Here is a 57,671-nt window from a genome sequence, read left to right on the forward strand (position 1 = left end):
AGTATATATTATAAAGGCTGAAAATTCTGGAAATATCAGAACGAAAAAAATAATTAAGTAAATATTTCTTAAAAGTATTGTTAATATTATTTAATGTTAATAATTTTAAGGATTTTGTTAAATTTTTATATCTTTACAACCTGAAAAATATGTTTAGTTTTAAACCATCGATGAGAAAATATTTAATCTTAATATACCTGAGTTTAAGTGTAATGTCTTTTGCTCAATTTAAGGAGAATGCTTTTGATAATGAGCAATCCAAAGTTAGTCAGGAAAATGCTGTTAATCAAACTTCAGCATTTGAAGAAGAACCAACAACAGCATCAGCATTACCTCCAGGTGGTGAACAGCCGGAAGGTCCAGGTAACCCTGGTGAACCAGTTCCTATTAATGGATTTGTTCCGGTGTTGTTATTAACTGGTATTATGTTAGCAATATATTATCAAAGAAAAAAGAATAAAATTAATATTTAAATTTTTAAATCCGAAATTTCAATAATTTCGGATTTGTTTTACCTGATGTATAAAATTTTCATAAAACCTTTGTTTGACTTTGTTTTTGCGTTTTTACTTGTTCTGATACTATCTCCTGTATTTGTAATAATAATTATCCTATTATATTTTTTCAATCAGAAGAATGTATTTTTTTTACAAGATCGGCCGGGTAAAAATGAAAAGGTTTTTAAAATTATAAAATTCAAGACCATGACGGATCAAAGAGATGAGTTTGGAAATCTTTTATCCGATGAATTGAGACTTACAAAGTTAGGTAAGTTTGTCAGAAAAACTTCTTTGGATGAGTTACCACAATTAATCAATGTTGTAAAAGGCGATATGAGTTTTATTGGTCCAAGACCTCTCTTAGTTCATTATCTTCCATTATATAATGAAGAGCAGAAAAAAAGGCACAATATAAAACCAGGTATTACCGGCTGGGCTCAAGTCAATGGGCGTAATGCAATTACCTGGCAACAGAAATTTATATTTGATGTTTATTATGTAAACAATTTAAGCTTACTTTTAGACTTAAAAATATTTTTATTGACCATAAAAAAAGTAATCAAAAGCGAAGGGATCAACACAGCTGGTGTAGCAACTACAGAAAATTTCAAAGGGAATGAATAAAGAAGTTTGTATTTTGGGCGCGGGAGGACACGCAAAAGTAGTAATTGAAGTAGCTGAGGATTTAGGTTATAAAATTACTGGTATTTATGATCAGAATATAAATGTTACAACTATATTAGATTATAATGTCTCCAATGACATTGATTCTTTATTACTAAAAGAGAATATATTTTACGCATTTGGAAGTAATTATAATAGAAAAAGTAATTCTCTAAAATATAAATCTGCTGATTTTAATTTAATACATCCTCATTCTATAATATCCAGAACTGCTGTTTTTGGTTACGGTAATGTAGTAATGGCTGGAACGGTGATTAATTCTTCTGTTCAAGTAGGAAATCATTGTGTTATCAATACTTCTGCCTGTATAGACCACGACTGTGAAATTGAAGATTTTGTACATATTTCGCCCAACGCTGCTCTTGCGGGTAATGTAAAAGTCAAAGAAGGTGCTCAGGTCGGTATTGGTGCCTCTATTAAACAAAATGTAACAATTGGGAAATGGTCTGTAGTGGGAGCCGGTGCTGTTGTTATCAATGATGTGCCTGATAATGTGATAGTAGTAGGAAATCCTGCGAAAATAATAAATAACATTCCAAAATAGTATAAATATTATTTTCTATCAGGTTAAATAATTTTCCGTAATAAAGTTAAATAATATTAACTTTGTTAATAATAAAATAAATTTGGGCGATTCTAAATTAGTCACTATTAATGAAATCTAAAATCTGGTTATCATCTCCGCATATGGGTGGTGGAGAAATGAAATATGTTCAAGAAGCATTCGATCAAAATTGGGTTGCTCCGTTAGGAAAAAATGTAGATGAGTTTGAAACTGCAATAGAAAATTTTCTTAATGAAAATAAGTTTGTTTCTGCACTTAGTTCAGGAACTGCAGCTTTACATTTAGCATTGGTTCAATTAGGTGTCGGATATGGAGATGAGGTAATTTGCCAATCGTTTACTTTTTCGGCTTCTGCTAATCCAATTAAATATTTGGGAGCCAATCCTGTCTTTGTCGATTCTGATGAATCTAATTGGAATATGTCACCGGTTTACTTAGAACAAGCTATCCAGGATAGAATCAAAAAAAATAAAAAACCAAAAGCCGTTATTGTTGTTCATCTTTATGGTATGCCAGCAATGATGGATGAGCTTTTGGAAGTATGTAATAAATATGATATTCCATTAGTAGAAGATAGTGCTGAAGCCTTGGGTTCTACTTACAAAGGCAGACAGTGCGGAACTTTTGGAGAATTTGCTTTACTTTCTTTTAATGGCAATAAAATTATTACAACGTCTGGAGGAGGTGCCTTAGTAACTAATACCAAGGAACAAAAAGATAAAACAATTTTCTTGTCAACTCAAGCAAGAGACAATGCACCCCATTATCAGCACTCGGAGATTGGATATAATTATAGATTGAGTAACATTTGCGCCGGAATTGGTAGAGGACAAATGGAAGTTTTAGAACAAAGAGTGCAAAAGAGAAGACAGAATCATGATTTCTATAAAGAATTATTTTCAAATATAGAAGCGGCTAATGTTTTTTCAGAAATAAGTTCAGATTTCTATTCCAATCATTGGTTAACAAGTATTACAATTAATCCAACCCTTACAGAAAAAACCAATCTGGAATTAATGACTGCATTTGCAGAAGAAAATATAGAAACGCGTCCATTGTGGAAACCGATGCACCTTCAGCCAGTTTTTAATGATTGTCCATATTATGGAGAAACTGTTGCAGAAGATTTATTTAAAAGAGGCCTATGTCTTCCTTCAGGATCTAATTTAACAAATGATGATAAAAAAAGAATTAATGAAGTAATAAGTAAATACCAATTTTAAAAAAATAACTAACCAAATAAAATGGATAAGGTTAAAAATCCTAAAAGATTTTCACTGAATGATAACGTACTGGATCTTGCTGACTTAAAATTTTTGCCAAGATGGGTCATCTTAGTTATTGATATATTAATATTGATTCTTTCTCTTACTGTGTCTCATTTACTTATAATGGGGTTAGAGGTAAAACATTATAATGTTTTTCCTTTACTCTATGTCTTTATGTTTCTTATTTCAGTTAATGTTTTTTATATGTATATATTTAAAACTTATCTTGGAGTCATAAGACATTCTACTTTTGTTGATTTATTTAAAATATTTCTGGCAAATCTTTGTAGTAATTTAACCATCATTATAATCAACTATACTTATTATTTTGGGTCACAGCAAAAAGTGGTATTAATACCTTTTTTGGGGTTATATTTTGCAATCTCATGTCTTTGTTTATTTGTTTTCAGACTTTGTGTGAAAGGTGGATTTAATCTCATTAAAGAAAATAAGAGAAGCCTTAGCAGAAAGAAAATTTATATACTAGGCGATGATGACTTGTCCGTTGCTATTGCTCAGGTTATTCTTTCCAGTCCCAATTTACCTTTTGATATTCAAGGTTTTATATCTTACAGTAATAAAAAAGTAAATATAAAACTATTAGATAAAAAAATTATTACCAAACAGAATTTCATTAATAATTTAAGAAATGGGATTAGTGATATTAATGGAGTTTTGGTTATAAAAGAAGCACTTCAGAAAGATGAATTAGAGTTTTGGGTTAATTTATTTTTAGAATATAATCTTAAGATTTACAAAGCACCGGCAATGCAGAAGCTTAGGACAAACGACATTATTAATAATATCAAGACTATTCAAATTGAAGATTTGCTTAACAGAAAACAAATTAAGTTAGATAATCTTGAAGTTAAAAAAAGACACTTCCAAAAAACAATTTTAGTTACAGGCGGAGCGGGCTCAATAGGTGGTGAAATTGTAAGGCAAGTGGCACTTTTAGAGCCTTTGCAAATCATTATTTTAGATCAGTCAGAAACGCCGCTTTATGATACTGAATTGGAGATGAGAGAGTTATATCCTCATATTAATTTTAAATTTATTTTGGCAGATATCTCTAATCTTAGTCGATTGGAACCCTTGTTTGCTAAATATAATTTTTCGATGGTTTATCATGCTGCTGCTTATAAGCATGTTCCATTGGTTGAAGATAATCCCCATGAGGCAGTTTTAGTTAATGTTTTAGGAACTAAAAACTTGGCTTTGCTTTCAAACAAATATAATGTTAACCGTTTTGTAATGGTTTCAACGGATAAGGCTGTTAATCCAACTAATGTAATGGGAGCCTCCAAGAGAGTGGCAGAATTATTTGTTCAATCTCTTCAGAATTTAGAAGGAAATACTACAAAATTCATCACAACACGTTTTGGAAATGTTTTGGGATCAAATGGATCTGTCATCCCCCATTTTAGAAAGCAAATAGAAAAAGGAGGTCCTGTTACAATTACTCATCCTGAAATTGTGAGGTATTTTATGACCATCGCAGAAGCTTGTGAATTAGTATTGCATGCCGGAACAATGGGAGCGGGAGGTGAGATATATGTTTTTGATATGGGAGATCCTGTCAAAATATTAGAACTAGCAAAAAGAATGATTAAACTTTCAGGCTTCGAGCCGGATATTGATATTAAAATTATTTATACTGGATTGAGACCAGGCGAAAAATTATACGAAGAGCTTCTAAGTGATAATGCAAGAACTTTACCTACTTCTCATGATAAAATTATGATTTCTAAGGATCCGTCTATGCAATTCGCAGAAATAGATGAATTAACAGATCTTGTGATAGAGTTTTCTAAAAAAGAAGAAAAGCAGGAAATAGTAAGAATACTAAAATCTATAGTTAAAGAATTTAAAAGCAATAATTCTATATATGAATCGTTAGATAAATAAGTAATCCCTATATTTGCAAACCTTCAGTTAAGAATTATATATATGAGAAGAGCTTTATCCATAATTTTTATGGCGTCGTTGTTTTGTATGATATTTTCGTGTAAAGTAAAAGAAGATATCGATTACATGAAGAACATAGAACAGACGGCAATTCAAACCTCAATCCAAACTTCTACTTTCACTATTCAACCAGGCGATCAATTGGTAATAAGCGTGTCTGCAAAAGATAATGATGTAGTAAGACCTTTTAATCAAAATTATTCCGCAAGCGAGATTTCACAGTACTCTCTTCCAAGTACCAATCTTCCTATGCAGTCTCAATCTTCTTTTACAGGGCCTACTTATCTGGTAGATTCTAAAGGTGATATCTTATTCCCTATCATAGGAAAAATGAATACAACGAATAAAAGAATCGAAGAATTTCGCGATGAATTACAAGATAGACTTAAACAATATGTGAAAGATCCTGGCGTAATAGTGAGAAATACAAATTTTAAAGTGACAGTTTTGGGAGAAGTTAATAAAGCTGGTACTTATGTCATTCCAGATGGACAACCTACTACAATTTTAAGCGTACTTGGGATGGCAGGAGATTTAACAATATACGGTTTAAGAAAAAATATTCTGATTGTCCGAAATGTTGATAGTAAAACAACCAGCCAGTATATTGACATAACCAGCGCAGAATTTATAAATTCTCCATTCTATTATGTGAAACAAAATGATGTAATATATGTTTCTCCTAACAATACAAAGAAAAACTCATCATCTTTTGGACCTCAAGCCGGAATATTCATTTCGATAGCTTCAGTAGTAGTTGGTTTGCTAGCATTGCTTTTTAGATAATATTTATTATTTCTATTTTCAAATGGAAAAAACAGGTAATCAGCAAATGATTGGTATTGAATACTTCATCGGGTGGGATTGGTCGAAAAGTTATTTATTTCTAACAAAACTAGTACGTTGCTTGGTAATTATATATGTTTTTACAAAAACTTCTAATGCTGGATATATTAAAAAATCTGTTATAGCAAAAGATATTCAAAAATATTTTTGGAATACAATTATGAACGGTATACTAAGAAAGTCATTTCTTCTTGTTACTATTATGAGATACAAAACTTTTTTATACAAAGTACAGAGTGAAAGATTACATTTCAAAATACCCATACAATAATCTATAGCATTCAATGAAACTACTTAAGAAAGCAATACTAAATATTTTGCCTGATTTTCTTAAAACTAAATATGAATATATAATTCTAGATACAGTTCTATTATTATCTGAGAAAAATATTTTTAAAATATCAGATTATGGTAATAAGTATGTCTGTGGCTATAATAATAAATAAGCTTTTTAAATGGATAACGTAAAGAAAAAAGAAGAAGAATTTAATTTAAGAGAACTTATAAAACCCTACCTTAAAAAATGGTATTGGTTTGTTATCAGTATTTTTATAACACTTGTTTTAGCAGTTGTTTATGTGAAGTTTACGACTCCGTTGTACAGTATAAAATCATCAGTACTTATAAAAGATGCAAAAAAAATGTCTTCTGCATCTGGGGATTTTGGAGTATTGTCTGGGCTGGGTGGGTTCGCAGGAATGGGAACCAACAGTATAGAAAATGAGTTAGAAATTTTCAAATCTAAAAAGCTAGTACAAGACGTTGTACAGAATCTTAAGCTACAAATCAGTATTTTTTCAAAAGAAAAATATCACGATGTTGAAATTTATAAAGATACTAATCCATTTAATATTTATTTGGTAAGTGAAAAAAAATATGAGGAACTTCCGAAAAAACCTGTTAACATTAAGATAGAAAATAATGGGAAAATCACATTGTCGTCTGATGAATGGGAAAAAGATATTATAACAACTTATAATAAAACAGTTAGTCTTCCTTATGCAAATATTATAGTTGCCAAGAATCCAAAATTTAATTCTAAAAAAGTAAAGAAGATGAATTTAAATGAATTCTACTTTACTTTTTCTACATTGGATGATATTGTAGAAAGTTATCAAAAGGCATTAGATGTTGATCTAGTAGATAAGGATGCTACGATCATTGGTCTGTCAATGATTTATCCGAACAAGGAAAAAGCAATGGACATATTAAATGATATTGTCAGAATTTATAATGATTATGCGATAGTTGATAAGAATACAGAATCTAAGAAAACAAAAGATTTTATTGACGATAGAATTTCCCTTATTTCAAAAGAATTAGGAAATGTTGAAAATCAAAAAGAAAGCTTTAAAATCAATAATGATATTGTAGATATTCAGTCAGAAGCTAGGCTTAATTTGCAGATTAGTACTGATGCTGAAAGACAGATGTTACAGCTGAGTACTCAAATTGAGTTGGCGAATATGCTTTTAAATTTTCTCAATGATCCGAAAAATAGGTATTCTGTATTGCCAACAAATATCGGATTTGAGCCCACTGCAGCTTCTGCAGCTACTTCTGCAATCAATTTGTATAATGGAGCAGTTATAGAGAGAAACCGTTTGTTAGAAAACGCAACTCCAGAAAACCCATTGGTTATAGAAAATGCTAAAAAATTAGAAGCTTTGAGAGGATCACTTAAAGAGAGTTTGTTAAGAAGTAGAAATGCTTTTGAAGTTACAAGAGCCAGTGTTTCAAGTGAAAAAAGTAGTAGAGATATTAAAATCAATAAAGTTCCTACGCAGGAAAAATTATTTAGAAATATAGAAAGACAACAGCAAATTAAAGAAAGTCTTTACCTTCTTTTATTGCAAAAAAGAGAAGAAGCGGCTATCTCAATGGCAATTACAGGCAACAAAGCTAGGGTTGTAGATCATGCCTATGCTCTGAAAAAACCAGTGGCACCAAAAAAGATGATTTCTGTTTTAGGGGCGTTAATTTTGGGAGCTATTATACCATTCGCATTTATTTATATCAAAGAATTGTTGAATAATAAAGTTGTCACCAAACATGATTTGGATAAACTGATGGATAATTCTGTTCTTGCCGAAATACCTAGAATGGCTAAAAATGAAGGACATCTAATAATGCAGAATGATGTTTCTCCTTTAGCAGAAGCATTTAGAATACTGGTAACAAATATCAAGTTTATGTTACCTAAAAAAGACTCTGCGAAAGTCATTTTTATTACTTCAACAATAAAAGGCGAGGGGAAAACTTTTGTCTCGGTTAATCTTTCCTTAGCGATAGCAAACTCTCAAAATAAAGTTTTAGTAATTGGGTCCGATATTAGAAATCCTCAACTTCAGAGATATAACCCGGCGATGAAAAATGCGAAAGGTTTGACAGAGTTTCTTTATGGAGAAATAGATGATGCACATTCTATTATTTATCCTAGTGAAATAAATCCTAATTGTGATTTTATATATTCTGGAAGCATTCCTCCCAATCCAGCTGATCTTTTGCAAAATGGTAGATATCAAATACTTCTGGATAAAGTTAAGCATGATTATAACTACATTATTTTGGACACAGCTCCACTGATGTTGGTTACTGACTCTTTCCTTATTTCTAGTGTTGCAGATGCTACTATATATGTAACTAGATCTGAAGTTACGGAAAAAACATTCATCGATTTTGCTAATAAAAATGTAGAATCTGAGAAGATCAAAAATGTTGGTTTTGTTTTGAATGACATTCATAAAACTAATTTTGGCTATGGTAACAAATATGGTTATGGTTATCAAGCAGAAGAAAAAAAATGGTGGCAATTTTTTAGTTAAATTAATCATTGATTAAATTAATAATGGTTGGTTCTTCAAGTAAACTCACAATTAATGCTTTATCTGCAGTAGTACAAGTTGTTTTTACAGCATTGTTGTACTTCTTTTTGTATAGATATTTGTTAGCTAGTATTGGAGTTAAACAATTAGGGGTATGGTCTCTCATATTATCTTTCTCCTCCATTGCTAACTTAGCAAATATGGGACTGACTTCTGGATTAGTTAAGTTTGTAGCTGAATATATTTTAGAAGATGACAAAACTAAACTTGGGAAACTTATTTTTACTTCTATTGTATCAATGTCTGTTTTATTTGTTACTTTAAGTTTAATTATACTTTTTAGTGCGCAGTTTTTTTTAGGGTATGTAATTGATGAAAATTTTCTTGATATTGCTTTAGAAATCCTTCCTTATTCGTTAGCATCTCTATCTATCAATGCTATTGGAGGAGTTTTTACATCTATTTTGGAAGGATATCAAAAAAATTATATCAGAAATTTTATTTATATCATTTCTGGCATAATAATGTATGTTGGGGTTATTATTCTAACTCCTTTATTCGAACTTAAAGGGGTAGCAATAGCACAATTATTACAATCAGTGTTTATTCTTGTAGTTGCACTTGTATTTACTATAATTATAAATCCGAATAATAAAATAAGATATTGGAGATGGAGCTCAGCATCATTCAAAGAATTGTTTGATTATGGATATAAATTTCAAGTAGTTTCAATATGTCAAATGTTGTATGAACCTGCTACAAAATTACTTTTAAGTAAATATGGAGGGTTAGCATTTCTAGGGCATTATGAGATGGCAACAAAAGTAGTAAGCCAGTTTAGAGCTTTGTTAACCAATGCGAATCAAGTTGTTGTACCTGTTGTCGCAGAAAAGGCAAAATCACAGGAATCTTCTTTCTTACAAGTTTTTTATATTAAAATGAATCGTATTTTATTACTTTTCAATTTACCATTATCCACTACATTAATTTTAGCGGCTCCATTCATTTCTTTGATTTGGTTGGACGATTTTAATTTTGATTTCATTTTTTCTCTTTTAGTTCTAGCTGTAGCAACTTTTATTAATATTATGTGTGGTCCAGCTTACTTCAGTTCAATGGGACAAGGAAGATTGAATATTTTAATATTAGTTCATGTAGGAATGGCTATTGTAAATATTGCTTTAGGGATTTTATTGGGTTTCTACACTGGAGGATATGGAATTATAATAGCTTGGGCAATAGCTCTTTCAGGAGGGTCTTTAGTTTTGATTTTGAATTATAATAAAACATTGAAAGTCAGATTTTTTGATGTTTTTCAAAAAGAAGAATATAAATTATTAATAATAGGTGTTGTAATTTTTATAATTAATTTTTTACTATATCATTTCATACCTATTGAAAATAAAATTATTAAGATAATTATCAGCTTATCTACACTTTTTCTATATTTACCTTTGATTTTAAAGAATGAAAATGTTAAACAGACAATTTCATCAGTAAAAAGTAAAAAGCATGTTTGATAGATCATATTTACAAAATCCATTTCAAGAATACATTAGATGGATAATAACAAAAATAAAATATCAGTCTAAGTATGAGTTTCTTAGGATTGGATATATGTCCAAATTATATAATATTACTTTTGGTAAATATAATTGGGTTGGTAATAATGTTATTATGATTAATTCTTCTATTGGAGACTTTACATATATTTCGGATAGTTCTGTAATTAGTGAAACTGTTATGGGCAAATTTTGTTCAGTTGGTCCTAATGTTAGAACAGCGCCTGGAAAACACCCAACACATACTTTTGTAAGTACTCACCCTGCCATCTACTCTAATCCACAATATTGCCTAAAAAACTTTCAAACCAAAGATCATCATAATCCTAAAAGAAATGTTTATATTGGTAATGATGTTTGGATTTGTGCAAATGCTATTATTGCAGACGGCGTTACAATTGGAGACGGGGCTATCATTGCTTCTAATTCTGTTGTGACTGCAGATGTTGAGCCTTATGTGATTGTTGGTGGTGTTCCCGCAAAATTTATAAGGAAAAGATTCAAAGATGAACAAATAGATGTTTTGAATGAATCCAAATGGTGGGATCAAAGTATTGATTGGATTGATAATAATTCAGATATATTTTTGAATATCGAAGATTATTATAACTTTCACAAAAAAACTAATCAATGTCGGTAATATATAATTTTTATAAAGTAATTATTTTTAAATGGCATAGACTAAAAACAATTGTTTGGTATGGACTATTTTTCCAGAGGATAGGAAAGCATTGTGTCATTTTTAATCCGACATTAATCACACCAGACTCAATAGTTATAGGAAATAAAGTTTTTATTGGCTGGCGTGCTAGAATAGAAGGCGTGCAGCAATATCAAGCAAAGAAATTTAATCCAAGAATTGTTATTAATGATGGTGTTTCTATTCAACAAAATGTGCATCTTACTTGTGCAGATTCTGTTGAAATAGGTAAAAATACAGCAATTGCTGCAAATGTTACAATTACAGATATACATCATCCATATGATGATATAAATATGCCGATAGAACACCAGGAGATAAAAACTAAACCTGTTATTATAGGTGAAAATTGTAAAATTTATAATAACTCGGTTATTACGCAAGGAACTACAATTGGTAAAAATTGTACAGTAGGAGCTAATAGTATTGTTTCTGGTTCTTTTGATGATTACTGTGTAATAGCTGGTGCGCCGGCAAAAATTATAAAACGTTATTCTTTTGAAAAACAAGCTTGGTTAAAGACAGATGCCAAAGGAGAATTCATATAACCATGTTAAATTATAAAATGATGAAAAATATATTAATTACAGGCGGAGCCGGCTTTATAGGTTCAAATATTGCCCTTAAACTTATTGAAAAAGGATTGAAAGTAACTATCTTAGACAATCTTTCGCCCCAAATACACGGAGATAATCCTGATGTTACTTCACCCCTTTACCGAAATATAGTTAACAAAGTAAACTTTATAAATGGATCTGTAACGTCAAGAGAAGATTGGCTAAAAGCTATTGCTGGACAAGATGCTATAATCCATTTAGCTGCTGAAACGGGGACTGGTCAATCCATGTATGAGATCCAAAAATATATTGATGTCAATATTGGAGGCACAGCCACAATGCTCGATATTCTTGCTAATAAACCTCACCAAATCAAAAAGGTTGTAGTAGCAGCATCGAGAGCTATTTATGGAGAAGGTAAATATAAATGTAATGATCATGGAATTGTTTATCCAACAGACAGATTGGACGAAGATATGGCAAAAGGAGATTTCCAATGCAAATGTCCTATCTGTAATAAGGATGTAGAAATTCTCCCAACAACAGAGGATAGTAAAATCCACCCAACTTCAGTGTATGGTATAACAAAACAAAATCAAGAACAGCTTGTTTTAACTGTTTGTAAATCATTAGGCATTGCGGCAGTAGGGTATAGGTATCAGAATGTATATGGACCAGGACAATCATTGTCTAATCCTTATACAGGCATATTATCTATTTTCTCCACCAGAATCAAAAACGGAAATTCAATTAATATTTTTGAAGATGGAAAAGAAACCAGGGATTTTGTTTTTATAGATGATGTAGCAGATGCAACAATCTTAGGACTAGAAAAGAATGAAGCTAATAATCAGGTTTATAATGTTGGAACTGGAGTTGCAACTGATGTTATAACTGTAGCTAATACGTTATCAAAATTCTACGGACGAGAAACACCAATACAAATTTCAGGTAATTATAGATTAGGAGATATAAGGCATAACTTTGCTGATATTTCTAAAATAAAATCAGGATTGGGCTTTGAACCGCAATGGACATTTGATAAAGGTATTGAAGCATTTACGAATTGGGTAAATCAACAAGAAATTCCTGAAGATAAATATGAATCTTCTATCGCAGAAATGAAGAAGAAAGGCTTGTACAAATGAGTAGAAAAATTGGTATTGTAACAGTTCTATATAATAGTGAGCCTGTACTAGAAGAGTTTTTTCAGACATTGGATATACAATCTTATAAAAATTTTGTTTTATATGTTGTTGATAACAAATCCTCAGATAATTCTTTGAATTTTAGTAAAACTTTAGCAAACAAATATCAATTTGAGACGGCTATTATCGAAAATAATAAAAATTATGGTGTTGCAAAAGGAAATAATATTGGTATAAGAAGAGCTATTGAAGATAATTGTGATTTAATATTATTATCGAATAATGATATAGCTTTAGATAAAGATACAATTGATAAGCTTTTAACAGGATTAGATTTGCACAATGCTGATATGGTCGTTCCAAAAATCTATATATATGGAACCAATCAGCTTTGGGCAGCAGGTGGCGGTTTTATTAAAAGGAGTGGACTTACTGTACATTACGGACAAGGAGAAACAGACAATGGACAGTTAGATTCTGATAATAGGGTAGATTACGCACCAACTTGTTTTATGCTCATAAAAAAGGAAGTATTCGAGACTGTGGGTTTGATGGATGAAAATTATTTTGTTTATTACGATGATACAGATTTTGTGCATAGAGCATTGAAGAAGTATAACAAAAGTTTATGGTATGTACCAGATTCTAAAATTTCGCATAACGAATCTAGCTCTACAGGTAAGATGAGTGATTTTTCTGTTAAATTTTTATGGCGTAATTTGGTTTATTTTGCTTTGAAAAATTATAATCCTTTTTACGCAGCCTATGTTATTTTGTATAATTTTTTATATATTCTTATAGTTTTGTTTTTCAGGTATTCTTTTCATCAGTGGAATTTAGCATTAAAATCCTACAAAGAAGGTTTTAAATTGTACTTAAATCATAAACGTTCGCATTCATAATCGGTAAATAAAAATTAATGGATCCAACATTTAGTTATACTTATTCTATACATTACATTGCTCTTTTCGTTCTCCTTTTTCTTTTATTTTTATGGGAAAATAGGATTAGAAAAAGCGATGGTGATATCAAGGTAATCAGGTATATCTGTATGCTGATTTTTTTTGTGTTTTTTGGTTGTAGAGGTTTTTTGGATACAGATTTTGTATTATATTATTCTGGTTACGAATCAGCTCCAACGGTTTGGAATACAGAGGGTATAGCTAAGTTTTTTTCAGGTTTTAATGATCAGTATATATTAAAAATAGAACCAGGATTCAAAGTCTTTATGATTCTTGTAAAAAGTATCTCAGAAGAATATTATTTTCTACAGCTTGTTTCTGCTCTGATTGATATTTTATTTCTCAATTATTTTTTAAAAAAATATTCTCCGCAATATGTACTGGGCTATATTATGTTTCTTATATTCTCAGGTTTAATTATAGAATTTAATCTTTTAAGAAACTCTAAAGCGATATTTTTATTCATGTACTCGCTTCAATTTATAAAAGAACGTAATGCATTGAAATATTTTTTATGCAACGGACTTGGATTATTGATGCATACTTCTGCAATTTTTTATTTTCCTTTATACTTCTTTTTACATAAAAAAACACCAACCCCTATTGTTTGGGGATTGTTCGTTGTTGGGAATATAATATATTTGGGTCAAATAAAATATATCACACCAATGGTGACTGCAATTGGAAATCTCTTGGGAGGAGCATATTCTCTAATGGCAGAATTTTATTCAGAAGATAAACTTTATAGTAGTGGTTATGGTATTACTATGGGATATTTAGAAAAGGTGTTGACATTTCTTCTTTTTTATGCTTCTTTCAAAAAAATTGGTGAATTCATCAAAGATGAAAAAATGCACAATATATTTTTTAATTTGTTTTTAATCTTCACCACTACCTATTTATTTTTGTCAGAATATTCTGTTTTAATAGATCGGATGACTACATTGTTTGTGATGTCCTATTGGATTTTGTACCCTTATTTCTATGTTGTCCTTCGAAAAATATTCAAAACAGTTTTTTCTGTGATATTATTTTTATTTGGCATTTATAAAATGGTTAATTCCAACAATAATATTTTAAGAAAATATGAAAATATTTTATGGGATAATCCGTCTTCAACAAAAGCTTTTTATATTATAAATAAAAATATTGATAAAGTTCTTAATCCAAAGAAGAGATAAAAATCATAAAATACTCAAATGAAAATCGCATTCTTATCTGCATTTGCCCTGGATGCAAACGTTTCTCTTATACATGCTTTACAGAAAGAAAATGATGTTTATTTCTTTATAGAAGCATTGTATGAAATCAGTAATTTTTTAGATAAAGAAAAATTAAATCAAACTATTACTGTTGGAAGGGATGTAGAAGAGTTACAACGTTTCCAAGACTTCATATCATTGGATAAAACATTTGTTATCAAAGGAACAAGAAATATCAATGTTCTTAAAAAACTTTACATATCATATAATATCAATCAGCATATCAAACAAATTAATCCAGATGTAATTGTTCTCGATAATTATATGCTGACATATTTTGTCTCAACTTTATTTTATAGGAAAAAGATGTTGATGATTGTTCATGATCCTTTTTTGCATTCGGGCGAAAATCTTATGCTTGATAGATGTCTACGGAAATTTCATTTCTCCGCTATCAAACATAAAATTTTATTGAATGAAAATCAAAAAAAAGAATTTATAGAACATTACAATTTTAATCCCAATAATGTACACACTTCCTTTTTAGGAGTTTATGATTTTTTGAGATATCATCAGACTAATAGTATAAAGTCTTCTACAGAATTCAATATTTTATTTTTTGGAAGAATATCTCCTTATAAAGGGATAAAATATCTTTTGGATGCATTTGTCGAAATTTTAAAAAATCAAAACTTTACAGATATTACTCTTACAATTGCAGGGAGTGGCGATTTTGACTTTGACATAGAACAATATAAACAATATCCAGAAATTGTTATCATTAATAAATACCTATATCCTAAAAATTTGGCGAATCTTATCTCACAATCTGCTGTTATTGTTTGTCCTTATATTGATGCGACCCAAAGTGGTGTTGTTATGTCTGCTTTTGCATTTAAAAAACCCGTGATAGCAACAAATGTTGGAGGATTGCCAGAAATGGTTGAAAATAAGAAAACAGGAATAATCATTGAACCTAAAGATATTAATGAAATTATGAATGCGATATCTCTTCTTTATAATAATAGAAATTTATTAGAAAAAATGTCTGAAAATATAAATGATACATATTTTAAAGGAGAAAAGAATTGGGATAATTCCGCAAAACAATTTCTTGTAGCATGTGAAAAATTAATAAAAAATAAAAATTATTAGTTGACAATTTGTGTAGATAAATATCGATAGAGATTATCTGTTGTTTTTATCTATATTTGTTTTTTATATATTATTGATGCCGGAAGTAACTATCGCAATACCATTTTATAATGCTGAAGAGTATTTAGAAATGGCTATCCTATCAGTGTTATCTCAAACATTTGAAGATTTTACCCTACTATTAATAGATGATGGCTCTACAGATTCATCTTTAGAGATTGCAAAAAAGTATATTGCTGATAAAAGGGTAAAAGTAATTTCTGATGGTAAAAATATTAATTTGGGAAATCGTCTTAACGAAATTCCTAGCATGACGGAAACTAAATTTTTGGCAAGGATGGATGCCGATGATATCATGCATCCGCAGAGAATTGAAATACAAATGGATATACTAAAGAATAATCCTGAAATAGATGTTCTTGGCAGCAATGTATACTCAATTGATGAAAACAATGATGTCTTTGGTCAAAGAATGACAATTTCAAACGATTCTATTGTTACCGTAAAAACATTTGTTCATCCTACGATAATTGCAAAAACTGAGTGGTTTAAAAACAACCCATATGATGTGTCAGCGTTAAGGGTAGAGGATACGGAACTTTGGCTTAGAACATACCATCAATATACATTTAAAGCAACAACGAAACCGTTGTTGTTTTACAGGGAAATAGGTGATAAATATTATAAAAAATATTTTAAAGGCTTTCCTGGAATTTTTTATATACTCAAAAAGCATAAACTTTCTCTGAGTTATTTGATATTCTCTATAAAATATTTTATTTCCAGTTTTTTATATCTAATCTTTAATGCCATTGGGGTAGAGCATATTCTTGTAGAAAAAAGAAATGGGATTAAAATTAATAAGAAAAATTACAAATACTACATTTAAAATATTACTAAATGAAAATTTTGCACGTGATAACACGTTCCGATCTCGGCGGTGCACAATCAGTAGTAATCAGTCTTGCAAACTCTATGTGTAATGACCACGAGGTAATTGTTGTAGCTGGAGAGGATGGACCAATGTGGGATGCTTTTGATAAAAAAGTAAAAAAAGAAAAGATTTTAGAAATTGTAAGACCTATTTCCATTTTAAAAGACCTTAAAGCTATATTCAAACTTAGGAAACTATACAAGTTAATCAATCCAGATGTAATCCATCTCCATTCTTCTAAAATTGGCGTATTGGGTAGAATAGTATTTCCAAAACACAAAACTATTTATTCTGTACACGGTTTTGATTCTATTAGATTGTCTTATAGGAAATTTCTGCCATTGGAAAGGTTGTTGAAAAAAAGATGTAGAGCTATAGTTTTGGCAAGTAATTATGATAAACAAAATATGATTAAGGAAGGAATAAATTGTAATTTACACATAGTTCATAATGGTGTACATATTCCAGAAAAAAATACAGATTTACATATTAAAGAGCTAGAAAAGTTCGAAAAAAACGTAATGTGTATTGCTCGTATTTCGCCTCAAAAAAGATTTGAAAGTTTTATTGATATTGCTAAAATACTTCCACAATACGCATTTGTCTGGATTGGTGCGGAAAAAAAATATGTAGATCTTCCGGAAAATGTTTTTTGTTTAGAAAGTATTCCAAATGCTAAAAAATATATTCAGTTGGCCGATGTTTTTATCTTGCCAAGTAATTATGAGGGAATTCCAATTGTTATAATTGATGCTTTAAGCTATGGTAAACCTGTTGTTTCTTCTGATGTTGGGGGTATTTCTGAGATAGTGATAAATAATCAGAATGGATTTGTAATTAAAAATAATGATGATAATATTTTTGCTCAAAAAATTAAATATATTCTAGATAACGTTGAGGTGTATAATGACTTTTCAAAAAAATCTATGGAAATATTTCATAAAAGTCTCTCTATAGAAAAAATGGTTGAAGGATATATTAACATTTATGAAAATCATACTTTATAAAAATTAGATGATACGTTTCTCTTCCATTATTTTTAAAATCTAAATCTTAAATTTTTAGATATATTAACATTTTTAATATATTTGCAACAAACTAATATCTATTATTTAATCAAGAAATGAAAAAACACAAAAAATCTGATTTAGATATAATATAAATTTTTATGAAAATAAAAACTTATTTGAAAGTATCTAACCCAGTAGAAAGATGCCTCTTTATAAATGTTAGTGATATCTCTTTAAAATTATTTAGGGGTAATAAGCTAAGGCAATCATTTAAGGTAATTAGATATAATTCTGAAAGAAACAGTAAAAGTATTTTGGAATACGTATTCCGTTTGAATATAAAAACTATAGTAATTGAAACTTCAAATCTTAATCATTTGCCGGAAAATTTAACTAATGATATCATTGATGCTAGGCTCAGCGGTGTGAAAGTTTATGACGCTCATGAATTTTATGAGATTGTTAATAAAAGAATTCCGCTTGTTAAACTTAGTACAAACGAGTATTTGGCAGATGATATATTTTCCATTGGATTGAAGCATCAGTCAGGGCTTTCATCCAAAAGGATTGTAGATATCTTAGTTACATTACTATTATTACCACTTGCTATCCCATTGATATTTATTGGCTGTTTACTAACTTTGATTACGTCTCCAGGAAAATTATTTTTTGTTCAAGAAAGGATAGGGAGAAATTCTAAAATGTTCAAGATCTATAAACTCAGAACTATGAAATCTAAACATAGCGGAGGTTATACAATATCAAATGATGATAGAATTACATTTGCAGGCAAATTTCTTCGTATGACTAAAATAGACGAACTTCCTCAGATTTATAATATTTTAAGAGGGGACATGAGTTTGATTGGTCCTAGGCCAGAAAGACCGGAGTTCGTCAAAATTTATAACGAAGAGAATGCTTATTTTGACTTAAGGCATATCATAAAACCAGGTGTTACCGGTTGGGCACAGGTTCATTTACCAAAAGCTACCCCAGAAGATAATCTCAAAAAATTAGAGTATGATCTTTATTATATAAAAAATTATTCTTGGTTAATGGATATTGAGATTATTTTGAAGACTATCAAAGTGGTGGTTACAATGAATAGTAATTAATTAGATAATCTAAATTTTTACTACAATAATCATGAAAACCGAAAAAATAGGAATTACATTTTCAGCGTTTGACCTATTACACGCAGGTCATATAAAAATGCTTGAAGAAGCAAAAACGGTTTGTGATTATTTGATAGTTGGTCTTCAGATGGATCCTACAATTGATAGACCTAATAAGAATAAACCAACCCAATCTGTGGTTGAAAGATATATTCAATTAAAGGCTTGTAGATCTGTAGATGAAATAATACCGTATAATACAGAAGAAGATCTTATGGATATTTTAAAATCTTTTGTAATTGATGTAAGAATCATTGGTGATGATTACAAAGATGTTAATTTCACTGGAAAAGAATATTGTGAGAAAAAGGGAATTCAAATTTATTATAACAAAAGAGATCATAGATTTTCTAGTTCAGCATTAAAAAAAGCAATTTACGAACAAGAATTATCTAAAATCGAGTCAAAATAAAATATGAAAATAAAAGAAACCCCTCTTAAAGATTGCTATATAATAGAACCAACAATTTTTGAAGACGATAGAGGTTATTTTTTTGAGAAATATAACGAGAAAAAGTTTGAAGAAATTACTGGAATGAATGGGCATTTCGTTCAGGACAATATTTCAAAATCAAGCTATGGCGTTTTAAGAGGATTGCATTTACAGAAAGAAGAGCATGCTCAGGCCAAATTAGTTTCTTGCTTAGAAGGTAAAGTATTAGATGTTGCTGTTGATTTAAGGAATGATTCTCCAACATTTGGGAAATGGTTTTCTATAGAATTAACGGCAGAAAATAAACTACAGTTATATGTCCCAAGGGGTTTCGGACACGGATTTTCTGTTCTTAGCGAAACTGCTATATTCTCATATAAATGTGATAATTTCTATAACAAGGAGTCAGAAGGCTCCGTTTTGTGGAATGATGCAGATCTTAATATCGATTGGCAATTACCGCTGGAAGATATTATTTTATCCCAGAAAGATAAATTAGCGCCGACATTCAAAGAAGGCAATTTTTAATAAATACAAATAACAAGGAATCAAAAATTGATTCCTTTTTTTATTCCTAAATTTGCAAACTTAAAATTGTAGATAATGCGTACCAAATCTGTAGGTAAAAAGAAAATTAATATCGTGACGCTTGGATGTTCCAAAAATGTCTATGACTCAGAAGTTTTGATGGGTCAGCTGGAAGCGAATGGAAAAAAAGTAGTTCACGAGGAAAAAGGTGATGTCGTGGTAATCAACACCTGCGGATTTATTGACAATGCAAAAGAAGAAAGTATCAACACTATTTTAGAATATGTTGATTTGAAAAATCAAGGTGTTGTTGAGAAGGTTTTCGTGACAGGTTGCCTATCGGAGAGATATAAACCAGACTTGATTCGTGAGATTCCAGATGTTGACCAATATTTTGGAACGCGTGATTTACCGATTTTGTTAAAGCATCTTGGTGCCGATTACAAACATGAATTAGTAGGCGAGAGATTGACAACGACTCCCAAACATTATGCTTATCTAAAGATCTCTGAAGGTTGCGACAGACCTTGTTCTTTCTGCGCGATTCCTTTGATGAGAGGAAATCACATTTCAACTCCGATTGAAAAATTAATCATAGAAGCTCAAAAATTAGCAAAGAAAGGGGTTAAAGAGTTAATTCTTATTGCTCAGGATTTGACTTTTTATGGATTGGATATTTATAAGAAAAGAGCGCTTGGAGAACTTTTGCAAGAATTAATCAAAGTAGAAGGAATCGAATGGATTCGTCTTCATTATGCTTTCCCTACGGGTTTTCCGGAAGATGTTTTAGATATTATCAGAACAGAGCCTAAAATCTGTAATTATATCGATATTCCGCTTCAGCACATCAATACAGAATTGTTGAAAGCTATGAAACGAGGAACTACATTTGAAAAAACTAATGCACTTCTGGATAAATTCCGTGAGAAAGTTCCGGATGTGGCGATTAGAACAACTTTGATTGTTGGATTCCCTGGTGAGACGGAAGAAAAATTTGAAGAACTGAAACAATGGGTCAGAGACCAAAGATTTGACAGATTAGGGTGCTTCACTTATTCCCACGAAGAAAATACGACGGCTTATGTTTTGGAAGATGATATTCCGGATGAGGTGAAACAGAAAAGAGTAGAAGAGATTATGGAGATCCAACAACAAATTTCTTGGGAGAAAAACCAGGAGAAGATTGGAAAAACCTTCAAATGTATTTTTGACAGAAAAGAAGGTGATTATTTTGTTGGACGTACAGAATATGATTCACCCGATGTAGATAATACGGTTTTAGTTCCTGCAAAAGACGTCTATATCTCTATTGGAGAGTTTGCCAACGTAAAAATTACTTCAGCTGAAGATTACGATTTGATTGGAGAATTGGTCTAATTCATAAAACTATTAATTAAAACCATCTTAATATTAAGGTGGTTTTTTGTTTTATGTTAAAAAAATATCTGTTTTTAAATAAGTATTTGTAATTCAGTGTTTTACAATTTTATTCTATTCCATAAACAGCATAAATTTTAATATATTGAATTATTAATAAAATATAAGTTTGATTTTTATCAAATAGATAGGTTATTTAATCAGGATGAGTTTATATTTAGCTAACATTGGTTTAATATTGAATTTAATTAATTTAATTAAATTTTCGTTTAATATTTAACAGTTTGATTTTCAGTTGAATTAATGTTTTTATATATTCTTATTTAATTAATGTAATTAACAAAAATGAAAATAAATTAACATTCTTTAACAAATCTTCTAATCTGCTTACTATAGCTGTATTACAACTTTCAAAAATTACTTTTAACCCAGAATCTGCTGGTCAAACTTTAAAAGCGAGGTTTAAGTAATCATTCCGAATATCTTTGCAGAGTCAAAACCAATAAATATATTCAAAATGATGAAAAGAGTTATTCTCGTAATCATAATGATGATTTCAACACTTGGTATTTATTCTTTCAAGAGTGATGCCACAGATGCCAAAACAAGTTTTGCATCGTTCTACCACGATAAATTTAACGGTAGAAAAACAGCAAGCGGAGAAATTTTCAATAACAGTGAGTTAACCGCTGCTAACAGAACCCTTCCTTTTGGAACAGAAGTAAAAATTACTAACTTGATTTCAGGGAAAAGTGTTGTAGTGAAAGTAAACGATAGAGGCCCTTACCACTCGTCAAGAGCCTTTGATTTATCTAAAGCTGCATTTAGTTCAATCGCAGATACCAGAAAAGGTACTATCGCTATTGAATACGAAATTATCGACTAAGATTATCTTACATTAAAAAAAAAAACCATCTCAAAACGAGATGGTTTTTTGCTTTATAGGATTCTGGTTTAATTCCAGATTTCATTCATTTCTGTAAGGATAATTGGTTTTCCGTCTGTAATGACTATGGTGTGTTCGTGTTGCGCCATAAAACCGCCTTTGTTTCCAACCATTGTCCAGCCATCTTTTGTGGTATCAGCAATAGATGAAGAAGTCGAAATAAAAGTTTCTATTGCAACAACAGAGTTTTTCTTAAATCTTCTTTGGTCAAATCTATTTCTGTAATTCAGTAATTCATCTGGTTGCTCGTGCAAACTTCTTCCGATGCCGTGACCTCCCAGATTCTTGATAACCTTATAACCTCTCTTTTTGGCTTCGGTTTCCATCAGATGTCCAATGTCCGAAATTTTCACGCCACCTTTGATATTGTTGATGGCTTTTTTCAAAATCTCTTTTGAAGCATCCACTAATTTCTGATGTTGCTGAAAATCCTTTCCAATGACAAACGATGAACCATTATCAGCCCAAAAACCATTCAGTTCTGCAGAAACATCAATATTAATGAGATCACCTTCTTTCAATATCCTTTTTTCTGAAGGAATACCGTGGCAAAATTCGTTATCGACACTGATACAGGTCCAGCCGGGAAATCCGTAAGTTAAATAAGGTGCAGACTTGGCTCCAAAATCAGCTAAAATCTTCCCTCCGAAATCATCTAACTCTTTCGTGCTCATTCCGGGTTTTGCAAAATCTACCATTGCTTTCAAAGTGTATGCTACTGCTTTACTGGCTTCCTGCATTCCTTTCAATTCAGATTCGTTGTTGATTGACATTTGTTCTGGTTTTAAGTTTTAAAGTTACGAAAGAATTCTTTATTCTTAAGATTGCTTTAATGATGCCATTTTTTGTAACAAATCTTTTTTCAGCAAGAAAAATTTTCTTGCAATATAGAAATGATAACTATTAACGGCGAAAAATAAGTGCTGAAGATTTGTATTCAGATATTCATTTTGGTTGAAGTATATTAAATCGTTATTGATATAATATTCCAAATCTTTTCTGTTCTGCTCACTGATTTCTTCTTTAAGCAAAGGATTTTGGATGATTTCTTGTAACTCTTGTTTAAGTTTTGTTTCTAGAGGTTTTAACTTTAAGAAGTTTCTTGTAATGCGTTCAAAAGGTGTTGTAGTGCTTACAAAATCCAAAGCTTTGCTCAATTCCGCAAAAAAACTGAATTTGTCGCCATAATTTTTATTATAATCATAATACTCAGAAAATGATTGTATTAATTCAAACTCTTGATTTTTATCTTTTGCTAATTTTAGGAAGTAATTATAAATGTTAATATCATTTTGAGTAATTTCTTCCTGCAGATTTTTGATTTGCTCATCTAGTTTTGGAATCAGAATTTTAGCTTCTTTCGCTTTGTATTTTCTTCCGTCGTAATCAAAAGTTTTGATGTCAAAGCTTTTATCTGCAATAGAAGAAATCGTATTTTTATCATTTTCCAAAGCAATTAAAGTATAGACTAATTCTACTTTTTCTTTAGAAAACAAATCATCAAAATTGGAAACGTTCTCTGATGGGGTAGAGGAATTCAGGTCAAACTGATTCGGGTTTTTGTTATCATAATAATTATTGAAGATTTTATCAAAAGTATCTTTGTTATAACTTTTCTCAAATTCATTCTTAAAAGTATTGAGGTCTAATTTTGATTTAGGCTTTTCATATTGAACATTGGAGAAAATTTTCGAGGTCAGTTTTTCTTCCGTTAAATCTATATTTTTGAATAAAGTTCTTGCGGAGCTATTATCAGAATTTTTTATGATATTTAGCTGTTGCAGTTTAGCAACTCTATCTTCGGTAGAAGGGTGGGAAGCCCATTGATTTTCTATTACTAATTTGGATTTGTTAAACAGTCCGGCTTCAGAGATTTTTACAACAGGTAGATCATATTTCAGTTCCAGTTCACTTTCTTTTGCTAAAAAATTCATTACGAAATTTTGTTCTTTGTAAATATTTTTGCTGGTTTGGCTTTCTTCGATTTTGCTGTTATAAAAATCGATTACAGAACTGTAAGAATTGCCCGCTAAGTCTAGCCTAAGAAGTGATTCTTCCAAAGCAATCGAACCAGCAATGTTGGCAGCTACTTCATCTGCGTGAAACTCCATTTCTCTGGAAAGTGCCATATGACGGATGTTGACGAACGAGTACATCTTCCTGAGAATCCATTGGATGGCTTGCGTTATTTTTATTGCCAACTCAGCAAATAAGGCAAAATAGCCACTCGCATTCGCCCAACCTTGAACTGTGTTTCTGTAAGATTCATCTTCGTTCACTAAGTTGAAAATGATTTGATTTACATTATAGACATAACTTCCAACTTTCATAGAACGTTGAGAAAAATGTCCGAATTCGTGCGCCAAAATCGCTTTCAGTTCTTGTTTTGTACAAGCATTGACAAGTCCAATACCAATAATCAGATTTTTTTTGATGGGCAGAAACATACTCCAAAAACTGGAATCATAGAAAACGCTGGCGTTCACATCGTAAGCCAGATAAACTTTTTTTGGAAAATCTGTTCCAGCTTCTTTCACGATTTCGTCTATCATTTGAAAGAGTTGAGGTTCGTCATTTCTAGTGATTTCTGTAAGGTCACTTCTGTCTGTAATGTGTTTTTTGAAAAGAAATTTGATTAAGAAATAAGAAATCAAGATTCCTAAACTGGCGAGTCCAATTCCTATCATCACAGTAAAAAACATAGGTTTGATACTAATCAACCATAGTCCAGTTGCGATGCATCCAATTGTTAAAGTAATCGCAGAAAGAAATAATAAAATGTAAACAATGATGAATAAAATAATAGCAATAATTGCTGAAGTAGTTTTCCGCTTGAAATCTGAAGAAACTTGTACAAACATAATTGAATGGTAATTAATTTTCAATAAAAATAAGAATTGAACAGTAATTTTCAGAATATATCGAATTAATTATTTCAGAAATTCCAATAAAAAACCGCTCAGAAAAATCTGAACGGTTCATTTATTATTTGCCTCGGTCGCTGACCATTACATCATTCCTGGCATTCCGCCTCCCATTGGCATTGCAGGTTCGTCTTTCTTAACTTCTGTGATAACACATTCAGTTGTTAAAAGCATTCCTGAAACAGAAGCCGCATTTTCTAGAGCAACTCTTGTTACTTTAGTTGGGTCAATGATTCCAGCTTCTAGCATATTCACATATTCATCAGTTTTAGCATTGTAACCAAAGTCGGCAGTTCCTTCTGCAACTTTAGCAACGATTACAGAACCTTCACCTCCTGCGTTAGCAACGATTTGTCTCAATGGTTCTTCGATAGCTCTTTTTACGATTTTGATACCTGTCGTTTCGTCAGCATTGTCTCCTTGGAAGTTAAGCGCAGAAACAGCTCTTACCAAAGCAACACCACCACCAGCAACAATCCCTTCTTCAACCGCAGCTCTTGTTGCGTGAAGAGCATCATCAACTCTGTCTTTTTTCTCTTTCATTTCAACTTCAGAAGCAGCACCTACATAAAGTACAGCAACACCACCAGCTAATTTAGCTAATCTCTCCTGAAGTTTTTCTTTGTCATAGTCAGAAGTAGTTGTTTCCATCTGAGCTTTGATTTGAGAAACTCTACCTTTAATTTGAGCTTCGTCACCACCTCCATTCACGATAGTTGTATTGTCTTTGTCAATTACTACTTTCTCAGCAGTTCCTAACATTTCGATAGTTACGTTTTCCATTGTGAAACCTCTTTCTTCAGAGATTACAGTTCCACCAGTCAGGATTGCGATATCTTCCAACATTGCTTTTCTTCTGTCACCAAAACCTGGTGCTTTTACGGCAGCAATTTTAAGAGAACCTCTTAACTTGTTTACCACCAAAGTTGCCAAAGCTTCACCTTCAACTTCTTCAGAAATAATTAATAAAGATTTTCCGCCTTGTGCAACTGGCTCAAGAACTGGCAATAATTCTTTCATAGAAGAGATTTTTTTCTCAACCAAAAGAATATAAGGATTATCTAATTCTGCAACCATCTTCTCAGGATTAGTTACAAAATAAGGCGATTGGAAACCTCTGTCAAACTGCATACCTTCTACAACATCCACAGTTGTATCGATACCTTTTGCTTCCTCAACAGTTATTACACCTTCTTTCCCAACTTTTCCAAAAGCTTCCGCGATTAATGAACCAATAGTTTCGTCATTATTAGCAGAAACAGAAGCAACTTGTTTGATTTTATCTGTAGAATCTCCAACAGCTTGAGATTGAGATTTCAAGTTTTCAACCACTGCAGAAACTGCTTTGTCGATACCTCTCTTCAAATCCATTGGGTTGGCGCCAGCTGCTACGTTTTTAAGGCCTTCTCTTACGATTGCCTGTGCCAAAACAGTTGCGGTTGTAGTTCCGTCTCCTGCGATGTCATTGGTTTTAGAAGCCACTTCTTTCACCATTTGAGCACCCATATTTTCTACTCTGTCCTCTAGTTCGATTTCTTTTGCCACGGAAACTCCATCCTTAGTTACGTGTGGAGCACCGAAAGATTTTTCGATGACTACGTTTCTACCTTTTGGTCCCAAAGTTACTTTTACTGCATTAGCCAATGCGTCAACACCTCTTTTTAGGGCGTCTCTTGATTCTATATCGAATTTTATTTCTTTTGCCATTTTTTGTTGTATTAATGTACGTTGTACAATTTATTTTACGTTTTACAAATTTTTAACCAATGATTCCAAGTAAGTCACCTTCTTTTACAATCAAGTAATCTTTACCTTCAAATTTCAACTCGGTTCCAGAATATTTTCCATAAAGAACTTTGTCGCCTACTTTTACAGTTGTTGGCTCATCTTTTTTACCTAGGCCAACTGCAACTACAGTTCCTTCTTGTGGTTTTTCTTTCGCAGTGTCTGGGATAATCAATCCAGATGCAGTTTTCGTTTCAGCTGGAGTTGGTTCTACCAAAACTCTGTCTGCTAATGGTTTAAAATTTACTGACATAATAAGTATATAATTTTAATGTTATTCTGCTTCCTACATCTCCAACAATGTGCCAATGACTATACAAAGGGGAAGATGGATGGTGGAAGTTAAATTTTGGCAGTATTTATTTGGCGATGTGAAATTTTGGCAGAAAAAAAGTTTACCGATTGGGTAAATTTTATATGGTAAAATTTTATTATTCCATTATCATTTTCCTTCCACCAGCATTGATTTCTTGCTTAATCACTTTTCGTGTAATCATATCAATGTAGTAAGTGCTCTCAGCTTTTCTATCCTGGATATCATCAGTTGATTTCACAATCCAAACTTTTTTGCCATTATATTCAGATTTCTCAACTTTTTCTATGTAAGCTTTGATAATACCTTTTTTAGCTGTCGGATTATAATCGAAAATAGAAATTTCTGCCGTATAATTTTCTGCTAAAGGTAAAAACCGAATCATGGCGGGATAACTATTACTATCAAAATAAGGCAAAGTCGTCGCCTCATCAATTATATCTTTTTTCTGAGTTTTCTTATCAAGATAATACCCAGTCGCTTTGTTTTTATTAAATGTAATCGACATATCTCTCATCGAATTAAATGACGAATGATAAACCGGCTGGAAATTTGAGATTTTAACAATAGTAGAATCAACCCAAGCTTCGGGCGACTGTTTCATCTTGACGGTCGTTTTTATCAGAAGGTCTTTTTTATTTAATTTCTTAAAGTCGGTGGTTACTTTGCCAATTTCAAATTTTGAACCAGCGTTTTCCATTGTCCAGCTTACTTCCGATGATTCATCTTGGATATACTTTGGATCAAGCTTAATATTAGTTGGTGAAAGAAGGTTTTGTGCTGAAAAAAAATTGGTACTACCAATTATTAAAAGGATAAGAAATGTTCTCATATTTTTTAATAATATGTAGTACCAAATGTGATATAGTTACAGCAAGCTGAGCTTACTTCAATCTAATTTCCGAACCAAAGATTTTCACCTTCCAAAAACAAAGGTGTTTCAAAATTATTGGTAAACAAACTTCCGGTGCCTAAACCTTGTGGCATCGGATTTTTTTTGGTGTAAGTGTATTGGGCAATTGCATTCAGTCCAATATTACTTTCAAGAGCTGAGGTAATCCACCAACCGATATTGGTTTTTTCTGCCAAGTTTATCCATTCATCAGAACCTGAAAATCCGCCAATCAAACTTGGTTTTAGAATAATATATTGAGGATTAATTTCTTTTAGCAAATCTTTTTTAGATTCGATATTCAAAACACCGATTAATTCTTCATCCAAAGCGATTGGAGTTGGGGTGGTTTTGCAAAGTTTTGCCATGGCATCCCAATTTCCAGCTTCTATTGGTTGTTCGATAGAATGAATATCCAGATCTGCTAATTCCTGCAAAACAACTTTAGCTTGTTCCGGAGAAAAAGCGCCGTTGGCATCTACACGAAGTTCGATTTTATCTTTTGGGAATTTTTGTCTAATGGATTTTAATATTTCTTTTTCAGAATCCCAATCAGTTCCGATTTTTAGTTTGATGCAGGTAAAATTATTTTCCAACTTTTCCTCGATCTGAGATTGCATAAAATCCGAATTTCCCATCCAAATCAATCCGTTAATTTTAATTGAATCTTTTCCATCTGTAAAATCACTCGGAAAATACAAATCTCCTTGATATTCAAGATTAAGCAAAGCCTGTTCGATTCCGAAAATAATAGAAGGATGATTGATTAATTCTTCCTGCAATTCTTCCAGTTTGAGATTGATATTACGGCAAGCCCATTCCAAAGCATCTTCATAATCATCATCGTCATCAAAACTCAATCCTCGGAAAAGAGAACACTCACCGATTCCTTTTTTGTCATCTTCAAAAATTTCTATGAAATAAGTTTCTTTCGTGTTCAGAACACCTCGCGAAGTTCCGCTAGGTTGTTTGAAATTGAGAATATATTGATGGAATTTTGCAGTCTTCATTTTACAAAAATAAGAAAAGACCGACGAAATCGGTCTTTAGTATGGATTAAGATTGAAAATTAATCTTTGTGATTAACAGCTTTTGTCATAAATTCTTCAGCCTTAGTTACCATCGCTGCGCTACCACAGAAAAACGGAACACGTTGATGAAGTTCTGTTGGCTCGATTTCCATAATTCTTTTGAAACCGTCGCTGCATTTTCCGCCGGCTTGTTCTGCCAAAAACGCCATCGGATTACATTCATAAAGCAATCTCAATTTCCCATTTGGCGATTGTGAAGTGGAAGGGTAGATGTAGATGCCGCCTTTCAGCATATTTCTGTGAAAGTCAGAGACCAAAGATCCGATATATCTGGATGTGTAAGGTCTGTCGCCTTCTTCTTCCTGGCAATATTTAATGTAGTCTTTTACACCCTGAGGAAACTTGATATAATTTCCTTCATTGATAGAGTAGATTTTCCCTGAAGTTGGGAATTTGATATTTTTATGAGACAAGTAATAGGTTCCGATAGAAGGATCAAGTGTGAATCCATTGACGCCGTTTCCTGTGGTATAAACAATCATAGTAGATGAACCGTAAACAATATAACCAGCAGCTACTTGATTAACGCCTTTTTGTAAAAAATCTCTAAGTTCAACAGGAGTTCCTGGATTGGTAACTCTTCTGTAGATGGAAAAAATTGTTCCGACGGAAACATTCACATCAATGTTGGAAGAACCGTCCAAAGGATCAATCAAAACAACATATTTACTAAGATGTGCATTTTCTGTGCATTTGATTTCGATAAAATCATCACTTTCTTCGGAAGCAATTCCGCAAACAACTTCTCTCTGAGACAATGCAGCGATGAAAATATCATTCGCCAAAACATCCAGTTTTTGCTGGTCTTCACCTTGTATATTTTGATTGCCTACATTTCCAATAATGTCAGCAATTCCGGCTTTGTTAACTTCTCTGTTGACAACTTTTGATGCAATTCTGATGGAACTGATGAGACGGGAAAGTTCCCCTGTAGAATATTTGAAATCATCCTGTTTTTCAATGATAAATTCTCCTAAAGTCTGTAAAGCCTGTTGTGACATATTGGGTTAATTTGATTTTCTACAAAACTAATTTTTTTTTCAAAGAAATAAAACAAAATTTATCAATTTTTGATGATACTTATCATAAAATCATTAATATGGTTTCATTATCTCAATTTGAAGCATTAGGAAAAAAATAACTGATTTTTATATTTCGTTCATTATTAATATTTTTGAAGGTTAATAATCAATTAACGACTTCTTAATTCTTAATAAAAAAGTTTAACGGTAAAAAATCTAATGAAAGTTTACAAATTTGGTGGTGCGTCTGTAAAAGATGCTGAAGGTGTGAAAAATGTAGCCTTGGTTCTTGAAACGCAAGGGTTTGAAAAATGTTTAATCGTGGTTTCCGCAATGGGAAAAACAACGAATGCTTTGGAAAAAGTAGTCGAATATTATTTCAAGAAACAGGATTATCAAGCAGAAATTGAATTAATCAAGAAAAATCACATCGATATTGCCAAGGGTTTATTTTCAGAAGGTCACGCTGTTTTTGGGGAGATATCATTATTTTTTGATGATATTGATTCTTTTTTAAGAAGAAACAAATCGCCGAATTACAACTTCGTTTACGATCAGGTTGTGAGTTGTGGAGAGATGATTTCGTCTAAGATTTTGAGTGAGTATCTTAATGATATTCAGTTTTTCAATCATTGGTTAGATGCGAGAGATTACATCAAAACAGATACAAATTACAGAGAAGGTATTGTAAACTGGCAGGAAACGGAACAAAATATTTCTAAACTGGATAAAATCAATTGTTATGTTACTCAGGGATTCATTGGTTCTGAAAATAATAATTTTACAGTGACACTAGGTCGTGAAGGTTCAGATTATACAGCGGCGATTTTCGCTTATTGTCTGAATGCTGATGAAATGACAATCTGGAAAGATGTTCCAGGTGTGATGACTGGTGATCCGAGAAAATTTGAAAATGTAGAATTGTTATCACATATTTCTTATGAAGAAGCGATTGAGATGGCTTATTACGGAGCTTCTGTTATTCACCCAAAAACACTTCAGCCACTTAAACAAAAGAATATTCCGTTTTTTGTAAAATCCTTTGTAGAACCTAAAGAACCAGGAACTAAAGTGGGAAATTCTGCAGAGAATGAATTGATAGAAAGTTATATCCTTAAAGAAAATCAAACATTGCTGAATGTAGAAACACGAGATTTCTCTTTCATAGCCGAGGATCACATCAGTTTAATTTTTACGCTTCTGGCAAAATATAAAATTAAAGTTTCTTTGATGCAGAATTCAGCAATTTCCTTAGCTTTATGTTTGGAAGACAAATTTGGAACTGCGAATGATTTTAATGAAGAATTACAACAAAACTTCATTACCCAAATGACAAAAAACGTATCTTTATTCACGGTCAGAAATGCCGAATTGGATAAGTTGGAAAAATTCTACAAAGACAAAAAAGTATTGCTGGAGCAGATTTCCAAAAAAACCTTCCAAATGGTAACCATGTAAAAACACTATGAGTTTAATTTCAAAAGAGGATTTGATAAAAGCCGCTGGACTCGATAAAATTGGTTTTCTCAAGAGACCGGTTGCCTCGGCGATTATGAATCTTACTAAAATAAATGAAGTCAATAATCTTTACAATAAACTGATTAATACCCAAGGTGTGCAGTTCTTTGATGAGTTTATCAGAGAGCAGGAACTCAGTTATATTGTTTTCGAAGAAGATTTGGCAAAAGTTCCCAAAACAGGACCTTTCATTATTGTTTCCAATCATCCGTTGGGCGCATTAGACGGGATTTTGATGTGTAAAATTCTGTTACGTGTTCGTCCGGATTTCAAGGTTATGGGGAATTTTCTTTTATCGAAAATTAAACCAATGGAACCTTTCGTCATCTCAGTCAATCCTTTTGAAGGGAGAAAAGATGCTTATAATAGTTCTTCCGGGATGCGAGAAACCTTCAAACATTTGCAAGAAGGCGGATGTATCGGTATTTTTCCGGCTGGCGAAGTTTCTAACAAGAATAACGAATATGGCGAAGTTCTGGATAGACCGTGGGGAAAAACTGCACTAAAGATTATCAAAAAAGCAAAAGTTCCGGTAATCCCGATGTATTTCCACGCGACCAACAGTAAAATGTTTTATAATGTTTCCAAGTTGCATCCGGATTTGCAAACCTTAATGCTACCAACCGAAATGATGCGAAAAAGAGATAAACCAATCAGAATAAGAATTGGAAAGCCAATCTCTGTGAAGCAAATGGAAGAAGAAGAAACTCTGGAAGAGTTGGGCGACTATCTTTACAATAAAGTTTATATGCTGAAGTCTTATTATGAAAGACGAAAAAGCATAACCGAGAAATTAAAGCTGCCTAATATGGCGCTTAAAAATCCGCTTCAGAAACAAAATAATATTGTACAGAATATCATAGACGAAACACCTGTTGAAGATATTGTTAATGAAATAGAAAAGCTAAAAGTTCCTGAAAATAAGAAACTTTTTTCTCACGGTGATTATGATGTTTTCTTTACAAAATCAGAAGAAATTCCTTCTATTATGAGGGAAATTGGAAGACAGAGAGAACTGACTTTCCGAGCGATTGGAGAGGGGACTAATCTTCCTTTTGATTTGGATGAATATGATAACCACTATCATCATCTTTTTCTTTGGGATAATGCGGGCAAAAAGTTGGTTGGCGCCTACAGAATGGCTCTGGGTTCTGAGGTGATGAAGAAATTTGGGATTGATGGATTCTACACAAGCTCACTTTTTGAATATGATCCGGAATTACAGCCATTTTTCCGAAAAGTGATAGAAATGGGTAGAGCTTATATTTCTATAGAATATCAGCAAAAACCATTTCCGTTATTCTTGCTTTGGCGCGGAATTGTTCATGTTTGTCTAAGAAATCCTGAACACAAATTCCTAATGGGAGGCGTAAGTATTAGTAATAAGTTCTCAGAATTCTCGAAATCGTTGATGATAGAATTTATGCGCTCTCATTATTATGATTCTGCTGTAGCACAATATATCCATCCGAAGAATGAATTCAAGGTTGTGATGAAAGAGCGAGACAAAGCTTTGTTCTTTGAAGATATGGACGCCGATCTTAATAAATTGGATAAGATTATTGATGATCTTGAACCAGAGTTGAGATTGCCAGTTTTGATTAAAAAGTACATCAAGCAAAATGCAAAAATGATTGCTTTTAACGTGGATCCAAACTTCAATGATGCGATTGATGGATTGATGTATATTAGGATTAGTGATCTTCCTGAAGATACTATAAAGCCCGTTTTAGAGGAATTAAGTGATTTTTTCAAAGCGCAAACTGAAAAAAAATCTTCTGATAATCAATGATTTTAAATAAATGTGTGAAGAAATTCTAATATAATTTGCATTATAAGAATAAAGAATATACTTTTGCACCACTCAAAACAAAACGAGTGATGGTTTCTTAGCTCAGTTGGTAGAGCAACGGATTGAAAATCCGTGTGTCCCTGGTTCGATTCCTGGAGAAACCACTTAAAAACCGCCTAAGCTAGGCGGTTTTTTAATAAAAAAAATCAAATTAGTAGCATTCTGATTTGGATTATAAGAGTAAAGAGTGTATTTTTGCACCACTCAAAACAACAAGAGTAATGGTTTCTTAGCTCAGTTGGTAGAGCAACGGACTGAAAATCCGTGTGTCCCTGGTTCGATCCCTGGAGAAACCACTAAAGTTAAATACAGTTTAACTTCACTAAACAGAAAATCCCTTTAAACTAACCGTTTTTAGGGATTTGTTTTTTAGATTGTGTTAATTTGTGTTATGTCAAATTAATATCTTTTCTGTCCCCATTTCGTCCCTAGACAATCCCCTGTATTGATTTCAAGTTTAAGCAAATTTATTTTCGCTAAATAATTTTGAAACAATGAATATTAGATTTTTTTTAAAAGAGCCAAAATTGGCTAAGGAAACAATGCTTTACATTACTGCTACTATTGGCGGTAAAAGAATGAAACGCTCAATTGGGGTAAGAGTAAAGCCCTCAAATTGGACAGGAATAAAAGTAAAAACACTCGCAAGGGATTCTGCAGCGCAAAACCTAAAAATTGAAAATGCTTCTAAAATCTTAAAAGAGATAGAAAGAGAGTATCTATTACAAGGCATTCCCCTTTCAAAGGAGATTGTGGAGAAAGAATTTGACCAAAGAATAAATCCTGAAAAAGAAAAAGTTCAAAAGTCATTTATTGAAGTATTCAATGATTTTATTTTAAGTTGTAAACCAACAAAATCAGAGAATACAATAAAAACATACAACACCTGTAAAAGACATTTATCCAAATTTTCGCACGAAAAAAAAATATCGTTAAATTTTGAGAATATTGATATGAGTTTCTATGATGATTTGTTGGCTTATTTTCTCTCAAATAATTTTTTGAACACTACAATAAGTAAATACATTAAAGTCCTTAAAACCTTCATGAAATGGTCAAATGAAAGAGGTTATCATAATAATATGATTTGTAATAGATTTAGGACTTTCAAAGAAGATTCCGAAAAAATAAAGATAAGCGCAGAAATTGTTGAGAAATTGAGAATGACGGACTTCGAAGATGAATATAAAAACATTGTAAAAGATCTTTTTATATTAAGTTGCTACACAGGTTTAAGGTTTAGCGATATACAATCAATGAAAGAAGATAACGTATCATCTGACTTTTTAAAAATTCATATAAAGAAAACTAGAGAAGTCTTAGAAATACCACTGCTAGATGTTCCGAAAAAAATTATAGAAAGACACATGGAGAAATATGGTCGTCTAAAAGTACCTACAAATCAATTTTGTAATAGAGAAATAAAAAAGATGTTTGAAAAAATTGAATTTGATGATAACGTAGAATTTACAAAACATTCGGGGAAAAAAAATATTGTTATAGAAAAAAAAGCTTGTGATTTTGTTACAATGCACTACGGCAGGACATTTTTTGTTACTAATTCACTGGTAAATGGTATGAATGAGGAAACTATTAGAAAGATTACAGGACATAAGGATTATAAATCTTTTAAAAAATATGTTCAGTTTAGTAAAGAAATGATTTCGGAAAGTTTATTGAAAGCTTGGGGAAATTAAAATTATCCTTTCTGAAATTTCTGAAAATGATTGATAGGGGGTACTGGAATTTTCTTTAGTAATATGTCCCACAAATAAGAATAGTCCCTCTTCAATGGAGATATGCAAAATATTTTTAGGGTTATATTGTAAATAATATGTCTCAAAAAAGTTAGTTTTTTTGATAAAAGTAAAAAGAAATGCAGAGATTTTGATTCAATCTAAGTATCGATTTAAACAAATTTATATCTTTGTATCACATCAACGAAAAAAAGAAGAGTTTTAAACTTTTGCTTTTGTAATACGAATCGGCAAAATTCACAATGACACAAAATGCAAACAGTTAGCTCCTTGCCTTAAATGGCGAGGGCTTTCCTGTTTTATGTGTCGAGGCTTTGCCGAGCCTGTATTACTGAAGCGTGGAAAAGTTCCTCGCTTTTTTTTGTGTTTTACGGAAACCAGTAAAGAGGTGTGGATTTTTAAATCTAATATTACAAATTCAACATTCATAAATATATAATTATGAAAAAAATAGTTTTAACAGTAGGTTTAGGATTAACCACTTTATTTTTTGCACAAGAAGCAAAAAAAGAATGTGTGGATGTACTAATTTAGCTTCCAGTTAAAGTTAAGCATAAAACCTTAATTTTAACCTATGAAAGGAGAGCGAAAAATCTACGATCCTGCTTTTAAAACCAAAGCTGTTGAGCTAAGCAAAGAACGAACTAATGTGTCAGAACTCGCAAGGGAGCTGGGAATCGCAGTCACGCTGCTTTACAAATGGCGTAAGGAGTACGAAGAATTTGGAGAAAGAAGTTTTCCAGGGAATGGAAAACTGAAACTGACACCCGAACAGGAAAAGATTCATGAGCTGGAAAAAAAGTTGAAGGATGCAGAATTAGAACGAGATATATTAAAAAAAGCAATCGGCATCTTCTCCAAGAGCGGTCGCTGAAATATAAATTCATAAAAAATAATGAATCTATTTTCCCGATTGAAAAGATGTGCAATGTTTTAAAACTATGTTCCAGTGGTTATTACAAATGGAAAAACAGGCCTTGCAGCAAGAAATTGCTTTTGAAGGAAAAAATAAAACAGCAAATCACTTCAATATATTTTTCATCAAAACAGCGCTATGGCAGCCCTAGGATTACGTCTGAGCTAAATTCCTTGGGTTACAAAATATCCCGAGTCACAGTGGCTAAATATATGAAAGAGCTTGGACTGCGAAGTAAACTGAGCAAGAAATTTAAAGTGACTACAAACTCTAAACACAATTATTTGGTGGTAGAAAATGTGCTGGACAGGAATTTTATAGCCGAAAAACCTGCGCAAGTTTGGGTTTCTGATATTACCTACATTCAAACCAAAGAAGGATTTTTGTACTTGACAACAGTGATTGATTTGTATGATCGGAAAATCATTGGATGGAGTTTAAGCAACGGAATGAGCACCGAAGAGACAAGTCTTTCTGCCTGGAAAATGGCTGTCAAAAACAGAAAAATAGGGGAAAGTCTAATTTTTCATAGCGACAGAGGCGTTCAATATGCAAGCAGAAAATTTGCAAATACTCTGGAATTTTATGGAGTTACAAGAAGCATGAGCCGGAGAGGAAATTGTTGGGATAACGCTGTGGCAGAGAGCTTTTTCAAATCTTTGAAAACAGAACTGATTTATGGAAACAAGCTTATTACAAAAGAAAAAATGGAGCTGGAAATATTTGAATATATTGAAATATGGTACAACAAAAAAAGACGCCACAGTGCCTTGAATTATCAAACTATTGAAGAGTTTAACAATCAAAACAAAATTTATCAAAATGTAGCTTAACTTATACTGGAAATTTTGTTTGCATATCCATATCTAGTGATATTTCATTGTTGGAATATGTGTATCTAACTTCTCTCTCAATTAATTCATACTTAAAAGCATAATGTAATTCAATTTTTTCAATTATTTCTTCATTAGATAAGTCACTATCAAAATGAATATGTCCACGTTGATAATCATTTAAAAAGAATGCACGGATTGGAGATTTTTCTCTTAATCCGTATCTGCCATAATGCCAGTAGTAAAATTTACTTATAAAGCGGAAAAAATCGCCAGATAACCTTTTAGAGTGATGAAAAAATTTTCTATTATCCTCAGATATTGTATAATTAGAATTTTGAATAATTTCATAATTATTTTTAATAAAATTCTCATAATTAAAATATACTTCTTTTAACCATCCCCAAACAGTCATTTCGAATGCAGAATTATATTTTAGTTTTAATTCGTCAAATAATGATTTAATATCTAAAGGAAATATTTCTTTGTATTCCAAGTAAAGAGCTTCAATTTCTTTTGTAAGGTTAATTTCATTATCTAAATTCTGACCTAATTTTTTGCTGAAAATTAAATTTAATTTTTCAAGTAAGTCAATCAATTTATTTATATTTGTAATCATAATATATGTTTAAATATAAGCGTCAAAAATTGGGTAAAATTCGAAATTACTGTCAAATTGTCCCTCTTTTGTCCCCATTATTACGATGATGACATTTAAGACGTTGGAAATCATACATAAAGGAGATTCCTGGAGAAACCACTTAAAACCGCCTAACTTAGGCGGTTTTTTTTTGTTTTTATACGTGATCTAGAAAAAACAAGAGCAAAATTGGATTTTTGTTCTGAAAATCAAAAAATCCTGAAGTTAACTTCAGGATTCTTAATTTATTTTTTCTCAACTCTCACAGCATCCGGAACCATAATTTCATAGTTTCCGCCATAAGAAATGATTTCCCTTACAATACTACTACTAATGTAAGATTTGCCCGAAGAAGTCAGAAGAAAAATGGTTTCAACTGTATTTTCTCTGGTCAAAGCTCTGTTGGTCTGAGCAATTGATTTTTCGAATTCAAAATCAGCAGGATTGCGCAAACCTCTCAAGATAAAATTCACATTTTTACTTTTACAATAGTCAATTGTCAAACCTTCAAAATCATCCACTTCAACATTCGGAAATTTTTCAAAAGTTTTTCTGATGAATTCTTTTCGTTGTTCCAAGGAGAACATATATTTTTTCTGAGAATTCTTTCCGATGGCAATAATGATTTTGTCAAACAATGGAACAGCACGCTCCACAATATCATAATGCCCAAGCGTAATTGGGTCAAACGACCCGGGAAAAACAGCAATTTTCATAGAAATTTTAAATTTTAGATTATTAATTTTAGATTTCTCAAATAATTTAAATCTAAAATTTATCATTTATAATTATTTGTTAAGTGCTTTTTCAACTTCGTTTCCGCAAAGATCTTTGATAGAGATTCCGTAGATTTTTGCCTGTTGCGGAAGGATGCTTGCTGGCGAAAATCCAGGATTGGTATTCATTTCCAGCAAGTGCGGGATTCCATCAACGATAATGAATTCCGAACGAGAAAAGCCACTCATTCCAAGTGATTTGTAAGCTTTGATAGAGATTTCGTCTACTTTTTTTCTGGTTTCTTCGTCAATTCTTGCTGGTGTAATTTCCTGCGATGCGCCTTCGTATTTAGCTTCATAATCGAAGAATTCTTTGTCCGGAACGATTTCCGTAATTCCCAAAACAATCACTTCGCCTTGATAATCCAGAACGCCAACGGAAACTTCCATTCCAACTAAAGCACTTTCAATAAGAATTTCATCATCTTCTTTATAAGCAAATTCAATCGCCGATTTCAGCTCGCTCTTGTCTTTAACTTTCGAGATTCCCAAAGAAGAACCACTTTGATTGGGTTTCACAAAAACCGGAAGTCCTAATTTTTCAACAATTTCGTCATCAGAAATTTCCTCGCCATTTCTTAGATAAATACTTTTCGCAGAAGGAATTCCGTATTTTGACAAAACAGCTAAGGTGTCTTTTTTATTGAAGGTCAATGCACTTTGATAGAAATCACAGCCTGTATATTTTTGTCCAATTGCGTCCCAGTAAGCTTGCATAATTCCATTTTCGCCTGGCGTTCCGTGGATGATATTGAAACAAACATCAAAGTTAAGGATGTCTCCATCGCCTAGGTTTACTGAGAAATCTGCCTTGTTGATGAATCTTTTTTTATCTTTTTCGTCTAGCAAATACCATTCATCTTTTAAAATAACGACTTTGTAAACATCGTAAAGTTCACGATTCAGCGAATCAAAAATCAGTTGTCCACTCTTCAAAGAAACCTTGTATTCATCAGAATAACCGCCCATTACAACGGCTACATTTTTTTTGCTCATTTTAGAAATATATTGAAAACAAATGTAAAGATTTTATCAAAAAAATAAGATGTTAATTTCTGTAAATTTTGAAAACGGACTTTATGCGTGAATTAAAAGCACAAAGGCACAAAAATATTTAAGTTTATTGTAGTATTTTAAGGCACAAAGTTAATTTCATTAGATCAAAAATATTTGATTTTCTTGTGTCTTAAAACGTTGCAGTAAGTAAAAAAAATCTAGTGTCTTTGTTTTTAACAATTTTATAATTAATAAAAAAACAATTTCAAATAAGGCCAATAAATCAAAATGCCAACGCAAATCGAAGAAATCGTCGCCAACATCACAGCGCCACCAGCCAAATCCTTAATAATCCCAATTCTAGAATCAAACTCCGGCTGAATGTAATCGCAGATTTTCTCAACGCAAGTATTCAAAGCTTCTGTGACCAAAACAAAAAAACAACAAAAAATAATCAAAGCAGTTTCGATATTTGAAAGTCCAAAAAAAACAATCAGAAAAAGATTAATAATCAATCCTAAAATATGAAACTGGAAATTCCTTTCGTTTCTCAAAATCCAAATAATTCCTCGGATTGTAAACTGAACACTTTTATGAAATGGCGGTTTTTTCATCGTAATAATAACAACAAAGATAGATTATTATCATAATTGTTAATAACTAAATAAAATGAACTTTTACAATCGAACCTAAATCATTATATTTGTGGAATTGAAATAAATACAGTTTATGAGATTTATTGTTGCCAGTGGCGATTTGCAAAAAGCTTTACAGACGGTGAGTGGCGTGATTTCCGGTTCACAATCCAGACCAATTTTGGAGAATTTTCTTTTCGAGTTAGACCAGAACTTATTGACAGTGACGGCTTCTGACGGAGAAACGACTTTGATTACTTCTCTTGAAGTGAAGTCGGATGACAAAGGAAAATTAGCAGTTCCGGGTAAGATTTTTCAGGATTTCCTGAAAACTTATGGCGAGCAGCCTTTGACTCTTGCGGTTAAAGATTCAGAAGACGGAAACGGCAGCGTTTTGGAAATCCTGGATGAGAAAGATAACTTTGCTGTAGCATTGGACAATGCAGACGACTATCCGGAGTTGCCGGAATTTGATGCCTCTCAAAAAGTAACCATTGGAGGAGGAATTTTAGCAGAGGCTTTGGCGAACACTTTGTTTGCTACGAGTAACGATTCTCTACGTCCTGTGATGACTGGTGTTTTGTTTCAGTTCAAAGAAGATGAAACCAACTTTGTATCCACAGATTCTCACAGATTGGTGGTTTACAAGAGAACAGATATTGTGCATCCGGAGACTTTGGAATTCATTATGCCAAAGAAACCATTATCGATTTTCAAAAATATTCTGAACAATTCTAACGAAGATGTTGTGATTGAATTCAGTGATAATATGGCGAAATTCACATTCGGAAATAACATCTGGATTTGTCGTTTGATTGACGGAAAATATCCGAACTACAATGCGGTAATTCCTAAAGAGAATCCAAATGTTTTGACCATCAACAGAAGTTTGCTTTTGGGTTCTATCAGAAGAGCATCTATTATGTCAAACAAATCTACGAATCAAGTAAGATTCAAGTTGTCTGGCAACGTTCTTCATCTTCACGCAGAAGATACGGAATACGCAAACAAAGCGGATATGCAGATTCCTTGTGATTACAATGGCGATGATATCAACATCGGTTTCAGTTCAAAATTCCTGACAGAGATGTTGTCTGTTTTGGCTTCTGACGATATCACGATGAAAATGTCTCAACCCAACAGACCAGGAATTGTAGAACCGGTTGATGGATTGGAAGACAATGAAAGTATCCTGATGCTTTCTATGCCTGTGATAGGTTTATAATTTTAAAATTAATCATATTTAAAATTTGAGATTTGAAATTCAGGTCTCAAATTTTAGTTTAAAAACTTCTTATAAGTTTAAGCCTTTGTGCACTTAAAAGCAGTTTAAATTTAAAAAATCTTTGCGCACTTTGTGTTCAAAAAATTCAAATATAAAAAAGAATGAAAATTTCTAATAATTGGCTTAAAGATTATATCAAAACTGACCTTAACTCTGAAAAAATCAGTGCTTACCTTACCGATATCGGTTTGGAAGTAGAGGGTGTTGATCAATTCGAAAGCATAAAAGGAAGTCTGGAAGGGATTGTTGTAGGTAAAGTTTTGACTTGCGAAAAACATCCGAATGCTGATAAATTAAGTAAAACAACTGTTGATGTTGGTAACGGAAAAGTTTTGGAAATTGTTTGTGGCGCACCGAATGTAGCTGCTGGACAAACGGTTCCTGTTGCTGTGGTTGGAACTAAAATCTATGCGAAAGACGGCAATTCTTTCGAAATCAAAAAAGCTAAAATCCGTGGCGAAGTTTCCGAAGGGATGATTTGTGCCGAAGATGAATTAGGTCTTAGCGATGACCACGCCGGAATTATGGTTTTGGACGAAACTAAATATGAAGTTGGAAAACCTTTCGCTGATTATTTTGAATTGACGAATGATGAGGTTTACGAAATTGGTTTGACTCCAAATAGAACTGATGCAATGTCGCATTATGGTGTTGCCAGAGATTTGCAAGCGTTTGTTTCTTCAAATAATTTGAAATCGGAATTTACTAAAATAGAATCTAAAGTTTTAAATATCGAAGGTTCTCACGATTTCAAATTAGAAGTTGAAGATTCTGAATTAACGCCAAGATATTTAGGCGCTGTTATCGAAAATGTTGAGGTTAAAAATTCTCCGGATTGGTTGAAAAACAGATTGAAAGCCATCGGACTCTCACCAATTAATAATGTTGTAGATATTACCAATTATATTCTTCACGGACTTGGACAGCCGCTTCACGCTTTTGATGCTGATAAAATCGCAGACAAAACTGTGAAAGTTGGAACGGTGAAAGCTGGAACCAAATTCAAAACTTTGGATAATGTAGAAAGAACTTTGAACGGTTCCGAAATCATTATCAAAGACGGAAAAGATAAACCAATGTGTATCGCCGGAGTTTTTGGTGGAAGCGAAAGTGGTGTTTCATCTGAAACCAAAACCATTTTCCTGGAAAGTGCTTATTTCAATCCGGTGGCGATTAGAAAAGCGTCTAAGTTACACGGTTTGAATACTGATGCATCTTTCCGCTTTGAAAGAGGTGTTGACCCGAATAATGCCAGAACGGCTTTGACTCACGCGATCAATTTGATTCAGGAATTGGCTGGAGGAAAGTTGGTTGGAGAGATTTTGGAACATTATCCCGAAAAAATCAAAGACCATTATGTAGTTTTCAGATATTCGAAATTGGATCAGATTTTAGGAACTAAAATTCACAGAGAAAAAATTAAAGAAATTTTAAAATCTCTTGATATTCAAATCCTCAATGAAATTCAAAATGGTCTTGAATTATCTGTTCCAGTTTACAGAGCAGATGTGACAAGAGAAATCGATGTTATCGAAGAAGTTTTGAGAATCTATGGTTACAATAAAATCGATGCGCCGAAAAAAATATCATTTACGCCAGTAAAACTGAGTTTCGACGACCAGGATGCTTTGGAAAATTCTTGGGCAAGAACACTGCAATCCAACGGTTTTCACGAGGTAATGAACAATTCGCTTCGTTCTGTAAAAGATGAAACGAATGCTGTTAAATTGCTGAATCCTTTAAGCAATGATTTGGCATTTATGAGAAAATCTTTGTTGGAAGGACTTTTGGAAAACGCCATTTATAATATCAATAGAAAATCATCTGACATTAAGTTTTTCGAATTAGGGAAAATTTATCATAAGAAAGAGACATACGAAGAAAGAAAGCAATTAGCGATTCTGACATCGGGTAGAGAAGTTGCGGAAAACTGGCTTCAACCAAAAAGTGCGACAGATTTCTACTATTTGAAAGCTTATGTCAAAGTTCTTTTGGAAAAACTAAATCTTGAACTTCACGAATCTGCGTTAGAAGACCAGCGTTTTTCTGATGCTTTGGAAATAAAATCCGGGGACAAAACTGTGGCAAGATTAGGAAAAGTTTCTCCGCAAATGTTGAAGGCTTTTGATATCAGTCAGGAAGTTTTCTATGCAGAAATCGAACTGGAAAACTGCCAGGCATTGAGAACAAAAGAAAATCTGAAATTTATTGATATTCCTAAATTCAACAAAATCAGAAGAGATTTGGCTTTGCTAGTGGATAAAACCATTACTTATGCAGAACTATACGAGTTGGTGAAATCTAACAAGTCGCCGTTCCTGAAAAATGTTAATCTGTTTGATGTTTACGAAGGGAAAAATCTTCCGGAAGGCAAAAAATCATATGCTTTAAGTTTTGAACTTTTGAACGAAGAAAAAACTTTAGAAGACAAAGACATTACCGAAGTTATGAATTCACTTATCAAATCTTTTGAAAAAGAATTCAAGGCTGAATTAAGATAATTAATTCAAATTGATATAAATCAAAATCGGGAAAATTCTCCCGATTTTTTTATTTTTAGCAAAAAATTAAAACCGTGAAAAAAATCTTTATCTCTTTTCTACTGGTTGTAGGTTTAGTCTCTGCGCAAACATACAATTGGAGCACATTAAACTTTCCACCTTCAACTACTGGTCGTTATGACGATGTTTTCTTTCTTAATGAAAACTTAGGCTGGGCTGCAAGAGGAGGCAATGGAACTGTTTTCAAAACCACAAACGGTGGAGCGACCTGGACAGAACAAATTGTTAGTTCACAAACGGGGCAATACTTCAGGAATATAGAATTTCTGAATGAAAATATCGGTTTTCTGGGAACTCTGAATAATAATTTTTATAAGACGACAAATGGAGGAACAACGTGGACGAAAGTCAATAATATTTCCCCTTATCCGGCAGCAATCTGTGGACTAGATACAGTTGGATCATCCACGGTTTATGGTTGTGGAGCGTGGTTTTCTCCAGCTTATGTTATTAAGTCGACAGATTCCGGCAATACTTGGAAGTTTATCGATATGTCAGCTTATGCATCTGCATTGGTCGAAGTTCAGTTCATTGATGAAAATGTCGGTTTTGTTTCAGGAAGTGACGAACAGGGTGCTGTGATTCTCAAAACGACTGACGGTGGCGACTCCTGGACCAAAATATACAGTGCCGGAGAATATGGCGATTACGTTTGGAAACTGCAAATTTTTCCGGATAATAAAATTATTTTCGGTTCGATTGAATCCGAAACTCAAGGCAAATTACTGAAAACTTTTGACGGCGGATTGACCTGGCAAACAAAAAATTTCCCTGACCCATATGTTCAGGCGGTTGGTTTTGTGTCAACTACGCACGGTTGGATGGGCGGCCACAATTCAGGTTTTATGGAGACTTTTGATGGTGGTAATACTTGGGTCAATAAAAATCTTGGAGGTTCTCTTAACCGTATTTTTTTCGTGAACGGAACTACAGCTTTTGCATCGGGAAATCAAATCTATAAAATGACCACAACAGGTTTGTCAACCAATGAGTCAGGCAATGAAAAAGTTGAAAACCTGAAAATAGAAATCGCTCCAAACCCGATAAACGATAAGCTAAATTTGAACATTCATTACATCCATTCAGATCATATTATTATAGGATTGTATGATTTGACAGGAAAATTTTTGGGCAATATTCTAAAAGATGATGTTAGTGGAAAAGGTCTCAAAAAATATTCTCTGGACTTCAAATATCCTACAGGTGAATATCTTTTGGCGGTGCAATCCAATTTGGGAAGACAGTCTATAAAAATTATTAAGAAATAGTTTTAGGAGCTTAATCCCGCTATCCACTATATCTTTTTCTTTTTTGGCAAAAAAAGAAAAAGGATGCCGTTCCTATCGGGGCTAGGGATTTTGTCAACCATAGAAATTCAATTATCAATAATAGAATTTAACAATCAAAAATCATCTCTAATTCAAAATCATTCCAAACATAGTTTTCGTAACTTTGCAACGATGAATTCTTTAGTTGACAAATATAATATTCCTGGTCCGCGTTACACATCTTATCCTACAGTTCCTTATTGGAATGAGGCAGATTTTACGCCAGAACTTTGGAAAAAATCCGTAATTAAATCCTTTTCTGAAAGCAATGCCCAAGAAGGGATTTCCATTTACATTCACCTGCCTTTTTGCGAAGCACTTTGTACATTTTGTGCTTGTCACAAAAGGATTACGAAGCAGCATTCGGTAGAAATTCCTTATTTGGAAAGTGTCTTGAAAGAATGGCAATTATATCTTGAATTATTCAATGAAAAACCGAAGCTGAAAGAACTTCATTTGGGTGGTGGAACGCCGACTTTTTTCTCTCCGGAAAATCTGAAAACACTTTTACAAGGGATTTTTGATACAGTTGAAATTGCGGAAGAACAAGAGTTTAGTTTTGAAGGTCATCCGAATAATACGACTCGGGAACATCTTCAGACTTTATTTGATTTAGGTTTTAATAGGGTGAGTTTTGGTGTTCAGGATTATGACCCAAAAGTTCAGAAAGCAATCAACAGGGTTCAGCCTTTTGAGAATGTGAAAAATGTAACCAAATGGGCAAGAGAAATTGGCTATAAAGGAATCAGCCACGATTTGGTTTTCGGATTGCCGCATCAGACTTGGGAAGCCACCGAATATACGATTAGAAAAACTTTGGAGTTGAAACCAGACCGATTGGCGTTCTATTCTTACGCACACGTTCCTTGGGTGAAAGGAGTCGGACAAAGAGGTTTTGATGAAAGTGATCTGCCAAGCGGTGATGAGAAGAGAAGACTTTATGAAGACGGCAAAAAACTGCTGGAAGAATTGGGTTACATCGAGATTGGAATGGATCATTTTGCTTTGGAACACGATGACCTTTATCAATCGTTGATTCAGAAAAAACTGCATCGTAATTTTATGGGTTATACATCCAGCAAAACCCAGTTGATGGTAGGTTTGGGAATGTCAGCAATTTCCGATTCCTGGTATGCTTTTGCGCAGAATGCAAAAACGGTGGAAGAATATCAAAAAATCGTGGAAGAAGGTGAGATTCCGGTTTTCCGGGGACATATTTTGGATGGTGAAGATTTGACAATTAGAAAACATATTCTGAATCTGATGTGTCAGTTGGAAACGAGCTGGGATTTACAAACTTCATTTCCTGAAATCGAAGATGCAATTGAAAAACTGAAAGAAATGGAAACGGACGGTTTGGTAGAAATCTTCGACAATCAAATTAAAATCACTGAAAAAGGAAGAGCTTTTACACGAAATGTAGCAATGGTTTTCGACCTCAGAATGATGAGAAACAAACCTGAAACCCGGATTTTTTCGATGACGATATAATGATTAAAAGAAGTTTTAGTAACTTCTTTTTTATTTTAAATAAGATTGAAATGAATTTAATCAAACATAAAAATATAGTTCTAAAGTCAGAAAAAGAATTTTTGGCTGATGCGATTTTTCCGAATTCGAATGACAAGTTGCCTTTGATTATTTTCGTTCACGGCTACAAAGGTTACAAAGATTGGGGCGCTTGGGAATTGATGGGAGAGAAGTTTGCGAAAGCTGGATTTTATTTTGTTAAATTCAATTTTTCACATAACGGAACTACGATTAATAATCCTAAGGAATTTGCAGACTTAGAAGCTTTTGGAGAAAATAATTATTCCAAAGAGCTAGACGATTTAGAGATTGTGATTAATCATTTTAAAAATCAGAAAGAAGTTGATTCTCAAAATATAACTTTACTTGGACACAGCAGAGGCGGTGGGATTTCTGTAATCAAAGCTTCTGAAAATAGTTCGATTTCAAAATTAATTACATTAGCTAGTGTTTCTACACTTGACAGGTTTCCCAAAGATGAAGCTTTTGAAAACTGGAAAAATGACGGTGTTTACTTCGTCGAAAATGCCAGGACGAAACAAAAAATGCCTCACTATTTTCAATTCTATCTAGATTTTGAAATGAATAAAGAAAGATTTGATGTAGAAAAAGCCTGTGAAAAACTGACAGTTCCAACTTTATTTATTCACGGTTCTGCTGACGAATCTGTTTCTTTAAACCATTCTGAAAATCTTCAACGATGGACAAAGGATTCTCAAATTAAAATCATTAGAAATGCCAATCACACTTTTGGGGCAAAAGAACCTTGGGAAGACGATTCTCTTCCAAAAGAATTAGATAAAGCCTTTGAAGTTTGTATTGATTTTTTAAAAGAAAAATAAATTTATTTTTTCTTCAAAAGGTTATTGTTCTCTATCCAACGTTTGCTGGTATTGATGTCTTTCAAATACCAAATATCATTAGCATTCATCAGATAAAGGCTGTAAACAATGGGTGTTGCAATCTGCTTGCCCTCCAAATAATTGGCTCTGATAGAAATGGCATTCCTTTTACGAATAAAATCGCCACTGAAGATGTTGGAATAAGTTTGTCCGGTAGATTTATCATCAATCAGCTCAATCAAAGTAATGCTGTTATCTTCTTTGAACTCGAGAATATGACGTTCTGAATGATCTTCAAAATCTTCTACCAAAACAAATTTTTTGTTATTAATTGTATATCCGGAAGAATCCTTCATTTTTTTGTGTTTACTTTCAATTTTTTCCAAAATATCATTGATAGCGGAAAAATTCTGAGAATAAAAATAAACAGAAGAGGTTAAGCTTAAGAATAGGACTAATTTTTTCATTTTGATGTGTCTTCTCTACAAAATAAGCTATTGTAAACTGGATACACAAATCTTTAACAAAAATTATAAAACAGATTTTTGATTATCTTTGCAAAATGATACGGATTACAAAAATTTTCACTTTCGAGACAGCGCATGTTCTTTATAATTATGATGGTAAATGCAAAAATATGCACGGTCATTCCTATAAATTATTTGTAACAGTGAAGGGTAATCCTATCAATAATCTGGACGATCCAAAAAACGGTATGGTTGTAGATTTTGGCGATATCAAAAAAATTGTAAAAGAAGAAATTGTAGATATTTGGGATCATGCTGTTCTGGTGAATGGCGCTTCTCCGCACAAATCTTTGGGTGAAAATCTACAGAATGAAGGTCACAAAGTTATTTTTTGTGATTATCAGCCGACTTGCGAAAATATGCTTTACGATATTGCGTCAAAAATCCAATCTAAACTTCCTTCCGGAATTCAATTAGCCTATCTCAAACTTCACGAAACCGAAAATTCTTACGGTGAATGGTTGGCTGAAGAGAACTGATTTATTGCATTATAGATAATTTTAAGTATCTTTTTTTGTTAAATATTTGGTGTATTAATAAATTTTAATACTTTTGCACCCTAAAATTTAACAAACAATGAAAAAATTATTAGTTATTGGTGCAATTGCACTTTTCGGAGGTATGAATGCTCAAAAGAATACTATCCTTGTTGGTGGTGATATTTCTTTACTAACTTCAAAAGACAAATTCGGCTCTACAACAACTAGTGAAAGCAATACATTTAACTTCAACCCAAGAGTTGGTTACCAATTTACAGATAATTGGACTGCTGGTGTTAAATTAGGAGTTGGCACAGGGAAAGTTACAGAGCAAATTTCTGGCACTTCTTATGAGGGAACGGAAAAAATAAATAATTTTACTTACGGTGTATTTGGTAGATACACTCAACCATTAAGTGAAACTTTTGCAGTATTTGGAGAATTAGATGTTTATGCAAGTAATGGTAAAGCAACTTACTCTACTAATGCGCCTGGAAATTTTTCTTCCACAAACAAAACTACAGGTTTTGGTGTAATGTTTACTCCAAATTTGTTTATTAACTTTAAGAACTCTTTTGGATTGAACTTCAACATTGGTGGTTTAGGTTATGAAACTAGCAAAATAAAAGATTCTGACTTCAAAACTAATGCATTTGGTTTTAGTTTCGGAAAAGGAGTTACTGTAGGTATTTCTAAAAACTTCGGTACAAAATAATATCGAATTATAATAATAAAAAAACCTCGCAACTTGCGAGGTTTTTTTATTGAAATATAAGTCTTTAATCCAATAGGAAAATCAAATTTTTATAAAATAACTAATTTTGATTTTTGTTAAAATTTTCTTAAAATTGCAGACTTAAAATTAATAACAATGAAAAAACTATTTTTAGTTGGTGCAATTGCACTTTTCGGAGCTATGAATGCTCAGTCGGCTAAGTTTGGGCTTAACGCAGGTATGCTGACAGGATTTGCAAAAGCAAAAGTCCCTGGTTATAGTGAGACAGATTCTTCTACAGGATTTTATGTTGGAGCTTTGGTAGAAATTAAGTTTGGAAGTTTTGCGATTCAGCCTGCGGTTAACTATGCTAATATTAGCGATGGAAGTGGGTTGCAAATTCCTGTGATGTTAAAATATTACGCTATTCCAAAATTGAATTTTCAATTTGGTCCCCAGTTTTTATTTGATTTGGAAGATACACCGGCGGGTTATGAAAATTTTTATAATAAAACAAATTTTGGACTGGCAGTCGGAGCAGGTTTTGATTTTACGTCTAGCTTATTTGCTGAAGCAAGATATTCTTTCCAGGTAAATAATCATCTCAAAGATGCGCCTTCAGGATATGCATTAAAAGCTAATTATTTTAATCTTGGTTTAGGTTATAAATTTTAATCCAAATCCAGAATTATATAAAATAAACAACCTCGCAACTTGCGAGGTTTTTTTTAGTTTGGATAGACAATATATTTCTGTCTTATTTTTTCAAAATTATCAAGATCTTTCTTCCAGCTATCTTTAATTTCTTTTTCAGATTTTCCAGCAATGATTTGCTTTCTAAGTTCATCACTTCCGGCTAATTTGTCAAAGAAAAGGTTTTTCAGAAAGAAATCCTGCTGAGGATTTTTATAATTTTTGTAGGATTTCAAAAGCCATTCAAGATTTATTTGTCTTAAGTCTTGAGAGTATTGACTCAGATTTTCACCATAACATAATTTCCCATTCAAGAAAGGATCTTTTGCACCTTCGGTTGGTTTTGGCGTGAATTGATATTGGAAATCTTTTGTCCACGGCGAACCGTAGATTTGGAATGGTAAATCTGTTCCTCTTCCTACAGAAACCTGCGTTCCTTCAAAAAAACAGAGACTCGGATAAAGATTGATGGATTTATCATTAGGAAGATTTGGAGAAGGTTTGTCAGAAACGCCGTAACGCTGTTGTTTGTGGTAATTAAGCATTGGGATCAGCGTGTATTTTGCTGTCACTCCATTTTTCAGCCACTTTTCTCCATTCACCATTTTTCCGTATTCTCCAATTGTTAAACCGTAAACAACAGGAACATTGTGAAGTCCAATAAAACTTTTCCATTGATTTTTCATCATTGGTCCATCGGTGTAACCGTCGTGTGGATTTGGTCTGTCTAGGACAATCACTTCTACATTATTTTCAGCGGCAGCTTCCATAATATAAGATAGTGTCGAGATATAAGTGTAAAATCGTACTCCAACATCCTGAATATCAAATAAAATAACATCAGCATCTTTCAGGTATTCGGCTTTTGGTTTTTTATTTGGACCATAGAGTGAAATAATCGGTAATCCGGTTTTTGTATCTACACCGCTTTTTACATCTTCACCAGCATCGGCAACACCTCGAAATCCGTGTTCAGGCGCAAAAATAGATTTAATTTTTACATTATTTTCAACCAAAAAATCAACCAAATGTTTTTTGTTTTTCAGAAGACTGGTTTGGTTGGCAGCGACAATAACGTTTTTATTTTTAAGTAAGGAAAGATATAATTCCGGTCTGTCAGCAGCGGTTGCAAAACAGTCTTTGGATTGATCTTGAGACTTAATAAATGGTATTGAACTAAAATAAATTAGCAGGATAAAAACTAAAGTTTTATTTTTGAAGCTTAAAATCATTGATTTGAATTTTCCGTTATATTTCTCGAAAAAGATAGCGTTTTCCAAAGATAACAAAAATAATCTCTCCAAAGTGATTGTCTACATCGGCAGGCTTTCTGTTGCTTTGGGCATCATTGTTTCGCTGATTACAATCTCCACAGGTCTCGGTTCCAAAAAAGCTATCGAAGATAGAATTTCCAATTTCAGCGGGGATATTTCTGTAAAATCGACGCGTTCCAATTCTTCTTATAATTCTTCTGTTTTGGATGCAAAAGGATTGGATACCAATTCTGTAAAAGCTATTCCTGGCGTTGCTGGTTTACAATCTTATGCATCGGTAAGTGGAATCCTAAGAACTGAAAATAATTTTGCGGGCATCATTCTGAAAGGTGTTGGAAAAGATTTCGATAAGGAGAGATTCCAACCGTTTATGATTTCGGGTTCGATTCCGGATTATAAAGAAGACGGTTATAATAACGAGGTTATTTTATCAGAAAAAATCGCCAGCGACCTTTCACTCAAAGCGAACGACAGTATTGTTGCCATCTTTTCAAAAGAAGACCAAAAACCGATTTACAGAAAATTTCTGATTAAAGGGATTTACAAAACAGATATCAAACTGGTTGATGATCTTTATATGATTGGCGATATCAATCACGTCCGCAAAGTAATGAATATGAATGATAAAGAAGTTGGCGGACTTGATATTTTCCTGGATGATACGAGTGAAATCGATTCTACTTTTCCTCAAATCGAAAAATATATTGGATATAAAAATTATGCAGAAAAAGTAACGGAAAAATACCCACAGATTTTGGATTGGGTCAATATTTTCAATCAGAATATTTCTTTGATTATTGCCATTATGCTGATTGTTGTAGTCATTAATATCATTATGGTTTTACTCATTTTGATTATCGAGAGAACAAACTCCATAGGGCTTTTGAAAACATTCGGAGCTTCTAATGCGCAGATCAGATCCATTTTTATTAATTATACATTAATTATAATGATTCCTGGATTGTTGGCAGGAAATGTGATAGGAATCGGATTGCTGTTGATCCAAAAATATACAGGAATTATAAAGCTTGACCCGGAAAATTACTTCATCAGTACAGTTCCGGTAGATCTTAACCCGTTATACATCATTTCGATTTCTGTCGGGATTTTTATCGTATCGGGCATCGCAATGATTTTACCAAGTTATTTGATCAGTAGAATCTCACCATTAAAGGCTATTAAATACAGTTAATTAATTTTTATAGATTTAAATACTTGAAAAAATACTTAAATGATACTAAAAAACCTTAATTATCCACTTGATTTTAAATTCAAGATCACCACATTGGCCAGCGACTTTAACATTACGGACAGAAACGGGAATTATGTTGCTTATGTTCGTCAGAAAATGTTTAAGCTGAAGGAAGATGTAATTGTTTTCAATGATGAAAGTAAATTAAAGGAATTATTCAATATCAAGGCGAACCAATGGATTGATTTCAACGCATCTTATTTGATGACGGATTTGGTTAATGGTAAAAAATTCGGAAGACTGGCAAGAAAAGGGGTTCGTTCTCTCTGGAAATCCCGGTATGATATCATCGATGAAAATGATCAACCGAAATATCAAATCAATGAAGACAATGGCTGGGTAAAGGTTTTTGACAGTTTCATTGGCGAGATTCCGATTATAGGATTGTTCACGGGTTATTTTCTGAATCCTTCTTACACCGTGAAAGATAATGCGGGTAAAGAATACTTCAGACTGAAAAAAATGCCTTCTTTGGTTGGGAGGAGATTCCAATTAGAAAGATTAATTGATATTGATGACGAAGACGAATCTCTTGTTGTTTTGAGTTTTCTGATGATGGTTCTTTTAGAAAGAGCGAGAGGATAATAGCCTTAATTAAAATAATAGAATATGAAATATTACAATAATATAGTTGAAACGATTGGTAACACACCTTTGGTTAAAATCAATAAAGTCTTGGGAGAGGATTTTCCAGCTTTGGTTTTGGCAAAAGTGGAAACGACCAATCCCGGAAATTCTGTGAAAGACAGAATGGCGCTTAAGATGATACAAGATGCTGAAAAAGACGGACGTCTGAAACCTGGCGGAACAATCATCGAAGGAACTTCCGGAAACACGGGAATGGGCTTGGCTTTGGTGGCAATTCAGAAAGGTTACAAATGCATTTTCGTGACCAATTCCAAACAATCCAAAGAAAAATGCGACATCCTGCGTGCAGTTGGTGCAGAAGTGATTGTTTGCCCGACAGATGTGAAACCGACAGATCCGCGTTCTTACTATTCGGTTTCCAAAAGACTGGCAACTGAAACAGAGAACGGTTGGTATGTGAACCAATACGATAATTTGTCCAACAGACAAGCACATTACGAAAGTACAGCACCGGAAATCTGGGAACAGACGGAAGGAAAACTGACGCATTTCGTAGTAGGCGCCGGAACAGGCGGAACAATTACAGGCTGTGGAAAATTCTTCAAGGAGAAAAATCCAAATATTAAAGTTATTGGCGTTGATACTTATGGTTCAATTCTGAAAGAAATCCACGAGACAGGAGAGATTCACTTGAACCACGCTTACACTTATATTACTGAAGGAATCGGCGAAGATATTCTTCCTGAGAATTATGATATGAGTGTGATTGACCATTTTGAAAAAGTGACTGATAAAGATGGTGCAATCTACGCAAGAAAACTGGCAAAAGAAGAAGGGATTTTCTGTGGCTATTCTGCAGGAAGTGCGATGTCTTCTTTGGTCCAAATGAAAGACCAGTTTACAAAAGACGACGTGATTGTCGTTCTGCTTCACGACCACGGAAGCCGTTATGTAGGAAAAATCTACAACGATGAATGGATGAAGGAAATGGGTTGGCTGGAATAATGATGAATTAATGATAAAATAAAGAAACCGCTGTCGAGAGATAGCGGTTTTTTATTTGATGTGATTAGAATTATACAATTCCGCCACCTACTATCAATCTTAAAAATCCAAAAATCGCTGCGGCTGAACACATAATAATTCCAGCCGTTGCATTGCCTTTTGGTAAATTATCTTCCTGTACATAAGCCACAATGCTGATTACCAATCCTATCATTGCAAACGGAATATTAATCCAGTTAAAGGCTCCAAGACAAGGAATAAATCCAAACAACAACCCGAAGATGGCTAAGATTCCCAGTACTAGACTTGCTTTTTTCATAGTTTTGTTTTTATATTTTTTAAATAGTTTAAGAATAAAATTGAATTTAGGATTAATAATCCGAAAATAAAAATACTGAATGGGTTTAAATGAAAAGCGGTTTCAAGATTAAAATGTTTGATTTCTATAAAAGCTCTCGTCGAACCACATAACAAACATTCTTTTCCAACTTTTTGATACTCACACGTTGGCGAAATAGATAAAAGTTTAACATCATCAATGAGAAATAAAAGCAACAATATTAATATAGATATGATTGCTGAAATCTGCCAAACGATTCTGATTGCACTTTTTAGTTCTTGATTTTTATAGATTGTTTTGATCATTTTATCAATTGATCTGCTAATAATCCTAAAACTAAACCTCCAACAGTTCCAAATACACCCAATAAAATCATCGGGATTGCTATTAATGTTATAATTTGGGAATGAGATTCTCTTATTTCGATAAAATATTTTGATGAATCTACTGGTTGAAGAGGAATGATGCTTCCTATCATACTTTCTATTTTCGAAATGTTGCTGCCATCCTTAAATTCAATTTTATAATTTCCGATTGGTGCGCGAAATCTATAAAGTTCCATTCTTCCTGTAGAAAAATTATTAGTTTGTGGTCTCAGTAGGGAAAAACTTAATTTTATTTCCTCATTTGTAGATTCTTCGTAGATGTGTAATTTGAATTGGTCAATTGGCGTTCTTTTAAACATTTGTCCTTTCTGCCAAATTGAAAAGTAGCCTTCTTTTGTAATCGAAAATTGCCCACTTTTGTCCAAATACGGGATTTCTAAAAGAAGTTTTCCGTTAAAAGCTTTTCTAATTAATTGTATGCCTTTAACCATAATAAAAACACCAATTGGAATTAGACAGAAAAATAATATTTGAATTGATGTGATGGGCATTGTTGGTATTAGTTATGGAACTTACACAAAAACCTCAAAGTCAATCCCATCAAAACTAGCAAAAACCATTGTCGGATAAGAATCCTGATGGAAGATATTACCTTCAGAATCAATCCCAATTGCGCCTGCAAAACCATCAATTTCTTTCAGTTCTTCAAAGGTTCTGTCAAAGGCATTTTCAATAGTTAATCCGTCGGTTACTCGGGTTACGATTTTAGCAGCAGTCGCATTACTCACGATATCTTCTCCAACACCTGTACAACTTATTGCACAAAATTGATTGGCAAAATTTCCTGCAACAGTCGCCGAATCAGAGATTCTTCCAGAAATTTCAAAACCTTTTCCACCGGTAGAAGTTGCAACAGCCAGTTTTCCGTGTTTGTCAATCGCAACAGCGCCAACAGTTCCTTTTCCTCCGTTTTTTAGTTTCTCTTCGTATTCTTTTCTTCGCTGAGGAATTTCCGTTGAGAAGTTTTCGAAACCGTGTTGATTAGCATATTGTTTGGCTCCGTTGCCGCCCAAAACGCGGTCGTCTTCTTTCATCAATTCTTTGGCAACAAAAATCGGATTTTTTACATCCTGAATATTAATCACGCCACTCATTTTCTGAGTTTCGCCATTCATTATCGCAGCGCTCATTCGGATTATTCCGTCACTTTGGATTTGCGAACCAATTCCGGCATTGTACAGTTCATCATCTTCCAGCAGCGAAACCGCATAAGCAACCGTATCAAAAGCAGAATTGTCTTTTAAGAATTCATAGGATTTTTTCGCAATATCTTTTAATGAATTTTGTTTGGCAACTTTCACTTCATTACTTTGACTGCTTTCTGAGAAAAATCCACCGTGGATGATTATTTTCATTTTAAATTTTATTAGTTTTTTCAAAAAAAATCTCACAGATTAAGCAGATTGCTGAATTATTTTAAATGTTAATCTGTTGAATTTGCTTAATCTGTGAGAAATCTATATTATTCTGAGCTTACCTGCGGAATCGGATTATATTGCGAATTAACAATCGTCATTTCCCGGCTTTTCAAATCGAATGTATCATTCATAGAAAGCACATCCACAATCAGATTTTTGATAGAAATCGGTTGCCCCAATTCTACATTCGTCAGGTTTGTATCTTTGATTTGAAGGCCGTCCACCAAAATCACAAGACCGGAACCAATCGCCGTCATCGTTTCTTCTTCAATGAACAAGCCTGTATCTTCACCAAGGCCAATTCCCAAAGTTCTCGGATTGTTCACAACCGCCTGAAATAATCTTCCGATTCTTCCTCGCTGTACAAAATGAGTATCAATAATCACATTTTCTATAAAGCCAAGACCTTGAGTCGTTTTGATTTCGCCTTTCAAAAGTGCCTCGGAGCTGGATCCTTGATAAATCATATTTTCCGATGCAGCAGCAGCTCCCGCAGAAGTTCCTGCGTAGATGAAATCTTCGTTTTGGTATTTGTTCAAAATTGAATCGTGAAATCTCGTTCCACCAAGAATTGATGTTAAACGAAGCTGGTCGCCACCAGTGAACATTACAACATCTGCCGCATTAGCTCTCGCAACAATGGCGTCGCTGTTGGCTTGTTCACGATTTTGGATATCAAGAATATTACAGTTTTTTGCGCCAAGATATTCAAACGCTTTTTTATATTCAGGACCAACAATGTCAGGAATCTGAGATGCGGTCGTAATCACTTCAATGACAGAATCTTCTTTCAGTTTCGATTCATCAATAATCTTTCGGAGGATTCCGCGTTCAAAAAAGTTAAGATTTTTTTCAACATTTTGGTCAAAACTGGTCTCCGTAAAACTACCTTTGTTTACAGCGCCTCCAATGATGACTAGTTTTCCTTTTGATTTCATATTAACAAAAATAATAAATCATTACAGAATAAACCTCATATTAATCGCTTAATAATCTACAAATCAGATTTAAACTTTTAATAATTAAGGACTTATTTCCGGAAAACAATGCTTGTTGATTAATGAATTGTTAATTATTCTGATGAATCAATAACAAATTTCTTTTATAACAGAATAATTATTTTCAATTTTTCTTGATTTTACATTATCTTTGA

At 32.7% G+C, this 57,671-nt stretch carries 54 protein-coding genes, 2 tRNA genes and 1 pseudogene (1 of these 57 cut by a window edge); 39 read left to right on the forward strand and 18 right to left on the reverse strand.

What is annotated here, in order from left to right:
- The 22 genes and pseudogenes from KI430_RS17350 to KI430_RS17455 form a co-directional block, all read left to right on the forward strand.
- Positions 1–61, forward strand: partial view of a T9SS type A sorting domain-containing protein gene (locus tag KI430_RS17350; RefSeq protein WP_248876135.1) — the 3' end only. Its footprint begins 7,229 nt before the window's first position; only the last 61 of its 7,290 coding nucleotides appear in the window; its start codon lies beyond the left edge, outside the window; its stop codon occupies positions 59–61.
- 109 nt (positions 62–170) lie between these two features.
- Positions 171–473 (forward strand): hypothetical protein, encoded by a 303-nt coding sequence (locus tag KI430_RS17355; protein WP_248876136.1) that lies wholly within the window; start codon positions 171–173, stop codon positions 471–473.
- Positions 474–518: 45 nt separating this feature from the next.
- Positions 519–1,124, forward strand: a complete 606-nt coding sequence (locus tag KI430_RS17360; RefSeq protein WP_248876137.1) for a sugar transferase — start codon at positions 519–521, stop codon at positions 1,122–1,124.
- Positions 1,117–1,728 carry an acetyltransferase gene (locus tag KI430_RS17365; protein WP_248876138.1) on the forward strand — a complete coding sequence of 204 codons (612 nt, stop codon included), beginning with the start codon at positions 1,117–1,119 and terminating at the stop codon, positions 1,726–1,728. The genes KI430_RS17360 and KI430_RS17365 overlap by 8 nt, the downstream gene beginning before the upstream one ends.
- Before the next feature lie 110 nt (positions 1,729–1,838).
- Positions 1,839–2,972: an aminotransferase class I/II-fold pyridoxal phosphate-dependent enzyme gene (locus KI430_RS17370; RefSeq protein WP_248876139.1), complete on the forward strand. Its 1,134-nt coding sequence runs from the start codon at positions 1,839–1,841 to the stop codon at positions 2,970–2,972.
- Positions 2,973–2,993: 21 nt separating this feature from the next.
- Positions 2,994–4,925, forward strand: a complete 1,932-nt coding sequence (locus KI430_RS17375; RefSeq protein WP_248876140.1) for a polysaccharide biosynthesis protein — start codon at positions 2,994–2,996, stop codon at positions 4,923–4,925.
- Between the two features lie 87 nt (positions 4,926–5,012).
- The gene (locus tag KI430_RS17380) at positions 5,013–5,771 is read left to right on the forward strand and encodes a polysaccharide biosynthesis/export family protein (protein ID WP_248876141.1); all 759 of its coding nucleotides are present in this window, start codon (positions 5,013–5,015) and stop codon (positions 5,769–5,771) included.
- Between the two features lie 515 nt (positions 5,772–6,286).
- Positions 6,287–8,656, forward strand: a complete 2,370-nt coding sequence (locus KI430_RS17385; protein ID WP_248876142.1) for a GumC family protein — start codon at positions 6,287–6,289, stop codon at positions 8,654–8,656.
- A gap of 23 nt (positions 8,657–8,679) precedes the next feature.
- A complete protein-coding gene (locus KI430_RS17390; RefSeq protein WP_248876143.1) occupies positions 8,680–10,176 on the forward strand; it encodes a lipopolysaccharide biosynthesis protein in 1,497 nt (498 codons plus the stop codon).
- A gap of 382 nt (positions 10,177–10,558) precedes the next feature.
- A pseudogene (locus KI430_RS18140) lies at positions 10,559–10,745 on the forward strand (DapH/DapD/GlmU-related protein); the annotation flags it as partial.
- Between the two features lie 103 nt (positions 10,746–10,848).
- A complete protein-coding gene (locus tag KI430_RS17400) occupies positions 10,849–11,466 on the forward strand; it encodes an acyltransferase (protein ID WP_248876145.1) in 618 nt (205 codons plus the stop codon).
- Between the two features lie 20 nt (positions 11,467–11,486).
- Positions 11,487–12,623, forward strand: a complete 1,137-nt coding sequence (locus KI430_RS17405; RefSeq protein WP_248876146.1) for an NAD-dependent epimerase/dehydratase family protein — start codon at positions 11,487–11,489, stop codon at positions 12,621–12,623.
- Positions 12,620–13,525, forward strand: coding sequence for a glycosyltransferase family 2 protein (locus tag KI430_RS17410; RefSeq protein ID WP_248876147.1), 906 nt, complete (start codon positions 12,620–12,622; stop codon positions 13,523–13,525). Before KI430_RS17405 ends, KI430_RS17410 begins: the two co-directional genes overlap by 4 nt.
- Positions 13,526–13,542: 17 nt before the next feature.
- A complete protein-coding gene (locus KI430_RS17415) occupies positions 13,543–14,766 on the forward strand; it encodes an EpsG family protein (RefSeq protein ID WP_248876148.1) in 1,224 nt (407 codons plus the stop codon).
- Between the two features lie 18 nt (positions 14,767–14,784).
- Entirely contained in the window at positions 14,785–15,942 is a 1,158-nt protein-coding gene (locus KI430_RS17420; RefSeq protein ID WP_248876149.1) for a glycosyltransferase family 4 protein, read from the forward strand.
- A gap of 76 nt (positions 15,943–16,018) precedes the next feature.
- Entirely contained in the window at positions 16,019–16,831 is an 813-nt protein-coding gene (locus KI430_RS17425; protein WP_248876150.1) for a glycosyltransferase family 2 protein, read from the forward strand.
- An 11-nt stretch (positions 16,832–16,842) separates the two neighbouring features.
- Positions 16,843–17,883 carry a glycosyltransferase gene (locus KI430_RS17430; RefSeq protein WP_248876151.1) on the forward strand — a complete coding sequence of 347 codons (1,041 nt, stop codon included), beginning with the start codon at positions 16,843–16,845 and terminating at the stop codon, positions 17,881–17,883.
- A gap of 161 nt (positions 17,884–18,044) precedes the next feature.
- Positions 18,045–19,001, forward strand: a complete 957-nt coding sequence (locus KI430_RS17435) for a sugar transferase (protein ID WP_248876152.1) — start codon at positions 18,045–18,047, stop codon at positions 18,999–19,001.
- Between the two features lie 31 nt (positions 19,002–19,032).
- Positions 19,033–19,473: an adenylyltransferase/cytidyltransferase family protein gene (locus KI430_RS17440; RefSeq protein ID WP_248876153.1), complete on the forward strand. Its 441-nt coding sequence runs from the start codon at positions 19,033–19,035 to the stop codon at positions 19,471–19,473.
- A gap of 3 nt (positions 19,474–19,476) precedes the next feature.
- Positions 19,477–20,022 (forward strand): dTDP-4-dehydrorhamnose 3,5-epimerase, encoded by a 546-nt coding sequence (gene rfbC, locus KI430_RS17445; protein ID WP_248876154.1) that lies wholly within the window; start codon positions 19,477–19,479, stop codon positions 20,020–20,022.
- 75 nt (positions 20,023–20,097) lie between these two features.
- Positions 20,098–21,399: a 30S ribosomal protein S12 methylthiotransferase RimO gene (rimO, locus tag KI430_RS17450; RefSeq protein ID WP_248876155.1), complete on the forward strand. Its 1,302-nt coding sequence runs from the start codon at positions 20,098–20,100 to the stop codon at positions 21,397–21,399.
- Between the two features lie 517 nt (positions 21,400–21,916).
- The gene (locus KI430_RS17455; protein ID WP_248876156.1) at positions 21,917–22,285 is read left to right on the forward strand and encodes a septal ring lytic transglycosylase RlpA family protein; all 369 of its coding nucleotides are present in this window, start codon (positions 21,917–21,919) and stop codon (positions 22,283–22,285) included.
- Between the two features lie 68 nt (positions 22,286–22,353).
- On the opposite strand, the gene map is transcribed toward KI430_RS17455, so the two are convergent.
- The 7 genes from map to fbp all read right to left on the reverse strand — a co-directional run bounded on the left by map (position 22,354) and on the right by fbp (position 30,351).
- Complete coding sequence (gene map, locus KI430_RS17460) at positions 22,354–23,118, reverse strand: type I methionyl aminopeptidase (RefSeq protein WP_248876157.1); 765 nt, start codon at positions 23,116–23,118, stop codon at positions 22,354–22,356.
- Between the two features lie 45 nt (positions 23,119–23,163).
- Positions 23,164–25,206 (reverse strand): M48 family metallopeptidase, encoded by a 2,043-nt coding sequence (locus KI430_RS17465; protein ID WP_248876158.1) that lies wholly within the window; start codon positions 25,204–25,206, stop codon positions 23,164–23,166.
- Positions 25,207–25,353: 147 nt separating this feature from the next.
- A complete protein-coding gene (groL, locus tag KI430_RS17470) occupies positions 25,354–26,976 on the reverse strand; it encodes a chaperonin GroEL (RefSeq protein WP_248876159.1) in 1,623 nt (540 codons plus the stop codon).
- Between the two features lie 52 nt (positions 26,977–27,028).
- Positions 27,029–27,307 carry a co-chaperone GroES gene (gene groES, locus KI430_RS17475; protein WP_248876160.1) on the reverse strand — a complete coding sequence of 93 codons (279 nt, stop codon included), beginning with the start codon at positions 27,305–27,307 and terminating at the stop codon, positions 27,029–27,031.
- Positions 27,308–27,485: 178 nt separating this feature from the next.
- The gene (locus KI430_RS17480; protein WP_248876161.1) at positions 27,486–28,199 is read right to left on the reverse strand and encodes a hypothetical protein; all 714 of its coding nucleotides are present in this window, start codon (positions 28,197–28,199) and stop codon (positions 27,486–27,488) included.
- 62 nt (positions 28,200–28,261) lie between these two features.
- Complete coding sequence (locus KI430_RS17485; protein WP_248876162.1) at positions 28,262–29,269, reverse strand: o-succinylbenzoate synthase; 1,008 nt, start codon at positions 29,267–29,269, stop codon at positions 28,262–28,264.
- A gap of 59 nt (positions 29,270–29,328) precedes the next feature.
- Positions 29,329–30,351 (reverse strand): class 1 fructose-bisphosphatase, encoded by a 1,023-nt coding sequence (gene fbp / locus KI430_RS17490; RefSeq protein WP_248876163.1) that lies wholly within the window; start codon positions 30,349–30,351, stop codon positions 29,329–29,331.
- Between the two features lie 240 nt (positions 30,352–30,591).
- Here fbp and KI430_RS17495 point away from each other — a divergent pair, with 240 nt between their 5' ends.
- The 6 genes from KI430_RS17495 to KI430_RS17520 all read left to right on the forward strand — a co-directional run bounded on the left by KI430_RS17495 (position 30,592) and on the right by KI430_RS17520 (position 37,248).
- On the forward strand, positions 30,592–31,830 hold the full coding sequence (locus tag KI430_RS17495; RefSeq protein WP_248876164.1) for an aspartate kinase: 1,239 nt from the start codon (positions 30,592–30,594) through the stop codon (positions 31,828–31,830).
- A gap of 7 nt (positions 31,831–31,837) precedes the next feature.
- Positions 31,838–33,682 (forward strand): lysophospholipid acyltransferase family protein, encoded by a 1,845-nt coding sequence (locus tag KI430_RS17500; RefSeq protein ID WP_248876165.1) that lies wholly within the window; start codon positions 31,838–31,840, stop codon positions 33,680–33,682.
- Positions 33,683–33,773: 91 nt separating this feature from the next.
- A tRNA-Phe gene (locus tag KI430_RS17505) sits at positions 33,774–33,846 on the forward strand.
- Between the two features lie 119 nt (positions 33,847–33,965).
- Positions 33,966–34,038 (forward strand) — tRNA-Phe (locus tag KI430_RS17510).
- Positions 34,039–34,236: 198 nt separating this feature from the next.
- On the forward strand, positions 34,237–35,439 hold the full coding sequence (locus KI430_RS17515; protein ID WP_248876166.1) for a tyrosine-type recombinase/integrase: 1,203 nt from the start codon (positions 34,237–34,239) through the stop codon (positions 35,437–35,439).
- Between the two features lie 634 nt (positions 35,440–36,073).
- A protein-coding gene (locus KI430_RS17520; protein ID WP_248874265.1) for an IS3 family transposase occupies positions 36,074–37,248 on the forward strand; the annotation gives its coding sequence in 2 pieces (ribosomal slippage) (positions 36,074–36,332 and positions 36,332–37,248; 1,176 coding nt in all).
- Position 37,249: 1 nt separating this feature from the next.
- Here KI430_RS17520 and KI430_RS17525 read toward each other — a convergent pair.
- From KI430_RS17525 to KI430_RS17540, 4 genes are all read right to left on the reverse strand, one after another.
- Entirely contained in the window at positions 37,250–37,867 is a 618-nt protein-coding gene (locus KI430_RS17525; protein ID WP_248876167.1) for a hypothetical protein, read from the reverse strand.
- Positions 37,868–38,133: 266 nt separating this feature from the next.
- Positions 38,134–38,604 carry a pantetheine-phosphate adenylyltransferase gene (gene coaD / locus KI430_RS17530; RefSeq protein ID WP_074235458.1) on the reverse strand — a complete coding sequence of 157 codons (471 nt, stop codon included), beginning with the start codon at positions 38,602–38,604 and terminating at the stop codon, positions 38,134–38,136.
- A gap of 72 nt (positions 38,605–38,676) precedes the next feature.
- The gene (locus KI430_RS17535) at positions 38,677–39,660 is read right to left on the reverse strand and encodes a D-alanine--D-alanine ligase (RefSeq protein WP_248876168.1); all 984 of its coding nucleotides are present in this window, start codon (positions 39,658–39,660) and stop codon (positions 38,677–38,679) included.
- Between the two features lie 248 nt (positions 39,661–39,908).
- Complete coding sequence (locus KI430_RS17540) at positions 39,909–40,274, reverse strand: diacylglycerol kinase (protein WP_248876169.1); 366 nt, start codon at positions 40,272–40,274, stop codon at positions 39,909–39,911.
- Positions 40,275–40,389: 115 nt separating this feature from the next.
- Between KI430_RS17540 and dnaN the strand changes: the two genes are divergently transcribed.
- From dnaN to KI430_RS17565, 5 genes are all read left to right on the forward strand, one after another.
- Complete coding sequence (dnaN, locus tag KI430_RS17545; protein ID WP_248876170.1) at positions 40,390–41,520, forward strand: DNA polymerase III subunit beta; 1,131 nt, start codon at positions 40,390–40,392, stop codon at positions 41,518–41,520.
- A 161-nt stretch (positions 41,521–41,681) separates the two neighbouring features.
- A complete protein-coding gene (pheT, locus tag KI430_RS17550) occupies positions 41,682–44,081 on the forward strand; it encodes a phenylalanine--tRNA ligase subunit beta (RefSeq protein WP_248876171.1) in 2,400 nt (799 codons plus the stop codon).
- A gap of 74 nt (positions 44,082–44,155) precedes the next feature.
- Complete coding sequence (locus KI430_RS17555; protein WP_248876172.1) at positions 44,156–45,409, forward strand: YCF48-related protein; 1,254 nt, start codon at positions 44,156–44,158, stop codon at positions 45,407–45,409.
- 192 nt (positions 45,410–45,601) lie between these two features.
- Positions 45,602–46,960, forward strand: coding sequence for an oxygen-independent coproporphyrinogen III oxidase (gene hemN, locus KI430_RS17560; RefSeq protein ID WP_248876173.1), 1,359 nt, complete (start codon positions 45,602–45,604; stop codon positions 46,958–46,960).
- 50 nt (positions 46,961–47,010) lie between these two features.
- Positions 47,011–47,841, forward strand: coding sequence for an alpha/beta hydrolase family protein (locus tag KI430_RS17565; protein ID WP_248876174.1), 831 nt, complete (start codon positions 47,011–47,013; stop codon positions 47,839–47,841).
- 2 nt (positions 47,842–47,843) lie between these two features.
- Here KI430_RS17565 and KI430_RS17570 read toward each other — a convergent pair whose 3' ends face one another.
- Positions 47,844–48,308 (reverse strand): hypothetical protein, encoded by a 465-nt coding sequence (locus KI430_RS17570; protein ID WP_248876175.1) that lies wholly within the window; start codon positions 48,306–48,308, stop codon positions 47,844–47,846.
- Positions 48,309–48,403: 95 nt separating this feature from the next.
- On the opposite strand from KI430_RS17570, the gene KI430_RS17575 reads away from it, so the two are divergent.
- The 3 genes from KI430_RS17575 to KI430_RS17585 all read left to right on the forward strand — a co-directional run bounded on the left by KI430_RS17575 (position 48,404) and on the right by KI430_RS17585 (position 50,237).
- Entirely contained in the window at positions 48,404–48,847 is a 444-nt protein-coding gene (locus tag KI430_RS17575) for a 6-pyruvoyl trahydropterin synthase family protein (protein ID WP_248876176.1), read from the forward strand.
- Positions 48,848–48,944: 97 nt separating this feature from the next.
- Positions 48,945–49,562, forward strand: coding sequence for an outer membrane protein (locus KI430_RS17580; RefSeq protein ID WP_248876177.1), 618 nt, complete (start codon positions 48,945–48,947; stop codon positions 49,560–49,562).
- A gap of 156 nt (positions 49,563–49,718) precedes the next feature.
- Positions 49,719–50,237, forward strand: coding sequence for a porin family protein (locus KI430_RS17585; RefSeq protein WP_248876178.1), 519 nt, complete (start codon positions 49,719–49,721; stop codon positions 50,235–50,237).
- Between the two features lie 53 nt (positions 50,238–50,290).
- On the opposite strand, the gene KI430_RS17590 is transcribed toward KI430_RS17585, so the two are convergent.
- Entirely contained in the window at positions 50,291–51,487 is a 1,197-nt protein-coding gene (locus KI430_RS17590; RefSeq protein WP_248876179.1) for an exo-beta-N-acetylmuramidase NamZ domain-containing protein, read from the reverse strand.
- A gap of 4 nt (positions 51,488–51,491) precedes the next feature.
- On the opposite strand from KI430_RS17590, the gene KI430_RS17595 reads away from it, so the two are divergent.
- Genes KI430_RS17595 through KI430_RS17605 form a run of 3 tightly spaced genes read left to right on the forward strand, consistent with a single transcriptional unit; the run spans position 51,492 to position 54,374 of the window.
- Positions 51,492–52,721 carry an ABC transporter permease gene (locus KI430_RS17595; RefSeq protein ID WP_248876180.1) on the forward strand — a complete coding sequence of 410 codons (1,230 nt, stop codon included), beginning with the start codon at positions 51,492–51,494 and terminating at the stop codon, positions 52,719–52,721.
- A 39-nt stretch (positions 52,722–52,760) separates the two neighbouring features.
- Positions 52,761–53,366, forward strand: a complete 606-nt coding sequence (locus KI430_RS17600; protein WP_248876181.1) for a hypothetical protein — start codon at positions 52,761–52,763, stop codon at positions 53,364–53,366.
- 24 nt (positions 53,367–53,390) lie between these two features.
- Positions 53,391–54,374 carry a PLP-dependent cysteine synthase family protein gene (locus KI430_RS17605; protein WP_248876182.1) on the forward strand — a complete coding sequence of 328 codons (984 nt, stop codon included), beginning with the start codon at positions 53,391–53,393 and terminating at the stop codon, positions 54,372–54,374.
- Between the two features lie 70 nt (positions 54,375–54,444).
- Here KI430_RS17605 and KI430_RS17610 read toward each other — a convergent pair whose 3' ends face one another.
- The 5 genes from KI430_RS17610 to KI430_RS17625 form a co-directional block, all read right to left on the reverse strand.
- Positions 54,445–54,693, reverse strand: a complete 249-nt coding sequence (locus KI430_RS17610) for a hypothetical protein (RefSeq protein WP_248876183.1) — start codon at positions 54,691–54,693, stop codon at positions 54,445–54,447.
- Entirely contained in the window at positions 54,690–55,019 is a 330-nt protein-coding gene (locus tag KI430_RS18145) for a DUF2752 domain-containing protein (protein ID WP_410744661.1), read from the reverse strand. The genes KI430_RS17610 and KI430_RS18145 overlap by 4 nt, the downstream gene beginning before the upstream one ends.
- The gene (locus tag KI430_RS17615) at positions 55,016–55,531 is read right to left on the reverse strand and encodes a hypothetical protein (protein ID WP_248876184.1); all 516 of its coding nucleotides are present in this window, start codon (positions 55,529–55,531) and stop codon (positions 55,016–55,018) included. The genes KI430_RS18145 and KI430_RS17615 overlap by 4 nt, the downstream gene beginning before the upstream one ends.
- A gap of 81 nt (positions 55,532–55,612) precedes the next feature.
- Positions 55,613–56,455: an isoaspartyl peptidase/L-asparaginase gene (locus KI430_RS17620; protein ID WP_248876185.1), complete on the reverse strand. Its 843-nt coding sequence runs from the start codon at positions 56,453–56,455 to the stop codon at positions 55,613–55,615.
- A 107-nt stretch (positions 56,456–56,562) separates the two neighbouring features.
- Complete coding sequence (locus KI430_RS17625; RefSeq protein ID WP_248876186.1) at positions 56,563–57,456, reverse strand: cyanophycinase; 894 nt, start codon at positions 57,454–57,456, stop codon at positions 56,563–56,565.
- Positions 57,457–57,671 lie beyond the last annotated feature (215 nt).

It is taken from the genome of Epilithonimonas zeae, from assembly GCF_023278365.1.
Lineage (GTDB): Bacteria > Bacteroidota > Bacteroidia > Flavobacteriales > Weeksellaceae > Epilithonimonas > Epilithonimonas zeae_A.

Excerpts from the sequence above, each read along its gene's own strand:
- KI430_RS17355 (WP_248876136.1), top strand. The coding sequence starts at position 171 with ATGAGAAAATATTTAATCTTAATATACCTGAGTTTAAGTGTAATGTCT.
- KI430_RS17360 (WP_248876137.1), top strand. The coding sequence starts at position 519 with ATGTATAAAATTTTCATAAAACCTTTGTTTGACTTTGTTTTTGCGTTT.
- KI430_RS17365 (WP_248876138.1), top strand. The coding sequence starts at position 1,117 with ATGAATAAAGAAGTTTGTATTTTGGGCGCGGGAGGACACGCAAAAGTA.
- KI430_RS17370 (WP_248876139.1), top strand. The coding sequence starts at position 1,839 with ATGAAATCTAAAATCTGGTTATCATCTCCGCATATGGGTGGTGGAGAA.
- KI430_RS17375 (WP_248876140.1), top strand. The coding sequence starts at position 2,994 with ATGGATAAGGTTAAAAATCCTAAAAGATTTTCACTGAATGATAACGTA.
- KI430_RS17380 (WP_248876141.1), top strand. The coding sequence starts at position 5,013 with ATGATATTTTCGTGTAAAGTAAAAGAAGATATCGATTACATGAAGAAC.
- KI430_RS17385 (WP_248876142.1), top strand. The coding sequence starts at position 6,287 with ATGGATAACGTAAAGAAAAAAGAAGAAGAATTTAATTTAAGAGAACTT.
- KI430_RS17390 (WP_248876143.1), top strand. The coding sequence starts at position 8,680 with ATGGTTGGTTCTTCAAGTAAACTCACAATTAATGCTTTATCTGCAGTA.
- KI430_RS17400 (WP_248876145.1), top strand. The coding sequence starts at position 10,849 with ATGTCGGTAATATATAATTTTTATAAAGTAATTATTTTTAAATGGCAT.
- KI430_RS17405 (WP_248876146.1), top strand. The coding sequence starts at position 11,487 with ATGAAAAATATATTAATTACAGGCGGAGCCGGCTTTATAGGTTCAAAT.
- KI430_RS17410 (WP_248876147.1), top strand. The coding sequence starts at position 12,620 with ATGAGTAGAAAAATTGGTATTGTAACAGTTCTATATAATAGTGAGCCT.
- KI430_RS17415 (WP_248876148.1), top strand. The coding sequence starts at position 13,543 with ATGGATCCAACATTTAGTTATACTTATTCTATACATTACATTGCTCTT.
- KI430_RS17420 (WP_248876149.1), top strand. The coding sequence starts at position 14,785 with ATGAAAATCGCATTCTTATCTGCATTTGCCCTGGATGCAAACGTTTCT.
- KI430_RS17425 (WP_248876150.1), top strand. The coding sequence starts at position 16,019 with ATGCCGGAAGTAACTATCGCAATACCATTTTATAATGCTGAAGAGTAT.
- KI430_RS17430 (WP_248876151.1), top strand. The coding sequence starts at position 16,843 with ATGAAAATTTTGCACGTGATAACACGTTCCGATCTCGGCGGTGCACAA.
- KI430_RS17435 (WP_248876152.1), top strand. The coding sequence starts at position 18,045 with ATGAAAATAAAAACTTATTTGAAAGTATCTAACCCAGTAGAAAGATGC.
- KI430_RS17440 (WP_248876153.1), top strand. The coding sequence starts at position 19,033 with ATGAAAACCGAAAAAATAGGAATTACATTTTCAGCGTTTGACCTATTA.
- rfbC (WP_248876154.1), top strand. The coding sequence starts at position 19,477 with ATGAAAATAAAAGAAACCCCTCTTAAAGATTGCTATATAATAGAACCA.
- rimO (WP_248876155.1), top strand. The coding sequence starts at position 20,098 with ATGCGTACCAAATCTGTAGGTAAAAAGAAAATTAATATCGTGACGCTT.
- KI430_RS17455 (WP_248876156.1), top strand. The coding sequence starts at position 21,917 with ATGATGAAAAGAGTTATTCTCGTAATCATAATGATGATTTCAACACTT.
- map (WP_248876157.1), bottom strand. The coding sequence starts at position 23,118 with ATGTCAATCAACAACGAATCTGAATTGAAAGGAATGCAGGAAGCCAGT.
- KI430_RS17465 (WP_248876158.1), bottom strand. The coding sequence starts at position 25,206 with ATGTTTGTACAAGTTTCTTCAGATTTCAAGCGGAAAACTACTTCAGCA.
- groL (WP_248876159.1), bottom strand. The coding sequence starts at position 26,976 with ATGGCAAAAGAAATAAAATTCGATATAGAATCAAGAGACGCCCTAAAA.
- groES (WP_248876160.1), bottom strand. The coding sequence starts at position 27,307 with ATGTCAGTAAATTTTAAACCATTAGCAGACAGAGTTTTGGTAGAACCA.
- KI430_RS17480 (WP_248876161.1), bottom strand. The coding sequence starts at position 28,199 with ATGAGAACATTTCTTATCCTTTTAATAATTGGTAGTACCAATTTTTTT.
- KI430_RS17485 (WP_248876162.1), bottom strand. The coding sequence starts at position 29,269 with ATGAAGACTGCAAAATTCCATCAATATATTCTCAATTTCAAACAACCT.
- fbp (WP_248876163.1), bottom strand. The coding sequence starts at position 30,351 with ATGTCACAACAGGCTTTACAGACTTTAGGAGAATTTATCATTGAAAAA.
- KI430_RS17495 (WP_248876164.1), top strand. The coding sequence starts at position 30,592 with ATGAAAGTTTACAAATTTGGTGGTGCGTCTGTAAAAGATGCTGAAGGT.
- KI430_RS17500 (WP_248876165.1), top strand. The coding sequence starts at position 31,838 with ATGAGTTTAATTTCAAAAGAGGATTTGATAAAAGCCGCTGGACTCGAT.
- KI430_RS17515 (WP_248876166.1), top strand. The coding sequence starts at position 34,237 with ATGAATATTAGATTTTTTTTAAAAGAGCCAAAATTGGCTAAGGAAACA.
- KI430_RS17525 (WP_248876167.1), bottom strand. The coding sequence starts at position 37,867 with ATGATTACAAATATAAATAAATTGATTGACTTACTTGAAAAATTAAAT.
- coaD (WP_074235458.1), bottom strand. The coding sequence starts at position 38,604 with ATGAAAATTGCTGTTTTTCCCGGGTCGTTTGACCCAATTACGCTTGGG.
- KI430_RS17535 (WP_248876168.1), bottom strand. The coding sequence starts at position 39,660 with ATGAGCAAAAAAAATGTAGCCGTTGTAATGGGCGGTTATTCTGATGAA.
- KI430_RS17540 (WP_248876169.1), bottom strand. The coding sequence starts at position 40,274 with ATGAAAAAACCGCCATTTCATAAAAGTGTTCAGTTTACAATCCGAGGA.
- dnaN (WP_248876170.1), top strand. The coding sequence starts at position 40,390 with ATGAGATTTATTGTTGCCAGTGGCGATTTGCAAAAAGCTTTACAGACG.
- pheT (WP_248876171.1), top strand. The coding sequence starts at position 41,682 with ATGAAAATTTCTAATAATTGGCTTAAAGATTATATCAAAACTGACCTT.
- hemN (WP_248876173.1), top strand. The coding sequence starts at position 45,602 with ATGAATTCTTTAGTTGACAAATATAATATTCCTGGTCCGCGTTACACA.
- KI430_RS17565 (WP_248876174.1), top strand. The coding sequence starts at position 47,011 with ATGAATTTAATCAAACATAAAAATATAGTTCTAAAGTCAGAAAAAGAA.
- KI430_RS17570 (WP_248876175.1), bottom strand. The coding sequence starts at position 48,308 with ATGAAAAAATTAGTCCTATTCTTAAGCTTAACCTCTTCTGTTTATTTT.
- KI430_RS17575 (WP_248876176.1), top strand. The coding sequence starts at position 48,404 with ATGATACGGATTACAAAAATTTTCACTTTCGAGACAGCGCATGTTCTT.
- KI430_RS17580 (WP_248876177.1), top strand. The coding sequence starts at position 48,945 with ATGAAAAAATTATTAGTTATTGGTGCAATTGCACTTTTCGGAGGTATG.
- KI430_RS17585 (WP_248876178.1), top strand. The coding sequence starts at position 49,719 with ATGAAAAAACTATTTTTAGTTGGTGCAATTGCACTTTTCGGAGCTATG.
- KI430_RS17590 (WP_248876179.1), bottom strand. The coding sequence starts at position 51,487 with ATGATTTTAAGCTTCAAAAATAAAACTTTAGTTTTTATCCTGCTAATT.
- KI430_RS17600 (WP_248876181.1), top strand. The coding sequence starts at position 52,761 with ATGATACTAAAAAACCTTAATTATCCACTTGATTTTAAATTCAAGATC.
- KI430_RS17605 (WP_248876182.1), top strand. The coding sequence starts at position 53,391 with ATGAAATATTACAATAATATAGTTGAAACGATTGGTAACACACCTTTG.
- KI430_RS17610 (WP_248876183.1), bottom strand. The coding sequence starts at position 54,693 with ATGAAAAAAGCAAGTCTAGTACTGGGAATCTTAGCCATCTTCGGGTTG.
- KI430_RS18145 (WP_410744661.1), bottom strand. The coding sequence starts at position 55,019 with ATGATCAAAACAATCTATAAAAATCAAGAACTAAAAAGTGCAATCAGA.
- KI430_RS17615 (WP_248876184.1), bottom strand. The coding sequence starts at position 55,531 with ATGGTTAAAGGCATACAATTAATTAGAAAAGCTTTTAACGGAAAACTT.
- KI430_RS17620 (WP_248876185.1), bottom strand. The coding sequence starts at position 56,455 with ATGAAAATAATCATCCACGGTGGATTTTTCTCAGAAAGCAGTCAAAGT.
- KI430_RS17625 (WP_248876186.1), bottom strand. The coding sequence starts at position 57,456 with ATGAAATCAAAAGGAAAACTAGTCATCATTGGAGGCGCTGTAAACAAA.